This window comes from Veillonella sp. T34266-5 (assembly GCF_002959815.1).
In the GTDB taxonomy this organism is placed as follows: Bacteria; Bacillota; Negativicutes; order Veillonellales; family Veillonellaceae; genus Veillonella; species Veillonella atypica.
Genome location: NZ_PPCZ01000002.1, coordinates 1 through 56,134 on the forward strand (window position 1 = coordinate 1; position 56,134 = coordinate 56,134).

Here is a 56,134-nt window from a genome sequence, read left to right on the forward strand (position 1 = left end):
ACGAATAAGCTATGGGCTTCGCCACTTTGGTAGATTCAGAGTACGTATTCTACTTTTGAGCAAAAAGAATGGCACCAACCATACATATGATTGGTGCCAAACAAGACTCGTAGGGTGAACACCCCAACATTTGACAGAGAGCCATTTTAGGTGCCAATTTTATTTCTGTAATTTGGGGATATAATCTGGAGTATATTGAAGTATACTGAATCTAAATGGCTATTATATACGATTTTTGATGTATAATTCTTATTTCTATATATTTTGAAGAAATTCATCAAAAAATTAGAAAAAGTACTTGCATTATATTAGTGGCTCATGTTAATATATACGAGTAGTCAACGAGAGTTGATACGCGGCCCCGTGGTGTAGCGGTTAACATGTCGCCCTGTCACGGCGAAGATCGTCAGTTCAAATCTGATCGGGGTCGCCATTTTTTTTTACAAAAAACATGCCTCGGTAGCTCAGTCGGTAGAGCAACGGACTGAAAATCCGTGTGTCGACAGTTCGATTCTGTCCTGAGGCACCATTTTTGTATTCCACGCGGTTGTGGTGGAATGGCAGACACGCCATCTTGAGGGGGTGGTGAGCGTACGCTCGTGAGGGTTCAAGTCCCTCCAACCGCACCAAATATAAGGACCTACAGTTCACTGTAGGTCCTTCTTTTATATCTGTATGAGCAGAGTTTAGGTAAACTCTAGTGAGCCCTGATAAAAATTATATTATTTATTTCTGTCAGCGCGGTTAATTGTAGGTTTAATATTGTAATTAGTTGATTTAATCTCTCTATAAATGGCAATTATTAAACTAAAAATAAATTATTGACATAAATTATTTTAAAATATAAAATAATTGTAGACATACTGGCGTGTCAAAAAGGGATTAGAGAGTTCAGCCAGATACAATATGATATAGTTCGAGAGATCTATATACAAATTAAGACATGTTACGAGAGAGACGAGAGAAGAGTAACATGTCTTTTTTGTATGCCTAAATGTAGGTAATAGTTCATTTTTTACTCATAAAAATAAATTCATCTAGTATTTAATCAATTGATAAATGTACTTAAAAAATAAATAAAATATTGATATTAGAAATATAAACAAATATATTGATTATGATACTCCTTACAAGCCGAAAACAGTGCTTTAAAAGCTAAGGATGCTACACAAGACACTCAATTACAAGAACTTCGTGCAGAAATTGCTGCATTAAAAGCAAGCATGACAAAATAATATAATTATAGTTATAGACAGGCACCTCCTTGTGTATTACAATGTAATACACAAGGAGGTGCTTTGTATGTCAAATATTTCTGTGAGACTTAATGAACAAGAAGAAACACTGTTTAAAACGTATGCGGAATTTATGGATGAAACCTTGTCAACACTATTTAAAAAAGCGTTACTAGAAAAAATCGAAAATGACTTTGATCTTAGGGTGGGTCAAGAAGCTTTGAAAGAATATAAACAGGATCCTGTTACATATTCTGTAGCAGAAATGCGTGCAAAGTATGGTTTATAAGCTAGAGTTTAGTAAACGGTTTGACCGACAATTTTCAAAGTTGGATAAGTCAACACAACGTTATATTTTTAATTGGTTGATAAAACATTTGGATAATGTAGAAAATCCACGATATTCTGGTAAATCGTTAACTGGTAATAAACAAGGATTGTGGCGGTATAGAATTGGCAACTATAGAGTTATTGTTGACATTAGTGATACGAATTGTGTGATTATAGCGGTAGAAGTAGGTCATCGAAAATTTATTTATAAGTAGAGGTCATATTAATGAAATACTTACGTCGTGAATTAAACCAAGTAGAAAAGGAATATTTAAAACAATTTGGCGAAGATTCCTTAAATCGTGTTATCCTTCATGATCCTAATACAAAGGACAAGCAAGAGGTTCAAGATACGATTGATATTTTAAAAGAAGCGATAGCAAAAAACAAACCTCTAGAACAAGTACCAGAGGATATGTGGAAGCTTATTGAATTCTAATGTAAAAGACACATTGCAAATTATAGCAATGTGTCTTTTATGTTATAGATTATACAGTTCTGGTTTACGGTCCCTGAATATATTGATTTTGTTGCGAATGTCTTCGACAACATCGAAATCAATATCTACAGAAGCAATACCTTCCTCGGTATTCATTTCTAATAGATTTGTACCCCATGGATCATATACGGCGGAGTGTCCCGTACTTTGGACGCGACCAACCGTGCCACAGCCGTTTACAGCACACACGAATAATTGATTCTCTATGGAGCGTACTTCATTAAGTACTTGCCAGTGTCGTAGGCGCATAGTAGGCCATTGAGCTGGCACAAATAGCAATTCTGTATTCGGTAATGCGGCCATGCGCACTAATTCTGGAAAGCGGATATCGTAGCAAATAACGGTGCTACACGGAATGCCATCTAACTCAAAATGTGTGGTGTGCGTACCGCCTGCGAAGTATTGATCTTCTTTCGCTGGACTAAAGCCGTGCATTTTTGAATATTCTCCAACGAGAGTACCTTCTCGATTATAGGCATAGGATGTATTGAACACAACATCATTTTTGGCAACTGCTACGGAACCGCCTACGATGTTTACGTTATGCTCTTTCGCAAATGCACTTAATAATGATTTAGTTCGCTCTCCATTTCTATCAGCGATGTTAATCAATTCTTTAGATGGATAAAATCCAGTATTCCAGGTTTCTGGTAATATGATAATATCTGGGCTTTCAGAAAGCGATTGAGAGAGTAATTCTTGAACACGATTGTAATTATATTCTACGTCATTTACATGGACGTCCATTTGAATAATGGTTAGGCGTTTTTTCATAGTGAATCCTTTGTTACATAGTATAGTGTATGTGATATGTATTATAATTTAAATATTAAAACATTATTGAGTAGATTACAATATGGTCCTGAGTATGGTAAATCGTAGTGCGTTGATTTTTACTATTCTCTTTATAAATGATATAATATAAGGTATTAAATTGTGTCTATATAAAGGGGGACCTATGAAACGATTTTCATTGGTAGTGCTTTTCACAATTGTAATGGCTACGATGGTAGCAGGATGTGGAATGCTTTCACAGCAAACAACAGAAAATGAAACTAAAACGCCACCTGCACAACAGGTTACGATGGTACATCCGTCGGGAGTGCCGGTGCTCATGTATCACAAGATTGGTGATGATAAAGATAATGATGCGGTTATCCGGGAGGATTTATTCCGTCAGCAAATGAAGTTCCTCAAGGATAATGGGTACCATCCATTGACGATGAATCAATTATATGATTATGTAGTTAATGGTGCTGCGGTACCTGAAAAGCCTGTAGTACTAACCTTTGATGATGGTTATGCAGATACATACTCTATCGTGTATCCATTGATGAAAGAATATGGTTTTGCTGCCACTGTATTTGTTAATCCGGGCGATGTAGGCACACGGCTTACATGGGAACAGCTAAAAGAAATGAAAGATAATGGTATAACTATTTCTAATCATGGATTCCAACACGTGGAAATGGGCCAACTTTCAAAAGCAGCACAAATGGAAAATATTCAAAAAGCACAACAAGCGTTAGCTGATAAGTTAGGAATTACAGATAACCCTTGGTTCTGTTATCCCTATGGGGATAAAAATAAGGATACCGATGCTGCCACAAAAGACAGTGGTATAAAGATGGCAATGGCTATGAAGTCCGGTTGGGCTCATACAGGGGATAATCCATACAATATTTTACGTGTTTGGGTTGGTAATGCCGTAGATATCAAGCATTTTGAAGAACGAATTAGCACTGAACATTACAGTGATTTATAAGGAGATATACATTGTTTAAAAAGAATTGGGTAAAGTTCATCATTATGGTGTTCTTATTTACCGCAGTCACATCACCATTCGTGGTATTGTTTGGACCATTTAATAATGTAAAACGTGCCGTTATTGGTGCTATCTTACAATCTCGTCATCCTCAATACATTACATGGTTATTTAGCAACGATGAATTGCAATCTATTTTGGGGACAGTAGGCGTTGTAAAGAGTCAAGATTTGTTTAAATTTAATGCTCGCGAAGATAAAGACTTAAAATTGGAAAAAATTGAGTCTTCTCGTTATGTAGGGTACGTGCTTGAAATTCCAGATCCTCGTCGTATCCAAGTTGCGACAGCTGCAAACATTCAAGAAAAAGGGGATACCACAAGTAATATTGCTAAAATGAATGGTGCCGTAGCGGCTATCAATGGCGGTGGCTTCCACGATCCTAATGGTACTGGTACAGGCCGCTTGCCATATGGCTTTATCCTTCACGAAGGGGATTATATTATCGGTAAGGATGTGGGGCCTGATGAATCCGTTGATTTTGTAGGTTTCTCTAAATCTGGCAACCTCATTGCGGGTAACTATGATAAAACTGAATTAGCTGATATGAAAGCTATGGAAGGTATTACCTTTGGGCCACCTCTTATCGTAGATGGTAAGAAGATGATTACCGATGGCGATGGCGGTTGGGGCGTAGGTCCTCGTACGGCCATAGGTCAACGTAAGGATGGTACTGTGTTGTTCGTTGTAATCGACGGTCGTCAACCAGGTTATTCCTTGGGTGCTACCTTGCGTGATGTGCAAGATGTACTTTATGAAAAGGGCGCATACATTGCGGCTAACCTCGATGGTGGCTCTAGCTCTACATTGTATTTAAATGGCAAAGTTGTAAATAAACCAGCCGATTTGTTAGGGGAACGGATGATTCCTACGGCGTTTATCGTGAAATAGGAGGAACAATGAAACCTTTTACGCGTGTACTGAGCGCCTTTGCGGTAGGTATTCTACTGCAAGGAGGGGTGTATCTGTACCTTGATCAATATATGTTTGCACCGACTACGGAATTTAACGTCTCTGGTGCGTCTAAGGATGACACGAAAAACTTCCCTGACGTAAAAGAGGGACGTAAATATGTGTCCTATGACCATCAATTTATGGCTGTTGTTACAGATGAATCTCTTCGGATTTATAAGGCTGGTGAAAGCAAGCCCACAACGGTTAATTTGAAAGGTCGCTCCATCAGCTATTTTGACTGGATGCCAGATCGTAACTACGCAATTATGGGCCTGTATACGGACAACAAGGTTGTTATGGCCCGACTCAATGCAGATGATCCGGAACACGAAGTAGATACAGAACTTGAAGATGTACCAAAGGGAAGTCGTATTGTTGATGCGGCGTATTCCGAAGCGACAAATGTGGTGTACATGAAGGTAAAAGTTCGTGAGGGTGCATACCGTATTTACAGAACTGATGCGAACTATGATACGCGTCGCGTTTATATGCAAGCTACGGATATTGGTCGCATTGCTGTATTCTATGATGAAGATAATTTCTTCTATGATAATGCTAAAACTGGCGACATCTTCATGTTTAATGGTATCGAAGGTGGCTGGCGTGTTATCAACCCACCTGGACGCTTCCGTTTGCTTGGTGTAGATACTAGCAAGACCATCTATATTGCTCGTGTCGATGAAGATAATAATGTATTAACTGTATACTCTGGTAAATTAGGCGTAGGATTTAAACCTATTTATAAATATAATAATCCGACTACCTTGTCTGAAGTAACTATGAATGCGGTGAAAGAAATTATTGCCAATGGTAGTGATGATACGACTAAAGTAACAGAAGATAACGATAAATCATCTAAAGACTCTAGCTCTAAGAAGAATTAATATAAAGCCTTTATAATCGCAGGTTATAAAGGCTTTATTTATAAAATCATTTAGTTTTATACGACATAATTCAAGTTGAACTCATATATATTTCGTTATAATCGGTATATGAGTATACGAGATGGTGATTTAACGGGCAATGATAATACATGAGAAAGGCGGTTGTCTATGAATATATTATTTGTACGGCTCAGTTATATTGGTGATATACTGCATGCCACAGCCGCCGCAAGGTGGATAAAGCAACAGTATCCGGATGCAAAATTACATTGGATTGTTACACCTAGCATGGCTGAACTATTAGAACATAACCCCTATGTAGATCATATAATTCCTTGGGAACGGGATGAATATGAGGCTCATTCAAAAAAATTACACCTTCGTACCATGTGGAATATGTGGTGGGATTTACGAAAACGTTTAAAGCCTTATCACTTCGATATAGCTGTTGATGTACAAGGCCGGCTTATTACGGGGCTTGTACTATTGGCATCTGGTGCACCTATACGGTTAGGATTAGGGGGTACTAAAGAACTGAATTGGTTATTTACTAATTACAAATCGAAGAATCGGTCAAAGCATGTTATAGAGCAATATCTTGATGTAGCTAAATTACTGCCAGGTGCATTAAACACAGAAACTATCCCTGTTGAGACTAAGAATATGAATTTAATGGATCTCATTATAACAGCTGATGAGCAACAACGGGCTAAATTCGAAGTGGAAACGGCGTTTGCAGAAAAAGATAGACCATTGATAGGTTTAGTTTTAGGTTCATCATGGCAGACTAAGTCCTGGCCTCATGAAAAGTGGCAACAACTAATTGATTCCTTGTCCTATAGAAGCAATTTTATATGCTTTGGGGGGCCAAAAGAATCACAAGAGTTTGAAGATTTGATGCAACATGTAGAGAAAGAGGATTTGCCGGTTTACAATAAATTAGGTAAGACTACCTTGCGTGAAATGGCGGCTCTTCTTGGCGAATGTGATGTGGTAGTGGCCTGTGATACGGGGGCACTACATATGGCAGTGGCTCTAAAACGTCCTGTAATTGCTTTATTTGGCCCTACAGATCCTGCTGAGTGGGGACCTATAACCGGAACATATAAAGTGTTACAAAATCATGATATGGATTGCTTAGGATGCCGTAAGCGAAAATGTCCGAAGGGAAAAGCGTACTGTATGTCTGGTATTGATCCAGTTATGGTGAAGGAACATATTATTGAATTATTAGGTGTAAAGAATTAGACTTAAATAAGAGTAATAATATATAAAGTTAGTTAGAATGCGCATTATGTTGGTCGTCTAACTAGTAGAATAGGAGTATATAATGGCAAAGTTTAAAATTCAAAAAGGCTTATCAGACGCAGAAATGATGAAGCAATGGGGTGGAAATGATAACTTTGAAGAAACTATGATGCAGGCGGAACGCAATGCAGCGAAACCTGTGATTCATCAAAGTCCTAAGCAAACACAAGATGCATTTTATCGTGAATTTTTAACTGAGAAGGTGGAAACACTTATTGGTAAGATGCTGTTAGACATTAAAATGGAGTATTTTAAAGAGGGTGAAGGGGCATTCTCTATCCAAGTAAAACGAGATGGCAAGAATATTGTTCTTGAAACAGCACCTAAAAAGGTGAAATAAAAAGTATATTTGAAATAGAAAATGTATATTCATGAATATTAGATTACCTTTGTTGCTCATCATAAAAAGTGATAACTAGGTTTATAAATCAAGATAATTCGTTGTACTATATCAACAAATACTGATATGCTTTCGTACATAAATAAAAATTATAACGGTATGATAAGTAGTTTGTTCTTATATTCTCATTAACATACTCATTTGGTAATGATTAAAAATGCAAGATAGAATCTAGCATAACGAGCGTTTTTGGTGATTTTTTTTACACTTTTATATCAAAGATGCATGCTTTCTGATGATAAATAAGCATAATATACTTGTTGACAAAGAATTTTAGAAGTAGTCTAATATAAGTATGTTCCAATAATTCCTAGCATATTTTATCTACATAAGTAGAAACTATAGGAATTGTTGATAAATAGGTATGAGATAGTCTTTGAGTGTATGTATAAAATTACATCGCCTAACTATTTCGAATTGGAGGATTAACATGGCTAAAAAATTAAGAATCTGTGAAACCGTTCTTCGTGACGGTCATCAATCTATTTTGGCAACTCGCATGCGTTACGAACAAATGGAACCAGTGCTTGGCCTTTTAGATGAAATCGGTTATGAAGCTCTTGAATGTTGGGGCGGCGCTACTTATGATAGCTGTCTTCGTTTCTTGAACGAAGATCCATGGGAACGTCTTCGCAAATTAAAAGCTAATGTAAAAAATACACCACTACAAATGTTACTTCGTGGCCAAAACTTGTTGGGCTACAAACATTACTCTGATGACGTAGTAGAAGCATTCTGTAAAGCTGCTGTAAAAAATGGTATCGACCGTATCCGTATTTTTGACGCATTGAACGACCCTCGTAACATGGAAGCTGCTATTAAATATTCCAAAAAAGCAGGCGCACACGTTCAATCCGCTATGGTATACACTATTTCTCCAGTTCATACAACTGAAAGCTTCTTGAAAGTTGCTGAAACTTTGGTTGAAATGGGTACTGATTCCCTTTGCATTAAAGATATGTCCGGTTTGTTAGGACCTGCTGATGCATTCGATTTAGTTTCTACTTTCAAAAAACGTTTTGGCGATTTGCCAATCGACTTGCACAGCCATTTCACTTGCGGTCTTGCAAGCACTACATACTGGGAAGCTGCTAAAGCTGGCGTAGATATTATCGATACTGCTATCTCCCCATTCGCTCATGCAACTAGCCAACCAGCTACTGAAACTATGATTGAAATGTTCAAAGGTACTGAATGGGATCTTGGTCTTGACCTTGATAAATACATTCCATTAGTTGATCATTTCCGTAAAGTAAAACAACAAATCGCTGAAGAATTCAACTTGAAACCAGCTAGTGATGTAATCCCAGCTGTTCGTCGTTACCAAATTCCTGGCGGTATGTTGTCCAATACTCAAAACCAATTGAACGAAATGGGTATGGGCGATCGCTTCTTCGACGTAATGGATGAAATGCCACGCGTTCGTGAAGACTTGGGTTACCCTCCATTGGTAACTCCAACATCCCAAATCGTTGGTACAATGGCTATGATGAACGTTATGATGGGCGACCGTTATAAAATGGTTCCTAACGAAGTTAAAGACCTTGTACGCGGTAAATATGGTGCATTGCCTGGTAAAATTTCTGATGAAATTCGTCACACTATCATCGGCGATGAAGAACCTATCACTTGCCGTCCAGCAGATCTTATCGAACCTGAATTGGCAGGTTACACTGAAGATTTGAACTCCAAAGGTTACACTGGCATCACTGAAGAAGACGTATTAACATACGCTATGTTCCCAGAAGTTGCTATTAACTTCTTCGAAGCTAACCGTCGTTAATCTTAATATTAACAGCTCTACCTTTTAGGTAGGGCTGTTTTTATGTTTATACGAATTTTATATTTACTCTTGCTAATCATGCGTAAAATAGCGTACACTATAAGGAGTATCTACTAATTATGATATTGAGGTAATCCTGTGAATTTACAAATTAGAATTTGGATATCCAATGTTGTTCTATTTGTAGTTCCTATATTAATTGCAATTATTCTATTTTTGTTATATTTTTCAGGACTACGCATTTTAGCGAATGCCGGATACTATTTGCGTATCGAGCAAGAACAACAGTTTAAAAGTGTTAGCCGTGTGGCTGAGACTATTACCTTTTATGGTATAGACAATGGTTTAATGGATTCTCTTGTTAAACCAAGCTATAGTTTGTTAGACCCTAATGAGGTGTATGTAGAAATTCTCGATCAGGGAAAGGTTCTATATTCTTACGGTACACAACAGATTTATAATGAATCTGCTATCGTTGGCTTGATTGATGTAAACCCTGAGTTACAAGGGATTGTCTATCAGTCAAATCATACCTTTGTGTACGAAATGCGTAAGAATGAAGGACGTCATGCGTATCTATATCACATAGCTATTAAACGAGCTGTGCATGGTAGTGATAGCTTGATGGAGACCGTTTCGTTCTACATTAGCATTGTTGCGTTACTTTTGTTTATAGTTACATTTTTTGCAATCAACCGATTTGTGACGAAGTTCATTATGATTCACGTTCGAAACATGACGGAATCATTACGAGCTGCCAATTACCAAATCGAAATGGAGCAGGAGCAACAAAAAGAATTGCTTGCAGGTATCTCTCATGATATCCGAACTCCATTAACTGCAATTAAGGCCTATGCAGAGGGCGTTCGGGATGGTATCGCACCAACCGAAGAGCAACAAAAGCGCTACATGGGAATTATTTTGAAGCGTGCCAATGATTTAGATTCTATGTTGGAGGAATTGTTCCTTATTACAACATTGAATTATAAAAAGGAATCTAGACCATCGGAGAAAATAGAATTAGGGAAATATGTACAAGGTTTTGTAGAAGATCATATAGAACATTATAAGTCTAGAGGTCTTGAACTGAGCCAACGTATTACGGTTAAGGATGCTACTATTATGGCGAATCCGCAGCTATTACAGCGGGTTTTGCAAAATATTTTAAATAATAGTGCAAAATATAAGATGGCAGATATAGGACATAGTGTTATTGATGTCACCGAAGATGAAAGTCATGTGTACTGTGTGGTAAGTGATGATGGCCCTGGGGTTCCGCCAGAGTCGCTTGACCGACTTATGCGTCCGTTTTATCGAGTTGATTCGTCCCGCACTAATCCACAGGAGGGGAGTGGACTTGGTCTTTCGATTATTAGACGTATTATGGAAATTTTCGAAGGTCGTGTAGTGATAGAAAATATTAGACCACATGGACTTAGGATTATTTTAGAGTTCCCAAAAAAAGGAGAAAATCATGAGTGAACATATTCTAATAATTGAAGACGATATTGATATTGCTAATATTGAGCGTGATTATTTGATGGTTGCTGGTTATGACGTAACTGTTATGAATAATGGTACTGATGGTATTGAAGCTGCTTTGAATACGCCAGTCGATTTAATTATTTTGGACGTTATGTTGCCAGAAATGGATGGCTTTGAAGTATGTCGCGCCATTCGTGATAAAGTGCGCGTACCTATTGTGATGGTAACTGCACGCCTCGATGATATTGATAAAATCCGTGGCCTTGGTGTAGGTGCCGATGATTACATCGAAAAACCATTCTCTCCATCTGTATTGATTGCAAAAATTAAAGCTATGTTAGCACAATATAAACGACTTACTGAAAAAGATGTTGTTGATACAAATGCTATTCAATCCGGTGATATTCGCCTTGATCCTAAGATGATGAAGGTTTGGGTAAATGACAAAGAAGTTCATCTTAAGAAAAAAGAGTTCCAACTATTAGAATTTCTTATGCGTAACCGCGATATCGTATTCTCCAAAGAAGAATTATATTCCCGTGTATGGGGATTAGATTCTTATGGTGATTATGCAACAGTAGCTGTTCATATCAATCGTTTACGTGAAGAAATCGAAGAAAATCCATCTGATAGCAAACATATCATCACAGTTTGGGGTGTAGGTTACAAGTTTGTATAAAAAGCATAGCTAAATTCACTTTTAGTTCATGGATTGGTGAGCTGTTGATGTTATATATGTTTTTAGGGCTTATCTTATAGAGAAATAATCGAAGTTTTATATATTTTTTATATACTACGCTTTATTTTTTAGAGATTTTGTGTATACTATAACTGTAAGGATTATTATGAAGATATACGGAAAAGATACACTTAACTTCTCTCTCTTAATAAGTTCTCTCTCAACTTTTCCGTCTTCATATATAACTCTCTCTCACAGTCCTTACACTCTCAAACTATATGCAAAAGAGGTATTCATTAGTTAATGCTAATGAATACCTCTTTTGTTTTTCTGCCTTTTTACACATTATTTAGAAATGCTAGAAATTGTTGTATTGCAAATCTAAGTAATAAGACCTATAATGAGTGTATATTAATTGTATGCAATTAAAATAGGAGACAGTATATGAATATAAAACAATATAAGAAACAAATCATAGCATGTGCTATTGCACTATGCGTAGGTGTAGGTGGGGGTTATTATTTCTTCGGTGCACCAACAGGTACGCAACAGAGTGCTGTAACAAATCAAACTAAGCAAACAAAACCATTGACTGAATCTCGTAATACCTATGTTGTACAAGCGGCTAAAAAATCGGGCCCCGCCATAGTGGGTATTACAACACAAGTATTCCAAAAGGATATTTTTAATCGTACCATTTACGCAGGTGAAGGCGTTGGTTCAGGTGTTTTAATTGATAATGAAGGTCATATTGTGACGAATAATCATGTTGTAGCAGGTGCTAGAAATAATGAAGTCACCGTGTCATTATCAGATGGTAGTACTGTTAAGGGAACAGTTATGGGGACAGATGAACAATCAGATTTGGCAGTTGTAAAGATTGATCCTCCTAAAAATATTCAACCGATTACTATTGGAGATTCTGATTCCTTACAGGTCGGAGAACCAGCAATTGCCATTGGTAACCCATTAGGTCTTGAATTCAAAGGTTCTGTTACATCTGGTGTAATTAGTGCTTTAGCTCGTACCATTGATGGTCAAGGACAACGTTTTCCGTTGATTCAAACTGATGCGGCTATCAACCCAGGGAACTCTGGTGGTGCATTATTGAATGCTGATGGTGAGTTAATTGGCATTAATAGCTCTAAAATTTCTAAAGAAGGGGTAGAAGGAATGGGCTTTGCCATTCCTATTAATTCTGCAAAACCTATTATTGATTCTATCATTAAAAACGGTAAGGTCATTCGCCCATATTTAGGCGTATGGGCTGTAGACCGTCAAACGGCAGCTCGTAATAATGTAAGCTATGAAGGAGACGGACTTCTTATTGTTCAGTTAGACCAAAATGGGCCTATGGCGAAAGCTGGGATTGTGGAAGGCGATACGATTGCTCAAATTGATGGTAAGGATGTAACTACATTAATGGAATTAAAGGAGCAAATTGATGCCAAGAGTCCTGGGGATACAATTTTAGTATCCTATACTCATAATGGAAAAATGAAGAGCACACAGGTTAAATTAGGACAAACATCTTAATAATAATCTTAGAAATAGTAGAAAAGCCTCATGTTTGATATGTACCCCCTTTACTGGACAATCAGTAAAGGGGGTATTTTCATGAGATATAGTTATGATTTTCTTCAATTGGGGTCGTTATCATATAAATTTCAAAAAATTTTTTATTTAATAAACATAGTATTTATCTGCTTTTTGGTGATTTTTTTGATAAAAAATAAAAAAATAATAATTTTTTTGGCAAGGTACCTTGCAAACCGAGGTACCTTATGTTATTATGTATTTGTCAGTACAAGATAGTGACAGTAAGAGAGCTTTCATATTGGTAGATGAGCACAGCTTAAATGGAGGAACTATGCAAGTTCAATTAAAGAAAGGTGTTATGGATATGCTAGTACTAGCATTACTAACACAAAATGATCGCTATGGATATGAAATAGTCAGTAAAATCTCCGAATATATAGAACTTTCGGAAGGTACTATTTATCCACTTTTTAACAGATTAAAAAAAGAAAAATATGTAGAAACATATTTGCTGGAATCACAAACGGGACCATCGCGAAAATATTACAAAATAACCTCAAATGGTACAGCCGCTTATAATCAGATGCGACAAGAATGGGATGGATTTTCTGGCGTTGTTGATATGCTCTTGAAAGGGGTAGACTAAAATGAATAAACAAGAATTTTTGAACACATTACGTATTATTTTTAAAAAAGCAAATGTTTTAGATGTAGAAAGTATCATTGATGTATACGAAGAACATTTTGCTGTAGGGTATGAGAAAGGTCTTGATGATGAACAAATCATTAAATCATTAGGTACTCCAAAAGAAATTTATACATCCTATGTAGAGGCAGGTATCATCACTGATGAAATCGGACAAGAAGGCACTAAAAGAACAGTTAACATGCAAGCAATATATAAACGACTTGAAGAGTATAAAGCCCATTTGTTACCACAGTTACCAGGGGTGGCTAAAAAAGCATCTCATGCATTATTAACAGTAGCTAGTGCTCTTACCTATATTGTTGGAGTATTACTATTTATCGTGACACCAGCGATTTTATTTTTGTTAAGTGGTTCATGGCAACCATTAGCAAATGTTACACCACTTCCTGCTGTGTCGATTGTTACTATGGCGGGAATTGCGGGATTAGGTTTATTTGGTGGCTTGACATGCATCTATGCTGGCAGTGAACTTAATAATGTATGTAAGCGTTAATTGGCTACATTTAAATATTGAATAGAATGAATTAAGGAGATACTATGAAACGGATTATAATTACAGCAATTTTAGCAGCTATTTGCACAGTAGGTGGTGCAACTTCTTTTGTTATGAATGATTTACCAAGCTATACTGCATGGAAACACGATAATGCACAGCAATTTAAGAATACGTCAAAACATGATGGCATAGATCAACAAAAAGATAAACATTTTAATAATAATAAAGATCATAAGAATGTAAAAGATCATAAGGATAATAAAGATAATAAAGATCATAAGGATCATAAAGACTATAAGAATCAAAAGGATCATAAAGAACATAGAGACTATGACCACGAAATAGATAATATGCCTACGTCTAATACACCAACCCAACCACAAGGTCAAATGCCTGCAACGGGTTCTGTACCAGTATCAGAACAACCAGCTCAACCAGGTACACAACCTGCTAATGGAGCAACTCAAGCGCCTAATATACAATCAAGTGTTGACCAAAGTGGGCAATAATTACACATATAAAAAGAGTAAATTAAGTAAATTTTTTTTGCAAGGTACCTTGCAATTCAAGGTACCTTATGTTATTATGTATATGTCAGTACATGATAGTGACCGTAAAAGATTTTGATTGACTAGAATTAGGGGTTCACAAGAACAAGCCTGATGGCGTCAAAAGGGAGGAACTATGCAAGTTCAGTTAAAAAAAGGTGTTATGGATATGCTTGTACTAGCATTATTAACACAAGACGATCGCTATGGATATGAAATTGTTAGTACTATTTCAGAGTATATTGAAATTTCAGAAGGAACTATATATCCATTATTTAACAGATTAAAAAAAGAAAAGTATGTTGAAACGTATTTGAAGGAGTCCTCTTCGGGACCATCTCGAAAATACTATCATATTACAGATGATGGGCGTGCAGCATACAATCAGATGCGTCGAGAATGGAATGAGTTTTCTGGCGTTGTAAATATCCTGTTGAAAGGAGTCGACTATAATGAATAAGAATAGCTTTTTAGAAGCACTACGTAATATCTTCAAAAAGGCACATGTTGCTGATGTTGAAAGTATTATAGAGGTTTATGAAGAACACTTTGCAGTAGGGTATGAAAGAGGTCTTTCAGATAGTGAAATTATTAAATCCTTGGGCACTCCAGAGGAAATCTATGCATCTTATGTAGATGCAGGTATCATTACAGAGACTTTGACTCAAGATGGTAGTAAAAGTAAATCTGTTAATATGCAAGCAATCTATGAAAGATTTGAAGATTACAAAGAGCGCTTGTTACCTCAGTTACCAGGAATGGCAAAAAAAGCATCCAAAACATTACTATCTATTGGCAGTGCTTTATCATATATCGTAGGGGTTCTGCTGTTTATAATTACGCCAGCAATCCTGTATCTATTAGGGAGCTCTTGGCAACCATTTGAGAATGTAACAGCATTCCCGGCATTATCTTTAATAACATTAGTGGCGCTTGGCGGTGTAGGGCTTTTTGGAGGTCTTGTATGTGTCTTTGTTGGCGTTGAACTTCGCGGCGTACGTGAGCGTTACTTTCAAAATATAGATTAAGGAGGACCTATGAGACGAATTATAATTGCAGCAATTCTAACAGTAATCTGTGCTGTTGGGGCAGGGACATCGTTTGCGGTAAATGATCTACCAAATTTCGGTGAATGGATGAAAACTAATGAACAACAGTTCAGAAAACCACATAGACATGATGGTCCTAATATGCATATGGATCAACATATGATGGATGGAAATAATCAAATGATGCCTCAAGATGGTATGGGACCAAACAATGGTGAGCATATGAATCAAAATGGTCAAAATCAAATGATGCCTCAAGGCGGTATGGGGCCAAACAATGGTGGACATATGCACTCAAATGGTCAAATGCCTCCACAAGGCCAACCATCTCAAGGTTCGCAACCTAATGGTAATGCTTCAGAACAAGCACCTAATGGTGAGACACAAGCTCAATAAAATATATAAAACTATTAATATAGATTGAGCCGTATATTTTAAGATATTAATAGATATAGAGTTAGATCTATCTGAGGATATCGTTGTTTTAATCGTATTTGAATATTAGGTAAAGGTGAAAATATGAAAAACTTTTAATTGCTACAGTATTGACCGCAGCATGTGGAATTGGCGGAGTAACATTTGCTTCTGCTAATGACGTACAAAATAATAGTGAACCTATCAAAATGAACTTATTGGTAGAACGAAATCATGATGCAAATAATTTCCAAGATAAAAAAGGTGATATGCCATCAGAATGTCAAAATAATCAAATGCATGGTCAACATCGAATGGGGCATATGCCAATGAATCATCAAGATGCTAATATGCATCGAAAAGATAATGATCAATCTATGAGATCTAATAATCACAAAATGAGACCAGAAGGTGAAAATCATCAAATGAGACCAGAAGGTCAAAATCACCAAATGAGACCAGAAGGTCATAATCATCAAATGCCACCACAAGGCCAGCCACCTCAAGTTAATCAGCCTAATGGTAATGCTGCTCCACAACCACCAATGGAGCAAGGTGCACCACAAACTACACAAGACCAATAATAGTCTTATTGGATTATCTCTCTGAACACTAAAGAGAAACGTGGTCATGAAAGTGCATTCATGGCCACTATAGAGCCACACACTCTATACTGATACATTTGTATCAAAATCTCTCTCTTACACACAATAACTACACACACGCAAAAGGAGTTCCTTCTCAGAGGAACTCCTTTTGTGTATGAAAAATTTGTATAGCCAAAGCCCTACACATAATGTGTAGGGCTTTGTAGACTATTTAATATGTTTAGAACCACGTTCTGTCATAGCTACGCCTTCTTTACAGAGAGGGCATTCTTCTGGTTTGTATGTTGGTACTTCAAGGTTAAGTAATGCTTGTACTTTTTCTTTTGGTACACCGAATTCAGCTTTGCCACCGGAACGATTAACGAGAAGACCTACGCCTACGATTTCACCGCCGGATTGGTTAACTACGTTAACAACTTCTTGTACGGAACCGCCTGTAGTTACGATATCTTCTACGATAAGTACACGTGTACCTGGTTCGATTTTGAATCCACGACGCAATGTCATAACGCCTTTTTCACGTTCTGTAAAGATAGCGCGTGTGCCTAATTCTTTACCGACTTCGTGAGCTAATAAGATGCCGCCAGTCATAGGTCCAATAACGAGCTCTACGTTTTGATCGCGGAAGCGTTCAGCCAATTCTTTACACAATGTTTCAGTGTACTTTGGATGTTGTAATACGTTGAATTTTTCAACGTACATAGGGCTATGTAGACCAGAAGTCAATAAGAAATGACCTTCTAAAATTGCTTGAGTATCGATAAGTAATTGTTTTACTTCTTGTTCTGACATCATTTGGATACACTCTCCATTTCTTCAATAATTAAACGTACCGCCTCTTGTGGATGTTCAGCTTGTGTAATAGGTCGGCCAATAACAAGGCGAGATGCACCATCCTGTAATGCACTCGATGGTGTAGCAATGCGCTTTTGGTCGTTTGTAGCTGCAAAGGATGGGCGAATACCTGGTGTAACGATAAGGAAATCTGGTCCGCAGGCATCGCGAATCATCTTAGCCTCTAAAGCGGAACATACAACACCGTCCATACCGGATTCTTTTGCTAGTTTAGCAAGGCGAATGACTTGGTCCGCAATTGGTAATTGACCACCAATAGATGTCCAAGATTCGTCATCAAAGCTTGTTAATACGGTAATCGCTAATAGTTTTGGACGTTCGATGCCTAGTTTTTCAGCGCTTTCACGAGCAGCCTCAGCGGCAGCTTTCATCATTATAGGGCCACCTTGACCGTGAATGGTAATTAAATTGGCGCCTAAACGAGTAAGGGAAGATACGCCATGGGCCACCGTATTAGGAATATCATGTAATTTCAAATCGAGAAATACATGTTTGCCGTGCTCTTGCAAATAGCGAACCGTTTGGTCCCCTTCGGCGTAGAATAATTCCATGCCCACCTTGTAGAAACTAACGGAGTCCCCTAGTGAGGACACGATAGATTTCATCGCATCCATTGTGGATACGTCGAGGGCGACGATTAATCTGTCATCTGCCATGTTATAACCTCCATAGTACTTATATATCTAAATAATTTTCACATAGAATGGGGCATCCTGTCAATGAATTTCCATTGTGAAAGTCAGCTTAAGAACTGCTTTTGTACATCGATTTTCTTCGCGTTCATGATATAATAATAGAGAAGTGAAGATGATTCCTAATACGAGTTGATATATGTATATCAGATGTATGTATATAATATTGTTGTAGCTAAGAAAGGATTGCCATGTTAGATTTTGTAGCATTGGATTTTGAAACAGCTAATAAATATAAAAATAGCGCCTGTTCCTTAGCGGTTATTACCGTTGAAAATGGGCAAATTACTAAAAAAGCATATAGTCTTATCAAACCGCCATTTATGTCCTTTGATCCTGAATGTATTGAAATTCATGGTATTGAGCCTAAAGAAGTGTTGCATGAAAAGACATTTGATCAACTATGGCCTGCTATCTATGAAAATCATTTGAAGGGAAAAATCATGATTGCCCATAATGCAAAATTCGATATGAATGTATTGCGTGCCACTCTTGATTACTATAAAATTCCTTGGCCAGAACTTGACTATGCGTGTACTGTAAAAATTTCTCGTGCCGTATGGCCCGATTTAGTAAATCACAAATTGAACACAATGGCGGCGTACTTAGGCGTAGAATTTCAGCATCATTATGCATTGGATGATGCTGAAACATGTGCCAAGGTTGCTATCGAGGCAGCTCGCTTGAAAGGGGCGAACTCACTACCCGAACTACTTTCAAAAATAGGCGAACCTCTCGAACCATTCATCGATGAAAAAAATAAAGCTGCACAAGCAGAATTACATAAGGAACCAGAACCAGAGCAGATGTCCTTTTTCTAAAGACGTGCTCGGTTACGATGGTAACTAATCCTAATAGAATAATAGATTGTTTTGGAGGTAGTCATGTTAGGTAAAGACCTATTAACCTATGTGGATCATACATTGTTAAGACCCATTGCTACATGGGACGATATTAAGGTGATTTGTGAAGATGCATTGGCCTATCATACGGCATCAGTTTGCATTCCACCTGATTTTGTGGCATCCGCTCATAATGCATATCCCAATTTGAATATTTGTACCGTTATTGGGTTTCCTCTAGGCTATCAAACGACAGAATCCAAGGTGGCGGAAGCGAAACAAGCTATTGCAGAAGGTGCATCAGAAGTGGATATGGTCATCAATCTAGGTGATGCGAAACAAGGGGACTTTCATGCTATAACAGAGGAAATCAAGGCTCTTAAATCCGTATGCGGTGATAACATTTTAAAGGTTATCATCGAGGCCTGTTTCTTAACGAATGAAGAAAAGATAGAACTATGCCATTGTGTAACGGAAGGCGGCGCAGATTTTATCAAGACCTCAACTGGATTTGGTAGTGGTGGCGCTACATTAGAAGATGTGCAACTATTTAAGAAGCACATTGGTCCTAATGTACAGATTAAGGCAGCTGGAGGCATTCGTTCCATTTCTGATATGAAGGCTTATATTGCAGAAGGATGTAGCCGTATCGGGGCGAGTGCGGCCGTAGAGCTCCTAAAAGATTATTTGGACGAAGAAGTATAAAGAAAAACCACCTAGGCAGTGCTTAGGTGGTTTCTTAGAATGGCGGTGTAACTATGCGCATGTATGATATTATTTTGAAAAAAAGAGCCAATTTAGCACTAACAAATGAGGAAATTCGCTTTGTCATAGAGGGCTATGTACATGGTACTATTCCTGATTATCAAGTAAGTGCTCTATTGATGACCATCGTATTTAATGGCATGAATGCTCGTGAACTCGGTACGTTGACACTCTCGATGGCTCAGTCAGGACAAATGGTGGATTTATCGTCAATTGATGGTATCACCGTAGATAAACATAGCACAGGTGGTGTAGGGGATAAGACGACACTTATCATTGCTCCTTTAGTGGCCGCCTGTGGTGGTAAGGTCGCAAAAATGTCTGGTAGAGGCCTGGGTCATACAGGGGGGACTATCGATAAAATGGAATCGATTCCTCATTTGAAAGTATCCTTAAGCCAAGAAGATTTTATCGCCCAAGTGAATAGAATAGGCCTTGCCGTTATAGGTCAATCAGAAGGTTTGGCACCAGCCGATAAAAAACTTTACGCTTTGCGCGATGTAACGGGAACAGTGGACAGTATTCCTCTTATTGCTTCCTCCGTGATGAGCAAGAAATTGGCATCTGGTGCGCAAGCCATTCTACTAGATGTAAAGGTCGGCAGTGGGGCCTTTATGAAAACCATTGAAGAGGCCCGTGCCTTGGCTAAGGCTATGGTAGATATTGGACGTGAAAACGGTCGTTCCGTTAAGGCTGTTTTGACGGATATGGATCGGCCACTTGGTCATGCCATAGGCAATGCCTTAGAAATTCGTGAGGTCATTCATACATTAAAAGGTTATGGACCTGAGGACTTGACCCATGAATGTATTATCATGGCTGCTCACATGCTCGTTTTAAGCCACATTTGCGACTATGAAACCGCCCTAACTCGTGTGCGTGAGGCTCTCGATTCTGGCGCTGCACTCGAACGTCTACGCCTCATGATTGACGCTCAAGGTGGTAATAGCTCTGTAATTGATGATGAAAGTCTACTAGCTATCGGCCAATGTACATATGATGTAATAGCGCCTAAGGCTGGTTACATTACCCATATGAATACCGAACAATGTGGTATAGCATCTGTTATGCTCGGTGCTGGGCGCACCATAAAAGATGGCCCTATCGATTATAGTGCAGGTATTATCATGCATAAAAAAACTGGTGATGCTATTACTGAAGGTGAAAGTATTGCGACCTTGTATGCCTCTGATGAAAGCTTACTTGCTAATGCAGCTAAGACCTATATAGAGGCGATTACGATTGGCGAAGAAATGCCAAATGTAGTGGATACCATTCTTGATATTGTGGAATAAGGAGTCGTATATGACAGAATTAGAAATTCAAAAACTTATGGATTGCGCCATAAAAGCTCGTGAAAACGCTTATTCTCCATATTCACATTTCGCTGTTGGCGCTGCCTTGTTATGCGAAGATGGTACCCTTTACGAAGGATGTAATATAGAAAATGCTTCCTATGGTCTCACAAACTGTGCTGAACGAACGGCCATTTTCAAAGCCGTATCCGAAGGTCATATAAAATTTAAGGCCCTTGCCGTAGTTGCTGATACGGAAGGACCTTGTGCGCCATGTGGCGCATGTCGTCAGGTAATGGCTGAATTTAAAATACCTCTAATCATTATGGGAAACTCGATGGGGAATATAAAAATAGTAACTATGGAGAAACTATTACCATTTAGTTTTTCTGAATGCGATGTAATTGGTAAATAGATCCTTCTACAGTGAAATATACGTAGTACAAGAAAAAGGCTGGAGCGCGTGGCTCCAGCCTTTTAGCATAAGATAATGTCCATTAGAATGCAGGAACAATTGCACCTTGGTATTTATCTTGAATGAATTTTTTGATTTCAGGGCTATGAAGAGCTTCCATCAATTTCTTGATACGAGGGTCGTTTTCATTGCCTTTAAGAACAGTTACGACATTTACGTAAGGGGAATCATTAGATTCGATGAACAATGCATCTTTACCAGGGTTAAGACCTGCACTTAATGCATAGTTTGTGTTGATAGCTGCTAGTGCAACATCGTCGATGGAACGAGGCACTTGAGCTGCTTCTAATTCTACGAATTGGTAACCATTAGGATTAGAAGCGATATCTTGTACAGTGGATAAGATATTGTTAGAGTCTTTCAATGTGATAAGACCAGCTTTTTGTAATAACATTAATGCACGACCACCATTTGTAGGGTCATTAGGAATAGCGATTTTTGCACCTTTAGGAAGGTCTTTTAAATCTTTGATTTGACGGGAATATAAGCCCATTGGTTCAAGATGAACGCCACCAACAGATACTAGAGGTAGGTTATGAGCTTTTGCAAATTCGTCCATGTATGGCACATGTTGGAAGAAGTTAGCGTCGATTTCTTTATCACCCAATGCTAGATTTGGTGTATTGTAATCAGTGAATTCTGTGATTTGCAAATCGATATTATCTTTTGCTAAAATCGGTTTTACTTGCTCTAAGATTTCCGCATGTGGTACTGCAGTAGCACCAATTTTTAATACTTGTTTGTCACCGCTGCTAGCCGCTTTATTATTATCGCTGCCGCAACCTGCGATTAATAGCGCACCGCCGAGAACGACTGTAGCCGCTAATGCTAAAAATTTGTTCATACAAACACTCTCCTTTTCGAGAAAATTAAATGTAATTTAATAAACTTATAGTACTAAATTATTTCCTATTCCGCAACTATGTATTATTAGAAGTTATCCATAACTAAAAGTTATATAGAAAAAGGAGCTGCTACTCAAAACCGACTTTGGCCCTGCGAAGGCCGTAGGCCGGAGTCAGACCCGGCCGGTGGAGGTTTTGAGTGGTAGCTCCTTTGCTTATTGTCTTTTAGTTTGGTTAACGGCTAATAATGAGCCCTATACTTAATAGTAATTGGTATAACATGGCAGCACCAGCAGTGGTACCCATGGCTTTATCTAATTTGATTTCGTCCACATGGGTATAGAATGTTTTGATGGTTTTAAATGCTGGGATGATGGCGAGTAATGCGAGTAATGCTGGGATTGGGAGGACTTTCAAATAGATCCAGGCACCAATCCAGAAGAAGTTAAAGATATAGGTAATGCTCATTAGACTGATGGCACGGTCGCGGCCTAATACAATTGGTAATGTGCGACGACCGTGTTTTTTATCGTTTCGAATATCTCGAATATTGTTGGTGAGCATGATGGATCCAACTAATAGAGTAGCTGGTAGTGCAGGGATTAGGAATGCTAGTGAAAGTTCACGCGTCCACGCAAAGCTTGTAATGAGGACAATAGCAAAACCCATGGCGATACCGGATGAGATTTCCCCAAATGGTGTGCGAGAAATTGGCTTTGGGCCACCTGAATACAAAAAACTAATTAAAATACAGATGATGCCGGCCGGAATGTACCACCATGTAATGGTGGCTGATAGGTATAGGCCGATGATGATAGGTACAATCATAAGAACCTTAATCATAGTGGAGATGAGCTTCGGCGTCACTGCACCACGGGTAAGGGAACCAGCATTACCTATTTTTTGCCCCGCATCAAGACCAGATTTAAAATCTTTCAATTCATTCCATAAATTGGCGATGATTTGAGCCGATACGACGGCTAAAAATATAAGAATTGTATGGAATATGGCGAGTCCTGTGCCATGAAGTGCACCGAAGGTATAATAACTAAATGCAGCACCTAAGATGGTTGGCCCTAATGCAGCAGCCAATGTGCGAGGTCTAGTGAGAGGAATTAATTCTTGTATCATACTAGTGTGGCGAAATGCCAACTCCTTTCTGTTAGAAATACGTTTTCTTATCTCTAAGTATTGTATAGTACATTAGGAGAAATGTAAATTTGGTGTATCTATCATGTTAGTACAATTATATAGTATAATATTATATGTATATTTAAAATTCTTAATTTAACTTACTTATATAATTCAATTCATATATTCATGAGGTGAGACTATGAAAACGTGGAGTAAGAAGGTAATGACACTAGCTTGCGCGACCTGCTTAACGGTAGGTATGGCGGCTGTAGCTTGTGCCGATACAATTGATTTAGGCTATGGTCAGTATGCTACCACTAATAATGGTGTACACGCGGTAGCTGTAGATGCGATTCCTACAAATCCTACTTTCAGAACGATGGAACAAAATAAGACCCTTCAAAAGGCTAATGAACGAGCTGCACAATCTATGAACGACCGCATAAAAATATCCTATCCCATGGTAAAAGAAGAGTTTAAAGGTACTGCTCTAGATGGCTATAGTTTGTACCAATTATCTGGGGATAGTACATTAGGTCATCATACAGGTTGGTTGCTTACATACAATGTAAATAAAGAGGCTATTAATTATCTAGATCGTATGACTACGCAAATTATTAATTCCGCAATGGCTGATAAACAAGTGAAAGCACAATCTGTTAGCGAGCCTTACACAAAATCTAATGCAGAGAAGTTTATTTCAAAAATGGCCACAGTTACACTTGATCGCAAAATGTTAGAACCACAAATGGCAAATTTAAATGCTACTATGCATCGTGATATGATTAAAACAATACAACAAAGTGCTATGCAAGATGCATCGTTGTCGCAAAAGAATAAACAAAGTGTGCAAGAGGGCGTAGATCTGTTTAAGAGAGTCATCCCTAACTTTACAATGGGCGCTACAGAAATATCATTTAAACCATATACATCTAAGTTTGGTGCTATGGCCGGTATGAGTGTGCGCGGCAGCTTAAAATATGATGGCTTTGTATTGCCTGGTAGCTTAACTATGTATGCAATGCCACAAAACGATGGGCTTACAGTACAAATCTTGGCTACCGAAGATACGAGCCGAGACTACTGGTCAGGACAATTAGAATCCATGTATGGATTGAAAACCCTAAAGGGAGGCAATAAATAATGAAACCATTAAAAACTCTTGTGCTAGCAGCTTGTTTAGTTGGTGCAGTTACTAGTTTTGCTGGTGCAAAAGATGTAAAAACCATAGCAGGATCCATGTCTGTTCCGAATACAGTTACGGTGGCAACCGCATCTACTACAGATTCTGTAGATATTATAAAGGATTTGCTTATCAAGGATAATGCAAAACCAACTACGAATAAACGGACTCGTCAAAGCAATGAGGATGCATTATCTGCGCTTAACTATATGGGCGTTTCCTATGATGTATATCAATTACAAGGGGAAGATAAAACCGGCCAAAAGGACGCTTTGTTAGTAGCCGTAGATTTGAAAACGGCAGCCAATGCATTGTTTGATAACCCTAAGGCTAATGCGTCTGTCCTTCCTGTATTAGCCATACTCAATAATGGTGAGTTGGATCCGATTACAGAACAACTCATGTTGACTACGGTTAATAATCTGTTGCCAAAAGAATCTAAAACATTTACATTGCCAGATAAGAACGTACCCGGTTCCATCTATGTAAGTGCTGGTACAGGTTACAGCACCGCCTTTGGTGTAGTTGGTGAAAGCCAAAAACCTACTACAATTACTGTAGAAAACACAGAACAAATGGAGAAAATGAATAATACAAAGTATCAAACATATACCGTAGGTTCTCGTGTATTAGTTGATGCGGAAGGTATCAAATTCCCATATTATGCAAAAGCGGCACTCGTAATGAATCCACAAAAGCCTACATTGTTCTTGGCATTGACTAGTGATGTACAACGTCAATATTTTATGCCAATTTTTGCAGATGCTTTCAAATCTATTAAATAAAATACATTGAAAAACATCGATATTAATGTATAATAATTTCTATATGATGTATGTATTGTAAAAAGGAGTCCTATTATGAAAACAATTCACACAGATAAAGCGCCTGCAGCAGTAGGTCCCTATTCCCAAGCTAAAGTAGCTGGCGGTTTCTTGTTCGCTTCTGGTCAGATAGCGATTAACCCTGCTAAAGGTTCCGTAGTTGAAGGCGGTATCGAAGCACAAACTGAACAAGTATGCAAAAATATTGAAGCTGTATTAGCAGAAGCTGGTTCTGATTTCTCCAAGGTTATTAAAACAACATGCTTCTTAGCTGATATCAATGACTTCAAACCTTTCAACGAAGTATATGCAAAGTATTTTACATCTAAACCAGCTCGCTCTTGCGTGGCTGTAAAAGATCTTCCATTGGGCGTAGCAGTAGAAGTGGAAGTTATTGCGGAAGTATAATATGGATTATATTTCATTATTACAAAAAGAAATGCGACCAGCCTTTGGCTGTACAGAGCCAATCGCGCTGGCGTATGCAGCAGCCAAGGCGGTATCCGTATTGGATGAGTTTCCAAACCATATTTATGCGCGATGTAGTGCGAATATTATAAAAAATGTAAAATCCGTGGTTATACCTAACTCTGGGGGTCGCAAAGGATTGGCGGCGGCTGCCGTACTCGGTGCCATCGTAGGCCATCCAGAACGAGAACTAGAGGTGTTAGAATCGGCTACCGATGAAAATCGTAAATGGTTAGGCACCTTATTAGATGCTAACTTTTGCACTGTAGAACTAGCGAAAGGTGTTGATAATCTTTACATTGAAATTACGGCAACCACCGATGAACATACGGCAGTGGTACGTATTGAAAATGCACATACCAATATTACCTATGTGTCCGTAGATGGAGAAGTGCTTTCTGAAACTGTTAACGAAATTAAAGAGGCTGAAAGTAGTACTTTCCCGATGACTTTCGATAGTATCTACGAATTTGCAAAAGCTGGCGACATTTCCGGTATCTTACCTAGCATTAAGCAACAGGTAGAATATAATACGGCCATTTCAAATGAAGGTTTATCCAATGATTATGGTGCCAATATTGGCCGATTGTTATTGCTTGATGATGAAACCCCATCTCTAGAAACAAAGTGCAAGGCTCGTGCTGCAGCAGGATCTGATGCACGCATGAGTGGGTGCCCGTTGCCTGTAGTTATATGCTCTGGCTCTGGCAATCAAGGATTGACCGTTTCAATGCCTATCATTACAACTGCTGAGGAACTCGATAAAACCGATGAGGAATTATATCGATCTCTTGTATTTGCCAATTTGTTAACGCTTTACGTTAAATCTGGTATCGGTAAACTATCCGCATATTGTGGCGTTGTATCAGCTGGCATTGTAAGTGTGGCTGGTATTGCCTTTTTGAAAGGCGATAGTAAAGATATTATCGAAGATACACTCGTAAATGGTCTTGTTAGCCTATCCGGTATCGTATGTGATGGGGCGAAACCATCTTGTGCCGGTAAAATTGCCATCTCCTTAGATGGAGCTTTCATGGGCTATAAACAAGCTCGCCTTAACAAGAGTTATCAAAAGGGTGATGGTCTCGTAGCTCACTCCGTTGATGATACGATTAAAAGTATCGGTGTCGTTGCACAAGGAATGAAAGAAACCGATGTGGTTATCTTGAATGAAATGTTGAAACATTAGTTTTATATTGAAAATAGAATTAGATATAATAAAAAGCTCTCTGTAAATACGAGGTGATACTGTGAAAATATCAGCTTATATTTACCAGAGAGCTTTTGTTATATCATATAGATTTATTTACATTAAGTCAGAATTTTGGAGACCTCTTACGATTAAATATACGTAAATTGAATTTGGTTTAATTATTTCTGCTACTTCATATACATGATTATTAATAGTCCATTTTGCACTGTTAACCATATTTCCGCCACTAAATGTTTTTCGTGGATTACCATATTTATTACTTAAGTTTTGATACATACTACTATAAATATTATTTGCCAAATCTAAGTTGTCCGTTGTAAAGGATGGGGAGATACTTATTACATCATTATTTTTTCCAAATACAACTACAACTCGCTGTTCTAGTGATGCACCAGCTTTTATTTGTGCCCAACCAGAATATTGTCGTGTTAATGCATATGTAGAATGTCGATTATCTTTTTTCCAACCTTTTACAGCATTGAGATTTTGCTCAACCTCTGAACGTGGCATTCCTAAATAAATTGTATAAATAAGTTCAGGATTATTGCTTATAGCTTTTGATTCCTCAACAGCATTAAAAGCACTACTAGATGATGTCATAGCGAAAAATGTACAAATAGAAAATATTAATAGGATGAGAGATTTTAATATATTTTTTTTCATCATGATTGAATGTCCGTTCTTTTTAAATATAATCTTGCTATTTTGATAATAGGCATAAATAGTATCAATTTAATAGTTAGTTTCTATTCTATTGCAATTTTTTAGGATCTTTTAGTAGTAACGATGCGCCTAGGCCTATTACTAAGAATGGAACCAGCGTCATCATTGCAGCCGGGAGTGAATAGGTATCTGCTAAATTCCCTACAACCGGTGCGATGATGCCGCCGATTGTTTGGCTTACGCCTAGGGTGATGCCTGATGCAAATCCGATGCTTTTGGCTAGGTAAGTTTGGCCCAATACGATAACAGGGCTATAACTAATGGCTTTGGCAGCACCAATCATGAGCAAAATTAGATAGGCTAGGGGCATCATAATTGTTACAGAAAATTCAGGGACTTGTGTTAATAGAAACATGGATGGCAACCAAATCAAAAGAGATAATCTAATGATTTTGATGGGACCATATTTGTCGCCCAACAAGCCGCCAATGTAGGTCATAAAGATACCGATACTAAAGAATACGGTTAATGCAAAACTACCTTGTTCGGGGCTCGTGCCGAGTTCATGAGTCCAGAATACAGGGATAAATGCATTAATAACGCGGAAATTAACCGATTGGCTTAGGATAATGATGAACAATATACCAAAATATTTCCAATAATTTTTCAGTGGCTGAACTGCAACTGTTGGATTTTCGGTGGCTACGGCTTGGTCGATAGTTTGGGCATGAGCTACGATACGCGGCATGAGCAGAAATAGAACGGTAGATATAATAATACCGGCTACGGTGAAAGCTGCTAGGCCATGTGCACCCACTGTATAGGCGATAGCACCTGCAAATAGAGGACCAAAGGCGAAGCCTGAGCTACCGCCGATGGCGAAGGTTCCCATTGCTTTGCCTTTCTTGCCACCTCCGAGGCGGTTCATAATTTTTGCCCCTTCAGGATGGAAAATGGAAGAACCTACACCAGCCAGTGTGGCACATACAAGGAGACTTTCATAAGACGAAACAAAACCCATCATCCCCGTACTACATGCGGATAATAACGTGCCTGCTGCGATAAGTCGTGGCTGATTGAGCTTGTCTGAAATATACCCTAGCAATGGCTGTAGCAATGACGATAATGCTGTATTCGCTAAGATGAGAAAACCGGCCTGTTCTAGGGATAGACCATACGTATAGATAAACAGTGGTAATAATGCAGGTAATACACTTTGGCACGAGTCGTTGATCATGTGACTCAGTGTGATGAGATAAGGATAATACTTTTGCATAGTAAACCTCGTTGATTGATGATATAGTATATAATATATTTATATTATATACTATATGTATCCCAAAATATAAATTGTACGATGCGTATTGAGAATTTGAAAATAGCCACTTGTAAACTGTTTAACACAAATTGAGTATTGAAATGGTCATATATACTTTATGTTATTCTAGTAATACTTGTAATAAATTCGAGTGATAAGATAGTAGGGGGAGAATATGAAGAAAACGAAAAAGAAGGATATTCCGATGTTGATTGTTGATGATAGCCAATATGCAGATTTGCCTGTAACGAAAAATCCAGATAATATTATTACTGAAGAAGAACAAAAACAAATTGACTAAATGCAAAAAAAATATGGTTTTTAAGCATATATCAGTGTAAGAGGCTGTATATGAGATTATAAAATAGTATGGGGCAAAAATGGGGCAAACGCTACTATATAGTAGAGAAACGATTGAAACATAAAATTTATTTAGAAAGACAAGAAAACCTAGATACAATCTGTATTAGATGTATCTAGGTTTATCTATTATATCTCTATCATTATCATTTTAAATATGGCAGAGGAGGAGGGATTTGAACCCCCGCGCCGGTTGCCCGACCTACCGCATTTCGAGTGCGGACCCTTCAGCCTCTTGGGTACTCCTCCGTGCTTTACGACGCTCTTTAAAGAAATCTTTCATCAATTGGCTACATTCATCAGCGAGGATGCCTGCTTGTAATTGTGGCTCATGATTTAATCCCGGATGAGATAATACATTAAACAGTGATTCTACAGCGCCCCCTTTGTAGTCGCTAGCACCATATACAACGCGATCAATACGGCTGTTAATAATGGCCCCTGCGCACATAGGACACGGCTCTATCGTAACATACAGGGTGCATCCAGTCAACCGCCAGCGCTTTAGGCTATTACAGGCCTCACGGATGACGAGAACCTCGGCGTGAGCCGTTGCATCATGATCCAGTTCACGGCGGTTATGATAACGTGAAATGACTTGATTATCGTGGACCAAAATGGCGCCAATAGGGATTTCGCCAAGGGCATACGCTTTTTTGCTTTCTTCGATGGCAAGGCCCATAAAGTATTCGTCACGACTGCGCTCGTCCATTGTATTAAGTTCGGTTGAATCCATTAGGTCTTTTGTCATTATTGCACCTCTTAATGTATAATATCTTACATAGAGTCTATCATATTTTATCGTATTTTTGCGAATAGATTTAATCGTTGTGTCAGTTGCTTGTGTGAGGCTAGTATGGATATTATTTGGTATATGTTTGATATGATCGGCACCATCGCATTCGCCGTATCAGGCGCACTTGTGGGTGTGTCCCGTAAAATGGATATTTTTGGAATGGCTGTGCTTGCCCTTGCTACCGCTATTGGGGGCGGTGTGATTCGTGATGTACTGCTAGGTTATTTTCCGCCCAATTCACTTCGTAATGTAGTGTATGTTACGGTCGTCCTCGTGGTAACCTTTATTGTATTTGCTATTTATAACAGTCGTTATCATCGCAACATAATGGGACCTCGTAGTAGGGCTAGTTATTTATTTGCCGATGCTCTTGGCTTAGCATCCTTTACCGTTACGGGTGCCTCTGCAGGGTATACATTATATCCAGAATTGCCTATATTCATCGTGTTGCTTGGTACCATTACCGCTGTAGGTGGTGGCATTCTGCGCGATATGTTGGCACAGCACGTGCCTTCTGTACTGAAAGAAGATGTATATGCATTGCCTAGTATTATTGGAGGTATAGCATATTATCTTTTAGTTGTTAGCGATTGGGCGGGGCAAGCCGTATACGGTGCTTTCACTATCGTTCTCATCATTCGCTTACTAGCGATTAAATATCACTGGAGTTTACCGCGCGTTAGATGATAAATTGATTATATGCGATACATTTGCCAAATTATGACTAAGTGATATAATTGTAATATTAGTTATTTTTTTATGATTGTATCCCTTACAACAGTTGTGAAATGGTACGCACAAGCGTGCTTGATAAAGGAGTTTAACCTATGTCTAAAAAATGGTTGAAAGTAGCGTTAATGGTTACGGCTATTGCTACGGGTACATCCATTCAAGTTGATGCGGAAACTGTGTTATATGTTCCGCAAGATGATCGTCCAGTAAGTTTACAATATACAGTTGATACTGCTAAGGCTGCAGGTATGACGGTGTTAACACCACCACAAAATTTGATTTCCGGTAAAACCTACAAAGGGCAAGCCGATCAAATCTGGAATTGGGTAGAGCAAAATGCGGGCCGTGCCGATGTTATGGTATTGAGTACAGATACCTTAATCTATGGCGGCCTTGTGGATTCTCGTAAACATAATTTGCCATTGAGCACATTGGAAAGTCGTTTAAAACGCATCGAAGCGCTTAAGGCAAACCATAAAAATATACGTATTTATGGTTTTGGTACCGTAATGCGTTCCCCACGCGCTAGTGGGGGTGGTACAGAACCATCCTACTATGCAGATTATGGTCCAACCATATTCCAAATTGCTGCACTACAAGATAAATTGGATGCAGGCACATTGACACAAGCGGAAACACAAAAATTGATGAGCTTGCAAGCCTCTGTCCCTGTAGAATATCTACAAGACTGGTTCTCTCGCCGTCAAAAAAATATGCAAGTGAATAAAGACTTGATCGATGAAGCGCGTAATGGTGTCTTTGCATACTTTGCATTGGGCCATGATGATACATCCCAATTGTCTCAATCCGCATTAGAAGGACGCTATTTAAATCAATACTCCAAGGGTATTCCACGTACACAATATGGCAGCTTCCCTGGGGCAGATCAACTCGGTTTATTGTTGATGGCTCGTTCTCGTACCGATGAAAGTGCGGAAAAACCTACGTTCTCCGTTATCTATCCACTTGGTGGTGCCGGCAAAACATTGCCAGGTTACGAAGACCAAACCGTTGATAAAACGATTGCGGAACACGTAGAAGCCGTTGGTGGTACGATGACAACTGCAGGTAAACCAACTGTTCTTCTCGCTGTTAATACACCGCTTTCTACGAGCACATCCGAATCTGAAACCTTTGGTAACTTCCCAATGATTTCTCAAGCTACGACTGCCTTTGTAGATCGTATTCAACAAGCTACGGAACAAGGTGTAAACGTGAGCATTGCGGATATTGCCTATAACAATGGCTCTGATAATACCTTGTTAGGCGCTTTATATAAACGCGATTTACTCTATAAAATCGGCGCTTACAATGGCTGGAATACAGCAAGTAATACGGTAGGCTATGCGATTGCACAAGGCTTATTGCTACAAACTATGTCCCCAGAAGGACATCGCGATATGTTGACCCAACAATATTTGGATAACTGGGCATACCAAGCGAATATCCGTAAGGATATTTATCGTATGCAAGATTCCATTCGTACCGACAATGTACGCTACTCTGGTGATTTGAATTCAAAATTAGAAGAGTATTTACAAGAACGTGTACAAGATTTCAGTGAAACTTATTTGAAGGTAGACCCTCGTACCGTTAAAGCTACATTCCCATGGGGCCGTTTGTTTGAAACGGATATTACTGTTTATGATAAACCAGTAGTACCACTTCAAAAAGAAATTCGTATGCAACGGGAAGCAGAAGCGAAGAGACAAGCTGAAGCTGCAGCAGCAGCTGCGGCTGCACAAGCCAATGGTCAAGCACAAGCTGCTCCAGCTGTGCCAACTACAACAACTCAAGCTGCACCAGCTGCAACTTCGACAACGGTAGTACATCAAGCAGCGACTTCACCGCGCATCGTTCCAACACCGGCCGCTGTGCCGCAACAATAATCGCCTATGAAACGATCGTTTTTGCCTGAAATAACCTATATGCGTGGCCTTTGTATGCTCGGCGTTATCGGCATTCATGTCGGCTCCTATGCATTACAAAATCCGTTCGTTAATTTACAACTCATTAGCGTGTTGGAAATCTTATCGCGTTTTGCAGTGCCCGCATTTTTCTTCCTGTCAGCCTTTGGTTTGTTCTACCATACATCGGTAAACGATCCATTTAGCTACAAGGATTTTATGAAACGACGCTTTCAAGTGGTGCTCTATCCTTACATTGTGTGGTCTCTATTCTACCTTATCTATACAGGAATAACGGCGCACAATTTTGGAAATCTCCATCCAGGACCATTGCTTGTGAACCTCTTGTTTGGTAATAGTATGTACCATTTATATTTTATGGTTATACTGGTGTGGTTCTATGTGCTTATGCCACTATGGCGTGTGATGGTGCGGTGGATTTTGAAAGCCCCCATTCCGTGGCTCGTCATCTTATTTATCCTACAACTAGGATTTGATTTTATATCCTCCTATCGATTGGGGACCTGGGTGACACAACAGTTTAGCGATTCTCCAGCCATAAAATATCTTTTTGATATGCGCCTTAATTATTGGGTGATTCATTATGTATGGATATTCCTCTTTGGTGCTGTTGTAGCTGAGCGATATGAAATCGTGAAGGACTATATGTGGCGTTACCGATACCTATTGGCCACATGTGCCATTTTATCGATTCTATCCATGTTGGGCGCCTACTACTATGTCATGGATGTATGGCATTATACGGTGCTCGAAGCGATTTACACGGTACATCAGTTGAGTCCAATGGGTGTATTCTATACGGCATTGGGTACATTGTTTAGCTTATTCCTATTCCAAGTGATGCCCCTCAACAATACGATGGAGGCGTTCTGGTCACAAATTGGGGATACTTCATACGGTATCTATTTGGCGCATCCGTTCTGGTTATTGATTATGACCGGAATTATGGCCAAGTATAATCTTCTGTTTACAGTGCCTCACGTAGTGCTGTTGTATGTGATGGCCGTAGGATTATCCTACTTGACGACAGTAGGTTTAAAACAAATACCAAAGCCAATTCGAAAATATATTCTTGGCAACTAATAGGCTTATACAAGCCCTGTAAGATTGGTATATAACTAATTACAATAGAATCCGCTCCTACCATAACTTATAGTTATCGGTAGAGGGCGGATTTTTTCATGACTAATTTGAAAACTTTCACAATGTAAAGTGTGAAAATTAATCTGTGATTGTGCTATAATACAATCATACTGATTAGAGTTACAACAAGGGAAAATGAGGTGCTCTTATGAAAGAATTAACATATTTTAACGGTGAATTCGTCGAACCAGGTGCAAAGGTTATCAGCATTGATGACCGTGGTTACTTATTCGGCGATTCTGTATATGAAGTTGTACGTGTTACAAAAGGTCGTTGTTTTGCATTGTCCTATCACCAAGACCGTCTATATCGGTCCATGCGTGAAATGGACATTCCCGTAAAAATGACACCAGATGATTTGACCGAACTTCACGAAATTTTGATTGAACAAAGTGAAATCAAGGAAGGTTATATTTACTTACAAATCTCTCGTGGTGTAGCGCCACGCCATCATGCATATGATCGCTCTAAACTTGAACCACAAATGCTCATGTCCATTCATAATCTCGATATGGATGCAGTGAACAAGTTGGAATCCGGTGTGAAAGCTATCGCATTGCCTGATGAACGTTGGGGTCATGTAGACATTAAAACAACGAATTTGGTTCCTAACATTTTGGCACAAACAAAGGCGGAAAAGAAATTTGCTTATACAGCGATGTTATTCCGCGATGGCATTTGTACCGAAGGGGCTACATCTAATGTATTTGCCGTAAAAGATGGAATTATTTATACACATCCAGCGGATAATCATATTTTGAAGGGCATTACGCGTCAAATGGTTATCACTCGTGTGGCACCTTCATTGGGCATCACTGTTATCGAAAAAGAGTTTGACCGCGCCTTCGTTGATGATGCGGATGAACTATTCTTTACCAATACAACCGGTGGTGTGATTCCGATTATAAAACTCGACAGAAATCCTGTAGCTGATGGTAAACCAGGTGCAGTGACTATGAAATTACGTCATGGTCTAGAAAAATTAATGGAAGAAGGCTTGGCTTAATTAGCATACTATAGGTATCGATAGGGTATCTATAGTGGCTGGTAAGGGGAGCTTTCACAAAGAAAGGACATATTTTGATTACATTAGAACACATTAGCAAGGTCTACGAAGGTGCTAATCGTGTAGAAGCGCTGAAGGATATTAGCCTCACCATTGAAAAGGGGCAAATCTACGGCATTATCGGTCAATCAGGGGCCGGTAAATCTACACTGATTCGTTGCATCAATATGCTGGAATCCCCTACATCGGGCTCCGTTATCGTAGACGGCACAGATTTAACGAAATTGAGTGCTAGTGAACTGCGTAAAGCGCGTAAACACATTGGCATGATTTTCCAACATTTTAATCTTTTATCATCGCGCACGGTCTATGACAATGTAGCATTCCCATTGGAATTGCAAGGGCTTAGCAAGGCTGAAATCAAAGAACGCATCACTCCGATTCTCGATATCGTAGGTTTATCGGACCGCGTGAATAACTATCCATCCCAGCTATCCGGTGGTCAAAAGCAACGCGTTGGCATTGCTCGTGCCTTGGCATCTAATCCAAAGGTATTATTGTGCGACGAAGCTACATCTGCGTTGGATCCGCAAACAACAGAATCCATCTTGGAATTGTTGAAGGATATCAATGAACGGATGGGGCTTACCATTGTGCTCATCACTCATGAGATGAAGGTTATCCGTGAAATATGCGACCGCGTAGCCGTTATCGAAGGCGGTGTTATCTTAGAAGAAGGTAGCACGCTCGAAGTATTTACAAATCCGAAGAAACCGACTACAAAAGATTTCGTTGGCTCAGTAGTAAGCGATAACCTACCAAAAGAAGCGCTTGAACATATTGAACTTCATGATGACTGGATTGCTGGTACGGCACCATTGGTAAAATTGAAGTTTACCGGCCAAGCCACAGATGAACCTGTTGTGGCAGGTTTAGTACGTCGTTTTGACCTCGATGTAAGCATCTTATTTGGTGGCATCGACTACATTCAAAACACTAGTGTAGGCCGTCTCATCGTCATTTTGAATGGTGATCCTATGAAGGCGCAAGAAGGGCTAGACTATATCAGAACATTACCAATTGAAAGCGAGGTGATCGGTTATGTCAGAGCAAGTAATTAAATTGTTGATAACCGGTACCTTGGATACATTGCAAATGACCGTTATTTCTACGATTATGGCCATGATTATTGGTATTCCGCTCGGCGTTGTATTGGTGGTTACCTCTAAGGGACATATTTTAGAAAATGCAGGGCTTAATAAGATTTTAGGGGCTATCGTTAATGCCACACGTTCCATTCCGTTTATCATCTTAATGGTTGCCATCATTCCGTTTACACGCATGGTTGTTGGTACGTCCATTGGTACGACGGCTGCTTGTGTACCGTTGACATTGGCGGCGATTCCGTTTTTAGCACGTCTTGTAGAAACATCCATTAAGGATATTCAATTCGGTGTTATCGAAGCTGCTCAATCGATGGGGGCAAGCCCATTCCAAATTATCCGCAAGGTATTGTTACCAGAAGCATTGCCAACTATTATCGATAATGTTACGGTGCTTATCGTTAACTTGATTGGTTACTCTGCAATGGCAGGTGCTATTGGTGGCGGCGGCCTTGGTGATATTGCTATCCGCTACGGATACCAACGTTTCCAAGGGGATATCATGCTCGCTACCATCATCATTCTTATCATTATGGTTCAAGTTATCCAAATGATTGGTGACGGTTTATCCAAAGCGATGAATAAGAAATAGGAGGCGTTATGAGCGTCAATGAAAAATTGAGAAGTGCTCAACATGACGAGCTCTTTGAAGGCATTTTACAACTTCAAACTGTAGAAGAATGTTATGCATTCTTTGAGGATATTTGTACTGTTAATGAACTGAAAGCATTATCGCAACGACTTCAGGTGGCTAAAATGTTACGCGCTGGCGATAGCTATGAAACGATTGTAGAAGAAACCGGTGCTAGTACAGCGACGATTAGTCGTGTGAAACGATGCCTTGTATATGGTGCTGATGGTTATACAGTGGTATTAGATCGATTGGCAGACAAAAAATAGTCGTAACATATTCATAGTAGGATATAATACATAACGGTGACCCTGGTCACCGTTATTTTGTATATAGGACTATTGTTTTTACTTATACGAATGGTAAAATGATAGTATACGTATGTGAGATATGGGAGGTCGTATATGGAATGGCTAATTGCAATAACCGGATTACCCTATGAGGTAATGATACTTATATTGCTTGCTGTAGCAGGGGCCTTTGCGGGCTTTGTGGATTCCATAGTGGGTGGCGGTGGATTGATATCTGTGCCGGCCATGTTGCTAACTAATTTGCCTCCTAGCGTGGCTCTAGGTAGTAATAAATTGTCTAGTATCTTTGGGGCCGGTAGTGCATCAATTACATTTTTACGAAACCATATGGTTGATTTTAGGCTGGTTCGTAAACTATTGCCTTTTACCTTTATAGGTTCTATGCTGGGTACTTTGGCGGTTGTATCATTACCGCCGCTATATGTTAAACCGATTATCATCGTATTACTCGTGGCCGTTACATTATTTGTAGTCTTTAAAAAGAACTGGGGCGAAGTAAATCGCACCTCTCAAGTAATGGGGCGAGCACTTTATATTTGTATGGCCTTTGCCCTTGGTATCGGTATTTATGATGGCTTTATAGGCCCTGGTACGGGTACATTTCTCATTATGGGATTTATCTTTACCGGATTTGATTTTCTCCATGCTTCGGCGAATGCTAAAATTTTAAATTTCACCAGTAATTTAGCATCTTTACTTGTGTTTCTATATTTAGGACACGTCAATATTATGTATGGCCTTGCCGCTGCGGTGGGACAAGTTGTGGGCGCCTATTTAGGATCTCATTTAGCCATTGCGAAAGGGTCCTCTTTGGTGCGTGTTGTATTCTTGTCTGTTACGACAGTTATGTTGTTAAAATTAGTGTTTGATTATATTTCTACCTTGTAGGAGGTGTGAGTATGCCTCATAAAAATGATGTTCAAGTGGCATTGATCAGCGGTGGTACATCGGGGATTGGATTTGCCACAGCTAAGCTATTATTGCAAGAAGGTTGGTGCGTCGTTATCAATGGCCGCGATGAACAAGCGGGACAAAGGGCAAAGATGAAATTGCGCCGATATTCTTCGAAGGTGCGCTATGTGAAAGGCGACGTATCCAGTGTTAGCGATTGTCAGCGCATCGTAAAAGAAACGGTAGATTTCTTTGGTAGTATTTCGGCTCTTGTAACGGCGGCTGGATATTATGAAGAAGAGCTACTAGCCGATGTATCTGAATCGGCTTTTGATGAAATGTTTGGAACAAATGTAAAAGGGACTGTATTCTTGTGCCAAGCAGCATTGCCTTATTTACGTCAAGTAAAGGGCAGTATTGTTACCGTATCTAGTGATGCGGGCCTACAGGGCAATGTAGCCTGCTCAGTATATGGTGCGTCAAAAGGTGCTATTGTAAGTTTTACAAAATCACTGTCCCTTGAGATGGCGCCCCATGAGGTACGCGTTAACTGCGTGTGCCCTGGCGATGTAGATACATCCCTTGTAGATAAGCAAATTGCCCAATCCCATCAAGATGCGGAGCAAGCAAAAGAGGAGATGGGCCAACATTATCCGTTAGGACGTATTGCAAAACCTCACGAAATTGGCGAAGTTATCGCTTTTTTAATTAGTTCAAAAGCATCCTTTGTAACAGGTGCTGCGTGGACGATTGATGGAGGTCTTACGAGTTGGTAGTGAATAGAGTGTTATCTATTACTAATAGTCATAATAAGACAGTTTATACAGGGTAAAATATATATTATTCATTTCAATTCTACATTGAGAATGGTATAATAATACTAATGAACGATACATACATTCACAAGTGGAATCCGGAGAAAAAGGAGAACGATTATGGCAGAATATAATGGCGTTAGAATTGAACCGCTTAGCGATGGTGGTCAAGATTTAAATTATCAAGTTGAACAATTTATTTTCTGGGGTGCAGGCCGTGCTGCCGTATTGGCTTTGTCTCCAAAATTCAGCAATGTTGCACTATGCACAAATGCAACATACATGGTAACTCGCATTGCGCATTTATATGATGTTGAATTACAAACAGGTGCTGTTGTAGGTTTAGTAGGTGGCTTGAGCACTGCTATTGCTACAGCTGCTATTTCCTTACTCGTACCTTTTAAAGCAGTACGCGTACCGGTAGCTGTTGGTTTGACCTATGCTATTGGTAAGGTAGCTCATATTTGGATCGAAGATGGTATGCCATCCGACATCGAACGCTACAAACCTATGATCGCTGAGTTTTATGAAAATGGTAAAGCCATTGCTGGCGAAATCGCTCGCGATGCAGCAGCAAGCATTCCGTTCACTCAAGGCCAACGCGATGTATGGGCTGGTATTGCCAATGAAACAGGTCTTGCAAAAGAACAATTAGAACAAGTATATTCTGAAAAAGTAGCACCTGCTATTGAAAAATGGAATACGGAAACGAAATACCAATTGCATGATAATGCAGCAGAAGCAGTAGCAAAAGTAACTGATGCGGCAAAAGAAAAAATCGATGTAGCAAAAGAAAGATTGGATACTGCAAAAGAATTGGCTAAAGGTGGCGTAGAAGTAGCAAAGGCAACAACTCAAGTGGCTGTGGAAAATGCAAAAACTACAGCAACTCAAGCTGTAGAAAATGCAAAAGATACTGCGTTCCAAGCTGTTGAAACAGTAAAAGAAACGACAAAATCCGCAATTAACGGTTTCCGTAAATAGTTAGAAGGTTCGGCATGAATCCATTAAAGATTATCAAATATGGCAAGTATTTTAGTGAGTCTCGATTCTTGGCGTTTGCCACTCGCTATGGTAAAAAACTTGCCTTTGTACAAAAAGCAGTGGTGTTATTCTTTTGCTTGCGCGATCAAGATACACCAAAATATGTAAAGGCTATTTTAGCCGGCGCCTTAGGGTATCTCGTCCTACCAATCGACATCATTCCTGATACGATTGCGGGCCTTGGCTGGGTAGATGATGTAGCAGTTCTTGGTATTGCTTTTAAAATCGCCAACCGCTATATCAAAACATCCCACGAAGAACAAGCGAAAAAGCTATTCCCTTTTGGCAACTAACAAGTACATAAAAAGGCAGTTTAATCATTGTTATTGGTTGGACTGCCTTTGTTTATTTGACACCCTTTGTTAATAGATATACAATTAAATTTGTATTGTAATAAGAAGGATGAATAAATGTATACAGCGACAATTAACGTCCGTTTCTATGAAACCGATATGATGGGAATTGCTCACCATAGCAATCATTTTCGGTGGTTTGAAATGGCGCGTATTGAATTCCTTCGTCACATCGGTGTCACCTTGTGGGATATGATGGACGAGGATATAGTATTTCCAATTATGAATGTATCGTGTAACTATAAGGAACCTGCTCGGTTCGATGACACGATTAATATAGAAACCTATTTAGTCAAAATGACCCGTGCTCAGATGGTATTTAAATACCGCATGCGCCGCGCTAGCGACGGTGCACTATTGGCGACGGGTGAGACTAAGAATGCCTTTATGTCTAAATCGTCTGGGAAAATCGTACGATTAGAGGATCGCTTTTATCAACCTATTCTAAATGCTGTTGAGGAGATGCCTCATGACTAATATAGATACACAACGACTGCCTATCGGCGTCTTTGACTCAGGTGTAGGTGGTCTATCCGTTTTGAAAGTTCTACAGGAACAATTTCCCAATGAAAACTTCATCTATATAGGGGATAATGCTAATAATCCCGTTGGCAATCGTCCAACCGAGGAGATTACAGAAATCGCTTGCCGTATTGCAGAAACATTACATCAAGTACCTGTAAAATTGATGGTTATCGCTTGCAATACTTTCACCGTAGTGGCCCTCGATGAGGTGCGCAGTCGCGTCAATGTGCCGGTTATCGGTGTATCGCAAGGTGTTAAGACTGCTATTCGTGAAAGCAATAGTAATACCATCGGTATCATGGCGACAGTGGCGACCGTTAATAGTCATATCCATAAATATGTGGCTATGGACATCGACCATGAGGTTTTTGTATGGGAACAACCATGCCCAGAACTAGCCGGCTTAATTGAACAAGGTCATTTGCATGATGACGCTGTTCGTAAAGTCGCTAAGGAGTACTTAGCACCTATGCTAGAACGGGATATCGATGTTGTCGTATTGGGATGTACTCATTTCCCATTTGTTAGTCCTGTCCTGCAGGAGTTATCAGGTGACCGCATCCGATATATCGACCCTGCTTATGAGACTAGTGATCTAGTACGACGTACGATGGACAGCAATCATTTACATAATCCATCTACCGAGAAGGGCCGTAGCACCTTGTATTTCACAAAGGATATTGCCCTAGGGGCTGATTTGGGTGCCCAATTCTTAGATACTGATGATTTTTCGGTGGAATTGATTACACTATAAAGGAGAATTCACATGTGGTTTTATGACATAATAAATGTGATAGTTGCCATTGCAGTTATCGTAGCTATTTTGTACTTATTATTCCGTCTATTCGTATTAAAACAAGGTAACGAACGCGTTATTTTGTTGCCAAAGCGGAAAACAAGCTTTCAATTGGCAGATATGAATATGAGCTCCATGACATTGTTCTGCGATGTGCCATTTGTAAACAAAGGCCGTCAACTTGGTACAATCATGGATTTATTCCCACGTCCTTTGCTTCCAGAAGAACATTTTGATGGTGTGAAAGTAGACGCTTGGGCTATGGATATCGATCGTCCTCGCCACGATGGTTACTTTGAAGCTATCATCATCAAGCCTCGCAAGGGTGGTACAATCCGCATTTACGTTACCTTAACTGGTAGAAATGGTAATATTCGTGAAGATATTAAGGGATTCCCTTATATGGACATCGACATTTATTACCAAATCGTAGGTCGTACCGATTACCATATCGATAAACAACGTATTCGTTTGACTGCAGAAGAAGTACAAGCAGCATTGGTTCACTAAGGAGGCATAACAATGGCAGAATTAGAATTAGTATGTGTTCCTACACGTATTCTTACAGATAATGATGACATCGTTGATGCTATCGTTGAATTTGGTGGTCACAATATTGGACCAGAAGACATCGTATGTGTAGCAGAATCCGTTGTGGCTATTACACAAGGTCGCTTTACACGTCCTGAAGAACTCAATGTATGTTGGCAAGCGCGTATGATCAACCGCTTTATCCATCCAGATGGTTCCATGGCTTCTATTTATGGTATGCAATCTGCTATGAACTTAGATGGTAAATGGAAGGTATTAGGTGCTTTCTTCTTAGGCGCTATTGCTAAAATCTTCCGCAAACCAGGCGTGTTTTACGCTATCGCCCGTGCTGCATCCTTAACTGATGACGTAACAGGTACAATGCCTCCATTCGATAAACACATCGTATTTGGTCCAAAAGATCCAGATAAGGTGGCTGAAAAAATCGTTCAACGCACAGGTTGCTATGGTGCTGTTGTAGCAGACGTAAATGACTTGAAACGCTCTGCAATTCTCGGTACAAGTCGCGGTATTGATGCGAAGAAAATCGCTAAATTGTTGATTGATAATCCGTTTGGTAATGATAGCCAAATGACACCAATCGTTATTATTAAAAACTACGCTTCCGTTTCGGGAGCAAAATAAAAGATTCTCGATATTTCCGGTGCAGAACTGGTAAGTCTAGAGATTAACAAAAGAGACTGCTCCGGCGGTCTCTTTTCTGTTTAAAGGAGGATATATGTTATTAGGCATAGATGTAGGCGGCACCTTTACGGATGCCGTTATTATAGATGGGGGTACCATCGTTTCATCGGCGAAGCGGCGAACCACGAAGGAGAATCTCATGAATGGCATAACGGATGCCTTATGTGCGGTGATGAGTGATGTGGACCCTGCACAAATAGAACAGGTAACGCTATCTACTACGGTAGTGACAAATACGATTGTGGAGCATAAAGAACAACCTGTAGATCTCTATGTTGTAGCGGGGCCAGGGCGCAATGTGGATGATATATTCCCTGTAAGACCTGTGTATCTTAAAGGATATACAGACCATCGCGGCATCGTGGTGGAACGTACAGATGTAGAGGGGACTGGTAAACTAGCGAACATGGTGCAAGCTAAGAGTGGCACCGATTTGGCTGCTGTATCCGCAAAATTTGGCGTTCGCAATCCGAAAGAAGAAATCGATGTTGCTCAGGCTCTATCTGACACATATCATACGATTTCTACAGGCAGTGCGTTAAGTGGCAATCTTAATTTTCCACGTCGTACCATCAGTGCCTATTTTAATAGCGCCGTGGCCTCTGTATTTAAGGAATTTAAGAACGCTGTTTACCACGCATTAGATACCTTTCATATTACGGCACCGGTATATATTTTGAAAGCTGACGGTGGTTCGCTACCGATAGATACGGTGGAATCCATACCTGTAGAAACTGTATTTACCGGACCAGCTGCAACGGTACTTGGCTTGGAAGCATTGCGCAGCACTAAAGAAGCCCATACGGTGGCCCTTGATATTGGAGGGACTACGACGGACATTTCCTTATGGAAACAGGGCAAACCACTGATGACAAAGGAGGGCGTATCCATCCGTGAATATCCAAGTGCGGTACGCTCCTTTGCGGTTACCTCGGTGGGCATTGGCGGTGAATCGGCGGTGCGCTATGAAGATGGGAAACTTATGGTAGGCCCTGAACGGATTGGCCCATCTGTTGCGCTTGGCGGCATTATCCCTACATTAGGGGATGCCCTCATCGTGCTTGGTAACGCGCATTATGGCGATGAACAGAAGGCGTACGATGCCATTGCACAGATTGATACGACCATTGATGTGAAAACCATGGCTCAACGCATCGTAGATGAAGCCGTCCGTGTTGTAAAGCAAGGCATTGATACGGTCGTGGCAAAGGAAAATAAACGACCAATCTATGTAGTAGCCGATATCGTGCATCCTGATCCATTTGTGCCGGCCCAGCTTGTTATCGTCGGTGGCACGGCGGCTAGTTTGGGCCCCATTATTGGGGACCAACTAGGATTGCCTGTTCATATTCCAGCCGATGCGGCCGTGGCTAATGCCATCGGTGCTGGTGTGGCTAATCATACGATGGCGATTACGGTTCATGTCGATACAAAGCGGCGTACTATGGTAGTGCCAGAATTGGGCATTCAAGATAAAAGTAGCTCTTTGCGTTCTGCTAACGCTGTGGAAGAGGTGGCGTATCGATTATTATGTGAAGCTGCTCAAGAACAAGGCCTTGTAGCAGCAGGCGTAATACCTGATGTAGAAACGATTAGTGTTGAAGATTTTCCTGTTGTCGACGGATGGCAATCGATGGAACGCATTATTACTGTGAAAGTACAACTGAAAGCGGGGGTGAGTGGCTATGTGGAATCATAAGGACAGTTACCGGGTACGTAATGGAATCGTGTCGGCTAGCACAATAGAACATCCTTCATTAGGTCTCGTATTTTTCCCGGCCTTTGATTGGAAAATTTCTGCTACCCATCCAGAACGGCAAGAACGGTTGCTCTATACGCGGGATCAAATCGTGGAAGAAGGATTGCTCGATGTGCCGAATATTAGAGAATATAATCCTATCGTAGCCGACTGGGATGTGATAGAACGAGTTCACGTTGGGGCCCCTGATTTAGTATCTTGGGTAACCGATGCGCATCGCGTATCGGCTGGTGGTGCCATTGCAGCAGCTGATGCGGTGCTACGAGGTGAAGTAGATAGAGCCTTTGCTCTCGTTAGACCGCCAGGGCATCATGCGATGGCTATGGTTCATGGCATCCGTGGATTCTGTACCATCAATATCGAGGCCGTCATGGTCCAACACATACGCAAAACCTATGGTGTGAAACGGGTGGCCATCGTCGATACTGATGTACATCATGGAGATGGATCGCAAGATGTGTTCTACCACGATCCGGATACCTTGTATATAAGCTTTCACCAAGATGGACGGACCTTATATCCGGGTACCGGATTTATGGATGAATTCGGCGGACCTCAAGCCATTGGCGCTAACATAGATATTCCACTACCTCCTGGCACGGGTGATGAAGGTTTATTAAAGGTGATGCGCGAACTCGTATTGCCGATTCTACATGAATTTAAACCGGATATCGTCATCAATTCGGCGGGACAGGATAACCATTTCTCTGATCCGTTAGCTAATATGAATGTGACTGCTAAGGGCTACGCAGAATTAGTGGATTTATTGCAGGCAGATATTGCAGTCCTTGAAGGGGGCTATTCTGTACAAGAGGCCTTGCCTTATGTAAATACAGGTATCATTTTATCGATGGCTGGATTAGATTACAGTCGCGTTATCGAGCCAAACTATGTAGAACAACATCAGTCGGCTGATGTAACGACATATGTTGATAATCTTATTTTGAAATGGAAGGACCAATGGGCACGGCGTGAGGAAATAGCACGAGATGAACTCATCGGTCACAAGAATAGATGGGTCCGTGATTATTCTGTGTATTACGACGAATCTGGTGTACAAGAAGAGCGTCGTGAAACAGTGCGCCTCTATCCTGATAAAATCGGTTGGCATAGCATCGAATCCTATGGTAATTATGGGCCCTATGCAAAGCAAAGTGTGTACGCTATGTTTATTCCATGGCAGGCCGATGATGCTACGCGCGAAGAGGCTTTCACAGAAGCACGTCGCATGAAAGAACAGGGTGGTCTCAATCGCTATGTAGTGGTGGACCCTATGGGGCAGGGACAAGTTGAAATTTAGCCTGTCGAATGGGAACCATTGTTCATGATATAATAGAATAAACGAGATAGCGCCCCTCGTGTGAGGGGCGTTTCTATTGTGATACATATCCTATAATGAACAATTCAGCATGGTATACTAAACATAAAGGGGGCGTTGTTATGCGCAGTGATAATAGAACAGCAGGTCAATTGAGACCGATTAAAATAACGAGACATTTTACAGAATATGCAGAAGGTTCTGTACTCATCGAATGTGGTAAAACAAAGGTCATTTGTACAGCTACTATCGAGGAAAATGTACCGCGCTGGCTAAAAGGTTCCGGTCAAGGCTGGGTGACTGCAGAGTATTCCTTGTTGCCACGTTCTACAAAAACACGGGTAAGCCGTGAGGCCGCTCGAGGTAAACAAACGGGCCGTACCGTTGAAATTCAACGCTTAATCGGTCGTGCATTGCGCGCTGTTGTAGATTTAAAGGCTTTAGGCGAGCGCTCCATCACCGTAGACTGCGATGTTATCCAAGCCGATGGCGGTACGCGTACAGCGTCTATTACAGGGGCCTTTGTAGCTCTTGTTGATGCCATCGATTTTACATTTGGTGGCTATGGTAAATTCCCTATTACCGATTTCTGTGCTGCTATTTCTGTTGGCATTGGCCCAGAAGGTCCTATTACAGACCTTTGCTATGAAGAGGATAGCGCTGCCGTAGTGGACATGAACGTGGTGCGCACCGGTGCTGGTAATCTTATCGAGGTACAAGGTACAGGTGAACATGGCACATTTAGCCGCGATGAACTTAACCAATTATTAGACCTTGCAGAATCTGCTACTGACGAATTGATGGCTGTGCAACGCAATGTACTCGGCTCTGTAGCGGACAAAATTGGCAAGGTGTATCCTGATGCACCTGTTCAAACCGCTGAAGGAGAACAATAATATGGAACGTATTGTATTAGCAACGGGCAATAAGGGGAAAATACGCGAATTTGAACGGGCCTTTTCTCATATGAATATTACCTGTGTGCCTGTGAAAGACATAGTGGACGTTCCGGAACCAGAGGAAACGGGCACAACCTTTATGGAAAATGCCATCCTCAAAGCGAAATACTATAGCGAAAAAACAGGATTGCCGTGCTTAGCTGATGATTCGGGGCTCACTGTCGATGCTCTTAATGGGGCACCTGGCGTATACTCCGCACGCTATGCGGGCGTTCATGGCGATGATGAAGCAAATAATGAAAAATTAATTCGCGAATTACAAGGTAAATCGAATAGAACTGCGCACTATGTATGCGCTTTAGCTTTGGTACATCCGGATGGTGCTAGCGTGACGGCCGAAGCCTCTTGTGATGGTGAAATTCAAGATATGCCGGTTGGTACCAATGGATTTGGATATGATCCATATTTCTTTGTTCCACAATTTGGTAAAACCATGGCGGAGCTCGATATCGATACGAAGGAAACCATCAGTCATCGTGGCAAGGCGTTGCAAGAGTTAGTTGCAAAGGTGAATAAATGAAACGAATAGGTATTATTAGTGATACACATGGCTATCTGGACACCATTGATCTCGCATTAGATGCAACGATGGACCAAGATATTGACATGTGGCTACACGCAGGCGACTACGGTGATGATGCGCGGTATATGCAAACGCGCACCGATGTGCCTGTCTACGCCGTGCGTGGCAATAATGACCGCGTGCAGCCCTTAGAGCCTAAGGAACAATTGATTCCATTAGAAGATACCTATATTTACATGACCCATGGTCATGAGGTATCATATGATAAACGAATACAAGAATTAGTACACATTGGCAACGCCATGGGGGCGCGCCTCATCGTATGCGGGCATAGCCATATTCATAAAGAGAAACTTTTAGGTGATACTCTCTTTGTCAATCCAGGCAGTATCGCATTGCCTCGGGATGGATCGGGCGGCACCTTTGCCATCGTTACCTATGCGAATGGTATTTTTAATGTAGATGTTAAGCCTAAAAAAGAAATTATTTAGTATAATGGTGAAAGAAGGAAAAATAACTTTCACAAAAATAGTAAGTCTATGCATGGAAAGGGTTATGGCATATCATGGATACACCAGTTAAGGCAAAGCCTAAAATGAAGTTATATGGGTTTAATAATCTCACGAAGACGTTGAGTTTTAATATTTATGATATTTGTTATACTCGTACAGAGGAAGAAAAGAAGCAATATATTCAATATATTGATGAAGTATACAACGCGGAGCGGTTGACGAATATTTTGACCGAAGTGAGTCATATTATCGGTGCTAACATTTTAAATATTGCGAAACAAGATTACGACCCACAAGGGGCATCGGTTACGATTTTGATTTCTGAAGAAGAAATTGAAAAAGAAGATGTGGTTATGCATTTGGATAAATCCCATCTTACGGTGCATACGTACCCTGAAAGCCATCCGCACAAAGGGATTAGTACATTCCGCGCCGATATCGAAGTGTCCACATGTGGTCAAATCTCTCCGCTAAAGGCCCTCAATTACTTGATCAATAGCTTTGATTCGGATATTTTGACATTGGACTATCATGTGCGTGGCTTTACACGTGACGTGTCGGGCAAGAAAATCTACATCGACCATCGTATCAACTCTATTCAAAACTACATTAATGCGAAAACGCGCAATTTGTACAATATGATCGATGTGAACGTGTACCAAGAAAATATCTTCCACACTAAGATGATGCTCAAGGATTTCGATTTGGATAATTACTTATTCGGCATTACCGAAGCGGAATTGAGCGAACGAGAAATCAAGCAAATTAAACAACAATTGCGACAAGAAATGACAGAAATCTTCTACGGACGCAATTTGCCATCTGTGAAAGCCTAGATTGTTTAAAACGCTTAGTTATTTGTGGACATGTAATTAATGCTAAGAATATGAATTCATGATTAATTCTAAAATTTTCGAAAAACTATATCGAAAAATCTTGTGTTATTGTTTCTGATTCTGTATAATGAACTTGTAGGGGGTATTAATAATTAATACCAAGAAACTATTGTGTCCGTTGTCATCCACAAAGGAGAATTATTATGGACGTACGTGAATTAGCAGTACAAAAAAAACGTGAATTAAAAGGCTTCCTCACAGTAGGAACTAAATATGAATTAAAAGACGCTCATGATTTATCCGTTGCTTACACACCAGGTGTAGCAGAACCATGCTTGCGTATTAAAGACAATGAAGCTGAATCTTTCGAATTAACTTGCCGGTCCAACATGGTTGCCGTTGTATCTGACGGTACTCGTGTACTTGGCCTTGGTGATATCGGCGCTGCTGCCGCATTGCCTGTAATGGAAGGTAAATCCTTATTGTTCAAAAAGTTTGGCGAAGTAGACTGCATTCCATTGGTTGTAGATACTAAAGACGCTGATACATTGATCAACACTGTAAAATTGTTGCAAAAGAACTTTGCTGGCATCAACTTGGAAGACATTTCCTCTCCTAAATGCTACGAAATCGAAAATCGTTTAAAAGAAGAATTGGAAATCCCTGTGTTCCATGATGACCAACACGGTACAGCAATCGCATGTTTAGCTGGTGTAAAAGGCGCTCTTCGCCTCGTTAAAAAAGATTTAGCTACAGCTAAAATCGTAGTAAACGGCGCTGGTGCAGCTGGTGCAAACATCGCTCGTTTGTTATACCTTGCAGGCGCTCGTGATATTACCGTATTGGTATCCTCTGGCGTATTACACAAAGATTATAAACGCCTTGATTCCTTGCAATCCGAATTGATCGATATGCTTGGCCTTGAAGAAAAACATGGCAACTTGGCTGAAAATGCTAAAGGCGCTGACATCCTTCTTGGCGTATCTGCAGCAGGTGCTTTTACAAAAGAAATTTTGGAAAACTTGGCTGACGACGCTATCGTATTCGCTATGGCGAACCCTAACCCAGAAGCAACATACGCTGATATGAAAGCTGCTGGCGTTCGCATTGCAGGTACAGGCCGTTCCGACGCACCTAACCAAATCAATAACGTAGCTGTATTCCCTGGTATCTTCCGCGGTGCTATCGACGTTCGCGCATCCAAAATCACTGACGAAATGAAATTGGCTGCTGCCGACGCATTGGCACACTTGATTCCAGACAGCGAATTGAATGATGAAAACATCATGCCATCCGTATTCGACCCTCGCGTAGCTCCTGCAGTGGCAAAAGCAGTTGCTGAAGTAGCTGTAAAACAAGGCATCGCCAAAAAACCTCAAATCGTTGAAGACGGTCATTACGAAGGCTAATTTTAACTAAATCAAATATGATTTTAACATGCACCCTACGGGGTGCATGTTTTTTATATAAATGTTGCATTTGTGCGTACAAAATTATAAAATGTAAGCACAATAATAACAATAGGAGATATTATATGGATTATAGAGGAATTATAGAATCAAAACTAGAACAAAATAATGGTATACTTTCAAGTCGCGATATTAAAGCTCTTAATATTCCTTCCATATACCTAACTAGAATGGTAAATGAGGGGATACTTAATCGTGTAAGTCGGGGTATTTATCTAAGCACAAAAGGCGATTATGATGAATACTATCTCTTTCAAAAACAATATAGAGTGCCTATTTTTTCATATGCATCAGCCCTGTATTTACATCAATTTACTGATGATATTTATCCGGTACTAGAGGTAACTGTGTATCGAGGGTATAATGTTCATAGAATTAACAATGTGAATCTCGTACATTATGTTACGAAAGATATATATGATTTAGGTCTCACTGAGTGTAAAACGGTATATGGTAATATTGTCAAAGCATATGATTTAGAACGGACCTTATGTGATTTCATTAAAAATAGAAATAAGATCGATACTGAATTATTTTCTAAAACTTTACATAGGTATATGCGTTATAAAAATCGAAATCTAAATCGTTTATACGATTACGCTAAGAAAATGAAGATATATGATAAGGTTAAAAGTATTTTGGAGGTTATCTATGAATAAGGATAAACTGAAAGCTTTATGTCATAAATTATCGAAAGAGTCAGGACTGCCTTTTAATATGATACAAACACATTACTTTTTAGAGCGGATACTAGAGCAAATATCATCTAGTAGTGAATGTGAAAATTTTATATTTAAAGGTGGTTTTTTACTATCAAATGTTATTGGTATACGGCAACGGAGTACATTAGATATTGATTTTGTTATTCGACAATTTCCACTGACAGAAGAAGTATTATTAGTGAAATTCCAGTCTATACTATTGAACTCATCATCGGATATTAAATATTCAATACAACGAATAGAACCAATTCGTGAATCTGATGAGTATGGAGGCTATAGACTAACAATACTTTGTCAATTAGAAAATATTAGACAAGTTATTCCTTTAGATATAGCTACAGGTGATCCGATTACACCAGAAGCTATAAGATATTCCTATAAGAGCATTTTTGATGAAAGTGAATTTAATATTTGTGCATATAATGTAGAAACTATGTTAGCAGAGAAACTACAGACCATATGTGAGCGGAGTGTATTTAATAGTCGATGTAAAGACTTTTACGACGTATTTATGATTTATAGTACATTAAATGACAGTATAGATTATAAGTTGTTACATGCTGCCTGTGTAAAAACATTTGCATATAGGAATACTTCGTTTAATAAGGAAACATTTGAGGATGTTCTTATGATGTTAAGAAATGATGATGATTTACATTCATCGTGGCTAAGATATCAAAAACGTTCACCTTACGCTGTAGAAATTACTTTTGATAAAATATTAGATGTATTTGAACAGATTATTGAATGTATGGGATTATAAAAGAAACTTTTTTTAAGAGGGAAAGAGGGGGTGATACTATGTGCTTTTGATTTAGAAATTATGAAGATAATTTTGGGAATAGGTAATCCTAAATTTTTAATGAAGTTATAAAAAAATACTTGTCAGAATAGTGGTCCAATGATATAATAATTTTCGTTGCAGAGAGGTACTCACAATTGAGTAAAACTCAGCAAAAGTAGTGGTTGACATCAACTACCGGGTTTGCTATAATTAGCAAGTAATTAATGACGGGGCATAGCGCAGTTTGGTAGCGCACCTGGCTTGGGACCAGGGGGTCGCAGGTTCGAATCCTGCTGCTCCGACCATTTTTTATTTTGCGGGTGTAGCTCAATGGTAGAGCCCCAGCCTTCCAAGCTGGTCGCGAGGGTTCGATTCCCTTCACCCGCTCCATTTTTTTTTGCCTTTTTTAGGGTGAACGAAAAATGACGTCATTAGTTGACGATACATGCCACATAATTTATACTATAATAGATAATTACATATAAAGGTAATCCACATGGTTCAGTAGCTCAGTTGGATAGAGCAACGGCCTTCTAAGCCGTGGGTCGGGGGTTCGAATCCCTCCTGGATCACCAAAGAAATAAGCGGAGTCTAAAATTGACTTCGCTTTTTTATTTAATTCTTGTAAAATATATTGCTAATTAGAGTAGTTGAACATATAATAAAGATGAATTATAGGAGGAGGCGGTGTACATGGCTACAAAAAGTTTTTTAAAAAATGTTACTATCAAAAATAAAAAAGATTGTAGCAAGCTTTTACATGCGTTAGAGAGTGCGCAAAAGCAAAAAAGTGTTCCTGTTGAATTTTCTAGATCTTATTCCTTGGCTACGAAAGAAGAAATAGATAAGATTTTTATATGATAGGATTTAAAGTTGTTAATCTGGATTTACTTTTACAAGTTAAATCTGAGGAACAGATTAGAACAATTTTAAATGACTTCGAGAGTCCTCTTAATCCTGATATAGAGAATTTTTTGAAATATAAAGCTGTTGAATTTTCAAAAGCAGCAATTGCAAAAACATACTTAGTAATGGCTTCCTATCAAGGTGAAAATAAAATTGCTGGATATTTTTCATTATCTGGAAGTAAATCTTTTGTTGTAAAAACAAAAGGAAATGAAATTAGTAAGAATATGAAACGACGGTTCAATAAGTTTGGTACTTATGATGCTGTTTTGAAACAGTATCATATAGCTGCTCCGCTGATTGGACAACTTGGGAAGAATTACAAATATAAAGAACTAATTACTGGCGATGAATTATTAACCATGGCTGTAGATATGCTACGTCATGTTCAATCTTTAGTTGGCGGTAAATTTATATACTTAGAGTGCGAAAATAATGAGAAGTTGATCGGGTTCTATATTAGGAACGGATTTAAAGTGTTTGGTGAACGTAGTTTGGATATAGATGAACAAGATTTTGTGGGACATGTGCTAATTCAACTCTTGAAATATTTATAATTAGCATTAAATTACATACTTTTAAAAAGAGTTAGAGCTATATATACTGTTATGGAAATAGAAGGCTTATAGGACAAAAAGTATGTGTAAAAACCCTTATAACACTAGTAAATATATAGTGTTATAAGGGTTTAATTTTTTTCTGGAGAAGTTTGAAGGTGGACAAAAAGTGTGGGTGAAAACATCAATTAACCCTTGTAATGACTGACTCAAATGAGGTTATATCTTCCTATATATAAACAAATATGGAGGAAGAGTTTATACGCCAAATAAAATGTCCTAATTGTAATGAAACATGTATTAAACATGGTGTTTTAAAATCTGGTTCTCAGCGTTGGTTTTGTAAACATTGTAAGGTGGCATTTACCGTTAAAATTAATAATCTAAGTAAAGAGTTAAACCTATTCTTGAATTGGTTATTTAGCACCGATATTCAAGCTGATATGCCTGGTAAAGGTCGTACATTTAGGCGTAAAACCGCTAAATTTTGGTCCATATGGCCATTGCCACCAAAAGTGGAAGAAGTACATGATGTGATATATCTTGATGGAATTTACTTATCTAGAAATTTATGTATGTTGATCTGTTGCAATGATACTCATATTCTAGGATGGTATGTCTGCCGTTATGAGCATGCTAGAGCTTAGCAGTGTTTAATGGAACGGATTGCTGAACCTAAAGTCGTTGTATCTGATGGTGCTAATGGTTTACCTAAAGCGTTACGGAAAGTTTAGCCTCATAGTAGCCACCAAAGATGCCTATTTCACATTTTTTGTCAGGTTAGATCATATACGACAAGTAGACCTAAAACGTTAGCAGGAAAGGACCTTTATACGCTTGCTAAAGCTTTATTTAATGTGAAAACAATGGATCAAGCTTTTGTATGGATTAATAAACTTTCAGCTTGGCGAATGACATATTCTGATTTTTTACGAGAAATGACGATTGATGAATTCGGAAACAAACGCTCTACACATGAGCGTTTGCTTAAAGCCGAATCATCATTATGGCGTCTGATTAAGCAACAAACTTTATTTACATTTTTGGAATGTATTAATATTACAGTACCTACAACAAATAATCGTATTGAAGGTGGAGTAAATGCTCAATTAAGAAGTATGTTACGGGCTCATAGGGGCCTTTCACTTGAAAGAAGACTAAAAGCGGTCTATTGGTGGTGCTATATGCACTCACCAAGACCGCTTTCTATTTCAGATATATTAAATTGTATGCCTACAGATGAATCGATTGCTGCTATCTACAAACGGTTATCTGATTATTGCTAAATAGATTGTTCAATCCCTCAATGGGAGGGTGCTCTTGTTTGGAATGAGCTACATATATCTACTGATTTTCCAACTTATTGGGATTAGTCTCCCATGATTTTTGTCCTATACCCCATTTTTTATATGTGCGTGATAATTAAAGATGATATAGAGTCTATATATTTGGTATAATTTAATTAATTAGTTCTTAGTTATTAGTTGTTTTGTATTTTATTGTAAGAGGTGTTTTATGGGGGAAAATCGGGGGAAGAATCCCACTGAAAAAACTAAAATGATGTTATGTGCTGCTGCAGCGGGTCGATGTGAATTTGAGGGATGTAATAAATTTTTATTTGAAGAGGAATTAACTCTAGTACCTTTAAATATATCACAAATAGCACATAATATTGCATCAAGTCCTGCAGGACCAAGAGGAGACATTATATTATCTCATAAAGTATCTAATGATTTTGAAAATTTGCTTTTGCTATGTGCTAAACATCATAAGCTTGTAGATGATAATCCAGCGTGTTATCCGGTTGAAAGATTAAAGTTAATGAAGAAGAAACATGAAGCCGAGATACATAGACTGTGTGAGTTGATGTATTATCCAGAATGTATAACCGTGAGACTGCAATCTCCGATTAAAGGTAAAATACCAGTAACAATTGATCAAAGAGAAGTAAATAATGTTATTGCTAGTAAGTATAAGCCACAAGATAAATTTGGTCCATTAATAGAGATAATAATATCAGAGCCCTATGATACAACAAATTTTTGGTCTTATGCCGATAAAGAAATAGAAAGACAGTACAATATAAAAATTCTTCCTTTATTAGATAATAAAACAGTTTGTCATGTTGCGGTTTTTCCGCTAGCACCTATTCCTATGATCATTAAATTGGGTTATCTTATTGGAGATAAAATTCCAGTACATGTGTATCAGAAGTTCAGGAGTACTAATAATTGGCAATGGCTTGATAATTCTACAGAGCCTAATTTTTCTATAAAAAAAGTAGTTAGAAATGGTTCCAATCCTAAAAGAATAGCTATAATTTTTTCTATTTCGGCTCATATAGATGCTTCAAGGATACCTGAGTCTGAAGATATTTTTTATCATTTTACTGTTGACAACCCAAATGTTGAAGTAATTAGAAGTGAAAATGATTTAAATCAGTTTAAACTTAAATATTTGTTTTTATTAGACCAAATTAAGACAGAATATCCGAAACTTAATGTTTTAGATATATTCTGTGCAGTTCCAAGTTCTGTGGCATTTGAAATTGGAAACAGTTATATGCAAGGGGTTTATCCTAAAATAAGAATATTTGATGACAATAATGGTTTTTTTGAAACACTTACTATAGGAGGCGATGATGATGCAGACTAGTGATGAATTATCTTTAATCTTAAATAAAATTGTTGATGAGTTATCAATTACACAAACAATGCAAGAAAAGGCGATTTCAGGATATAAT

The 56,134-nt window shown here is 39.2% G+C and carries 64 protein-coding genes, 7 tRNA genes and 1 pseudogene (1 of these 72 cut by a window edge); 63 read left to right on the plus strand and 9 right to left on the minus strand.

Going from position 1 to position 56,134, the window contains the following annotated elements; genetic code table 11:
- Window positions 1-357 precede the first annotated feature (357 nt).
- The 6 genes from VIHSUH07_RS00380 to VIHSUH07_RS00405 all read left to right on the plus strand — a co-directional run bounded on the left by VIHSUH07_RS00380 (window position 358) and on the right by VIHSUH07_RS00405 (window position 2,004).
- A tRNA-Asp gene (locus VIHSUH07_RS00380) sits at window positions 358-433 on the plus strand.
- A gap of 20 nt (window positions 434-453) precedes the next feature.
- Window positions 454-529 (plus strand) — tRNA-Phe (locus tag VIHSUH07_RS00385).
- Between the two features lie 14 nt (window positions 530-543).
- Window positions 544-629: transfer RNA gene (locus VIHSUH07_RS00390), tRNA-Leu, on the plus strand.
- 673 nt (window positions 630-1,302) lie between these two features.
- Window positions 1,303-1,524, plus strand: coding sequence for a type II toxin-antitoxin system RelB family antitoxin (relB, locus tag VIHSUH07_RS00395; protein ID WP_016475958.1), 222 nt, complete (start codon window positions 1,303-1,305; stop codon window positions 1,522-1,524).
- Window positions 1,514-1,780: a type II toxin-antitoxin system RelE family toxin gene (locus VIHSUH07_RS00400; protein ID WP_038124768.1), complete on the plus strand. Its 267-nt coding sequence runs from the start codon at window positions 1,514-1,516 to the stop codon at window positions 1,778-1,780. The genes relB and VIHSUH07_RS00400 overlap by 11 nt, the downstream gene beginning before the upstream one ends.
- Before the next feature lie 11 nt (window positions 1,781-1,791).
- Window positions 1,792-2,004, plus strand: a complete 213-nt coding sequence (locus VIHSUH07_RS00405) for a hypothetical protein (RefSeq protein WP_005380157.1) — start codon at window positions 1,792-1,794, stop codon at window positions 2,002-2,004.
- Window positions 2,005-2,046: 42 nt separating this feature from the next.
- Here the strand turns inward: VIHSUH07_RS00405 and VIHSUH07_RS00410 are convergent, their stop codons facing one another.
- Window positions 2,047-2,838, minus strand: a complete 792-nt coding sequence (locus tag VIHSUH07_RS00410; RefSeq protein WP_105083495.1) for a carbon-nitrogen family hydrolase — start codon at window positions 2,836-2,838, stop codon at window positions 2,047-2,049.
- A gap of 184 nt (window positions 2,839-3,022) precedes the next feature.
- Here VIHSUH07_RS00410 and VIHSUH07_RS00415 point away from each other — a divergent pair, with 184 nt between their 5' ends.
- The 16 genes from VIHSUH07_RS00415 (at window position 3,023) to VIHSUH07_RS09700 (ending at window position 16,720) form a co-directional block, all read left to right on the plus strand.
- Window positions 3,023-3,829 (plus strand): polysaccharide deacetylase family protein, encoded by an 807-nt coding sequence (locus tag VIHSUH07_RS00415; RefSeq protein WP_105083496.1) that lies wholly within the window; start codon window positions 3,023-3,025, stop codon window positions 3,827-3,829.
- 11 nt (window positions 3,830-3,840) lie between these two features.
- Window positions 3,841-4,779, plus strand: coding sequence for a phosphodiester glycosidase family protein (locus VIHSUH07_RS00420; RefSeq protein WP_005377648.1), 939 nt, complete (start codon window positions 3,841-3,843; stop codon window positions 4,777-4,779).
- An 8-nt stretch (window positions 4,780-4,787) separates the two neighbouring features.
- Window positions 4,788-5,726 carry a hypothetical protein gene (locus VIHSUH07_RS00425; RefSeq protein ID WP_105083497.1) on the plus strand — a complete coding sequence of 313 codons (939 nt, stop codon included), beginning with the start codon at window positions 4,788-4,790 and terminating at the stop codon, window positions 5,724-5,726.
- Window positions 5,727-5,894: 168 nt separating this feature from the next.
- A complete protein-coding gene (gene waaF, locus VIHSUH07_RS00430; RefSeq protein WP_105083498.1) occupies window positions 5,895-6,974 on the plus strand; it encodes a lipopolysaccharide heptosyltransferase II in 1,080 nt (359 codons plus the stop codon).
- A gap of 82 nt (window positions 6,975-7,056) precedes the next feature.
- Window positions 7,057-7,374 (plus strand): hypothetical protein, encoded by a 318-nt coding sequence (locus tag VIHSUH07_RS00435; protein WP_005382186.1) that lies wholly within the window; start codon window positions 7,057-7,059, stop codon window positions 7,372-7,374.
- A gap of 490 nt (window positions 7,375-7,864) precedes the next feature.
- Window positions 7,865-9,217 (plus strand): pyruvate carboxylase subunit B, encoded by a 1,353-nt coding sequence (locus VIHSUH07_RS00440; RefSeq protein WP_105083499.1) that lies wholly within the window; start codon window positions 7,865-7,867, stop codon window positions 9,215-9,217.
- 138 nt (window positions 9,218-9,355) lie between these two features.
- The gene (locus VIHSUH07_RS00445) at window positions 9,356-10,699 is read left to right on the plus strand and encodes a sensor histidine kinase (RefSeq protein WP_105083500.1); all 1,344 of its coding nucleotides are present in this window, start codon (window positions 9,356-9,358) and stop codon (window positions 10,697-10,699) included.
- Window positions 10,692-11,381, plus strand: a complete 690-nt coding sequence (locus tag VIHSUH07_RS00450) for a response regulator transcription factor (protein WP_005377711.1) — start codon at window positions 10,692-10,694, stop codon at window positions 11,379-11,381. The genes VIHSUH07_RS00445 and VIHSUH07_RS00450 overlap by 8 nt, the downstream gene beginning before the upstream one ends.
- Window positions 11,382-11,825: 444 nt before the next feature.
- Window positions 11,826-12,917 carry a S1C family serine protease gene (locus VIHSUH07_RS00455; protein ID WP_105083501.1) on the plus strand — a complete coding sequence of 364 codons (1,092 nt, stop codon included), beginning with the start codon at window positions 11,826-11,828 and terminating at the stop codon, window positions 12,915-12,917.
- A 334-nt stretch (window positions 12,918-13,251) separates the two neighbouring features.
- Entirely contained in the window at window positions 13,252-13,566 is a 315-nt protein-coding gene (locus tag VIHSUH07_RS00465; protein ID WP_105083502.1) for a PadR family transcriptional regulator, read from the plus strand.
- Between the two features lies 1 nt (window position 13,567).
- Complete coding sequence (locus VIHSUH07_RS00470) at window positions 13,568-14,122, plus strand: DUF1700 domain-containing protein (RefSeq protein WP_105083503.1); 555 nt, start codon at window positions 13,568-13,570, stop codon at window positions 14,120-14,122.
- A gap of 44 nt (window positions 14,123-14,166) precedes the next feature.
- Window positions 14,167-14,634, plus strand: a complete 468-nt coding sequence (locus VIHSUH07_RS00475; RefSeq protein ID WP_105083504.1) for a hypothetical protein — start codon at window positions 14,167-14,169, stop codon at window positions 14,632-14,634.
- A 175-nt stretch (window positions 14,635-14,809) separates the two neighbouring features.
- Entirely contained in the window at window positions 14,810-15,133 is a 324-nt protein-coding gene (locus VIHSUH07_RS00480; RefSeq protein WP_105083505.1) for a PadR family transcriptional regulator, read from the plus strand.
- Complete coding sequence (locus tag VIHSUH07_RS00485; RefSeq protein ID WP_105083506.1) at window positions 15,126-15,701, plus strand: DUF1700 domain-containing protein; 576 nt, start codon at window positions 15,126-15,128, stop codon at window positions 15,699-15,701. The genes VIHSUH07_RS00480 and VIHSUH07_RS00485 overlap by 8 nt, the downstream gene beginning before the upstream one ends.
- Window positions 15,702-15,710: 9 nt before the next feature.
- Window positions 15,711-16,118: a transcriptional regulator gene (locus VIHSUH07_RS00490; protein ID WP_105083507.1), complete on the plus strand. Its 408-nt coding sequence runs from the start codon at window positions 15,711-15,713 to the stop codon at window positions 16,116-16,118.
- Window positions 16,119-16,267: 149 nt separating this feature from the next.
- The gene (locus tag VIHSUH07_RS09700) at window positions 16,268-16,720 is read left to right on the plus strand and encodes a hypothetical protein (RefSeq protein ID WP_233187785.1); all 453 of its coding nucleotides are present in this window, start codon (window positions 16,268-16,270) and stop codon (window positions 16,718-16,720) included.
- A 231-nt stretch (window positions 16,721-16,951) separates the two neighbouring features.
- Here VIHSUH07_RS09700 and pyrE read toward each other — a convergent pair whose 3' ends face one another.
- Both pyrE and pyrF read right to left on the minus strand, forming a co-directional pair.
- On the minus strand, window positions 16,952-17,539 hold the full coding sequence (gene pyrE / locus VIHSUH07_RS00500; RefSeq protein ID WP_005375671.1) for an orotate phosphoribosyltransferase: 588 nt from the start codon (window positions 17,537-17,539) through the stop codon (window positions 16,952-16,954).
- Complete coding sequence (gene pyrF / locus VIHSUH07_RS00505) at window positions 17,536-18,255, minus strand: orotidine-5'-phosphate decarboxylase (RefSeq protein ID WP_105083508.1); 720 nt, start codon at window positions 18,253-18,255, stop codon at window positions 17,536-17,538. The genes pyrE and pyrF overlap by 4 nt, the downstream gene beginning before the upstream one ends.
- 227 nt (window positions 18,256-18,482) lie before the next feature.
- On the opposite strand from pyrF, the gene VIHSUH07_RS00510 reads away from it, so the two are divergent.
- The 4 genes from VIHSUH07_RS00510 to VIHSUH07_RS00525 all read left to right on the plus strand — a co-directional run bounded on the left by VIHSUH07_RS00510 (window position 18,483) and on the right by VIHSUH07_RS00525 (window position 21,608).
- Complete coding sequence (locus VIHSUH07_RS00510) at window positions 18,483-19,112, plus strand: 3'-5' exonuclease (RefSeq protein ID WP_105083509.1); 630 nt, start codon at window positions 18,483-18,485, stop codon at window positions 19,110-19,112.
- A 63-nt stretch (window positions 19,113-19,175) separates the two neighbouring features.
- Entirely contained in the window at window positions 19,176-19,838 is a 663-nt protein-coding gene (gene deoC, locus VIHSUH07_RS00515) for a deoxyribose-phosphate aldolase (protein ID WP_105083510.1), read from the plus strand.
- A gap of 53 nt (window positions 19,839-19,891) precedes the next feature.
- A complete protein-coding gene (locus VIHSUH07_RS00520) occupies window positions 19,892-21,193 on the plus strand; it encodes a pyrimidine-nucleoside phosphorylase (RefSeq protein ID WP_105083511.1) in 1,302 nt (433 codons plus the stop codon).
- A gap of 10 nt (window positions 21,194-21,203) precedes the next feature.
- Window positions 21,204-21,608: a cytidine deaminase gene (locus VIHSUH07_RS00525; protein ID WP_105083512.1), complete on the plus strand. Its 405-nt coding sequence runs from the start codon at window positions 21,204-21,206 to the stop codon at window positions 21,606-21,608.
- Between the two features lie 82 nt (window positions 21,609-21,690).
- On the opposite strand, the gene VIHSUH07_RS00530 is transcribed toward VIHSUH07_RS00525, so the two are convergent.
- Window positions 21,691-22,512 carry a MetQ/NlpA family ABC transporter substrate-binding protein gene (locus VIHSUH07_RS00530; protein WP_005375649.1) on the minus strand — a complete coding sequence of 274 codons (822 nt, stop codon included), beginning with the start codon at window positions 22,510-22,512 and terminating at the stop codon, window positions 21,691-21,693.
- 235 nt (window positions 22,513-22,747) lie between these two features.
- A complete protein-coding gene (locus tag VIHSUH07_RS00535; RefSeq protein ID WP_105083513.1) occupies window positions 22,748-23,644 on the minus strand; it encodes a prenyltransferase in 897 nt (298 codons plus the stop codon).
- A gap of 202 nt (window positions 23,645-23,846) precedes the next feature.
- On the opposite strand from VIHSUH07_RS00535, the gene VIHSUH07_RS00540 reads away from it, so the two are divergent.
- The 4 genes from VIHSUH07_RS00540 to VIHSUH07_RS00555 all read left to right on the plus strand — a co-directional run bounded on the left by VIHSUH07_RS00540 (window position 23,847) and on the right by VIHSUH07_RS00555 (window position 27,311).
- Complete coding sequence (locus tag VIHSUH07_RS00540; RefSeq protein WP_105083514.1) at window positions 23,847-24,791, plus strand: glutamyl-tRNA amidotransferase; 945 nt, start codon at window positions 23,847-23,849, stop codon at window positions 24,789-24,791.
- On the plus strand, window positions 24,791-25,615 hold the full coding sequence (locus VIHSUH07_RS00545) for a hypothetical protein (RefSeq protein WP_038124804.1): 825 nt from the start codon (window positions 24,791-24,793) through the stop codon (window positions 25,613-25,615). Before VIHSUH07_RS00540 ends, VIHSUH07_RS00545 begins: the two co-directional genes overlap by 1 nt.
- Window positions 25,616-25,690: 75 nt before the next feature.
- The gene (locus VIHSUH07_RS00550) at window positions 25,691-26,062 is read left to right on the plus strand and encodes a RidA family protein (RefSeq protein ID WP_105083515.1); all 372 of its coding nucleotides are present in this window, start codon (window positions 25,691-25,693) and stop codon (window positions 26,060-26,062) included.
- Window position 26,063: 1 nt separating this feature from the next.
- Window positions 26,064-27,311 carry an L-cysteine desulfidase family protein gene (locus VIHSUH07_RS00555; protein ID WP_105083516.1) on the plus strand — a complete coding sequence of 416 codons (1,248 nt, stop codon included), beginning with the start codon at window positions 26,064-26,066 and terminating at the stop codon, window positions 27,309-27,311.
- A 117-nt stretch (window positions 27,312-27,428) separates the two neighbouring features.
- On the opposite strand, the gene VIHSUH07_RS00560 is transcribed toward VIHSUH07_RS00555, so the two are convergent.
- Window positions 27,429-28,001, minus strand: coding sequence for a hypothetical protein (locus VIHSUH07_RS00560; RefSeq protein WP_105083517.1), 573 nt, complete (start codon window positions 27,999-28,001; stop codon window positions 27,429-27,431).
- A gap of 85 nt (window positions 28,002-28,086) precedes the next feature.
- Entirely contained in the window at window positions 28,087-29,274 is a 1,188-nt protein-coding gene (locus VIHSUH07_RS00565; protein WP_105083518.1) for an MFS transporter, read from the minus strand.
- Window positions 29,275-29,491: 217 nt separating this feature from the next.
- Here VIHSUH07_RS00565 and VIHSUH07_RS09765 point away from each other — a divergent pair, with 217 nt between their 5' ends.
- The gene (locus tag VIHSUH07_RS09765) at window positions 29,492-29,617 is read left to right on the plus strand and encodes a hypothetical protein (protein WP_255404402.1); all 126 of its coding nucleotides are present in this window, start codon (window positions 29,492-29,494) and stop codon (window positions 29,615-29,617) included.
- Window positions 29,618-29,834: 217 nt separating this feature from the next.
- Here VIHSUH07_RS09765 and VIHSUH07_RS00570 read toward each other — a convergent pair.
- Both VIHSUH07_RS00570 and tadA read right to left on the minus strand, forming a co-directional pair.
- Window positions 29,835-29,925, minus strand: a tRNA-Ser gene (locus tag VIHSUH07_RS00570).
- Window positions 29,879-30,427: a tRNA adenosine(34) deaminase TadA gene (tadA, locus tag VIHSUH07_RS00575; protein ID WP_199176817.1), complete on the minus strand. Its 549-nt coding sequence runs from the start codon at window positions 30,425-30,427 to the stop codon at window positions 29,879-29,881. Before tadA ends, VIHSUH07_RS00570 begins: the two co-directional genes overlap by 47 nt.
- Before the next feature lie 105 nt (window positions 30,428-30,532).
- Here tadA and VIHSUH07_RS00580 point away from each other — a divergent pair, with 105 nt between their 5' ends.
- From VIHSUH07_RS00580 to VIHSUH07_RS00730, 32 genes and pseudogenes are all read left to right on the plus strand, one after another.
- The gene (locus VIHSUH07_RS00580; protein WP_105083519.1) at window positions 30,533-31,159 is read left to right on the plus strand and encodes a trimeric intracellular cation channel family protein; all 627 of its coding nucleotides are present in this window, start codon (window positions 30,533-30,535) and stop codon (window positions 31,157-31,159) included.
- Between the two features lie 140 nt (window positions 31,160-31,299).
- A complete protein-coding gene (locus tag VIHSUH07_RS00585; RefSeq protein WP_105083520.1) occupies window positions 31,300-33,093 on the plus strand; it encodes a DUF4127 family protein in 1,794 nt (597 codons plus the stop codon).
- Window positions 33,094-33,099: 6 nt separating this feature from the next.
- Entirely contained in the window at window positions 33,100-34,215 is a 1,116-nt protein-coding gene (locus VIHSUH07_RS00590) for an acyltransferase (protein ID WP_105083521.1), read from the plus strand.
- A gap of 208 nt (window positions 34,216-34,423) precedes the next feature.
- On the plus strand, window positions 34,424-35,281 hold the full coding sequence (gene dat / locus VIHSUH07_RS00595; protein ID WP_005380174.1) for a D-amino-acid transaminase: 858 nt from the start codon (window positions 34,424-34,426) through the stop codon (window positions 35,279-35,281).
- A 74-nt stretch (window positions 35,282-35,355) separates the two neighbouring features.
- The gene (locus tag VIHSUH07_RS00600) at window positions 35,356-36,402 is read left to right on the plus strand and encodes a methionine ABC transporter ATP-binding protein (protein ID WP_005377223.1); all 1,047 of its coding nucleotides are present in this window, start codon (window positions 35,356-35,358) and stop codon (window positions 36,400-36,402) included.
- The gene (locus tag VIHSUH07_RS00605; protein WP_105083522.1) at window positions 36,383-37,036 is read left to right on the plus strand and encodes a methionine ABC transporter permease; all 654 of its coding nucleotides are present in this window, start codon (window positions 36,383-36,385) and stop codon (window positions 37,034-37,036) included. The genes VIHSUH07_RS00600 and VIHSUH07_RS00605 overlap by 20 nt, the downstream gene beginning before the upstream one ends.
- Window positions 37,037-37,044: 8 nt before the next feature.
- A complete protein-coding gene (locus tag VIHSUH07_RS00610) occupies window positions 37,045-37,344 on the plus strand; it encodes a YerC/YecD family TrpR-related protein (RefSeq protein WP_005380196.1) in 300 nt (99 codons plus the stop codon).
- A gap of 135 nt (window positions 37,345-37,479) precedes the next feature.
- On the plus strand, window positions 37,480-38,274 hold the full coding sequence (locus VIHSUH07_RS00615; protein ID WP_060807509.1) for a TSUP family transporter: 795 nt from the start codon (window positions 37,480-37,482) through the stop codon (window positions 38,272-38,274).
- A gap of 11 nt (window positions 38,275-38,285) precedes the next feature.
- Window positions 38,286-39,053 (plus strand): SDR family NAD(P)-dependent oxidoreductase, encoded by a 768-nt coding sequence (locus tag VIHSUH07_RS00620; protein ID WP_005377228.1) that lies wholly within the window; start codon window positions 38,286-38,288, stop codon window positions 39,051-39,053.
- Window positions 39,054-39,212: 159 nt separating this feature from the next.
- Window positions 39,213-40,076, plus strand: coding sequence for a hypothetical protein (locus tag VIHSUH07_RS00625; protein WP_105083523.1), 864 nt, complete (start codon window positions 39,213-39,215; stop codon window positions 40,074-40,076).
- Between the two features lie 14 nt (window positions 40,077-40,090).
- Window positions 40,091-40,429, plus strand: a complete 339-nt coding sequence (locus VIHSUH07_RS00630) for a YkvA family protein (protein WP_005377221.1) — start codon at window positions 40,091-40,093, stop codon at window positions 40,427-40,429.
- Between the two features lie 117 nt (window positions 40,430-40,546).
- Window positions 40,547-40,966: an acyl-CoA thioesterase gene (locus tag VIHSUH07_RS00635; protein ID WP_005377257.1), complete on the plus strand. Its 420-nt coding sequence runs from the start codon at window positions 40,547-40,549 to the stop codon at window positions 40,964-40,966.
- Entirely contained in the window at window positions 40,959-41,768 is an 810-nt protein-coding gene (gene murI / locus VIHSUH07_RS00640; protein WP_105083524.1) for a glutamate racemase, read from the plus strand. The genes VIHSUH07_RS00635 and murI overlap by 8 nt, the downstream gene beginning before the upstream one ends.
- Before the next feature lie 12 nt (window positions 41,769-41,780).
- A complete protein-coding gene (locus VIHSUH07_RS00645) occupies window positions 41,781-42,320 on the plus strand; it encodes a hypothetical protein (protein WP_005383163.1) in 540 nt (179 codons plus the stop codon).
- Window positions 42,321-42,332: 12 nt separating this feature from the next.
- Window positions 42,333-42,986: a coenzyme F420-0:L-glutamate ligase gene (locus VIHSUH07_RS00650; RefSeq protein ID WP_005377243.1), complete on the plus strand. Its 654-nt coding sequence runs from the start codon at window positions 42,333-42,335 to the stop codon at window positions 42,984-42,986.
- A gap of 94 nt (window positions 42,987-43,080) precedes the next feature.
- Window positions 43,081-44,745 carry a hydantoinase/oxoprolinase family protein gene (locus tag VIHSUH07_RS00655; protein WP_105083525.1) on the plus strand — a complete coding sequence of 555 codons (1,665 nt, stop codon included), beginning with the start codon at window positions 43,081-43,083 and terminating at the stop codon, window positions 44,743-44,745.
- On the plus strand, window positions 44,732-46,105 hold the full coding sequence (locus VIHSUH07_RS00660) for a histone deacetylase family protein (protein ID WP_105083526.1): 1,374 nt from the start codon (window positions 44,732-44,734) through the stop codon (window positions 46,103-46,105). Before VIHSUH07_RS00655 ends, VIHSUH07_RS00660 begins: the two co-directional genes overlap by 14 nt.
- 140 nt (window positions 46,106-46,245) lie before the next feature.
- A complete protein-coding gene (rph, locus tag VIHSUH07_RS00665; protein ID WP_105083527.1) occupies window positions 46,246-47,019 on the plus strand; it encodes a ribonuclease PH in 774 nt (257 codons plus the stop codon).
- A 1-nt stretch (window position 47,020) separates the two neighbouring features.
- On the plus strand, window positions 47,021-47,602 hold the full coding sequence (locus VIHSUH07_RS00670; protein ID WP_105083528.1) for an XTP/dITP diphosphatase: 582 nt from the start codon (window positions 47,021-47,023) through the stop codon (window positions 47,600-47,602).
- Complete coding sequence (locus VIHSUH07_RS00675) at window positions 47,599-48,096, plus strand: metallophosphoesterase family protein (protein ID WP_105083529.1); 498 nt, start codon at window positions 47,599-47,601, stop codon at window positions 48,094-48,096. The genes VIHSUH07_RS00670 and VIHSUH07_RS00675 overlap by 4 nt, the downstream gene beginning before the upstream one ends.
- Before the next feature lie 74 nt (window positions 48,097-48,170).
- The gene (speD, locus tag VIHSUH07_RS00680; protein ID WP_105083530.1) at window positions 48,171-48,953 is read left to right on the plus strand and encodes an adenosylmethionine decarboxylase; all 783 of its coding nucleotides are present in this window, start codon (window positions 48,171-48,173) and stop codon (window positions 48,951-48,953) included.
- Between the two features lie 203 nt (window positions 48,954-49,156).
- On the plus strand, window positions 49,157-50,362 hold the full coding sequence (locus VIHSUH07_RS00685) for an NAD(P)-dependent malic enzyme (RefSeq protein WP_105083531.1): 1,206 nt from the start codon (window positions 49,157-49,159) through the stop codon (window positions 50,360-50,362).
- 125 nt (window positions 50,363-50,487) lie between these two features.
- The gene (locus VIHSUH07_RS00690) at window positions 50,488-51,081 is read left to right on the plus strand and encodes a type IV toxin-antitoxin system AbiEi family antitoxin domain-containing protein (protein ID WP_105083532.1); all 594 of its coding nucleotides are present in this window, start codon (window positions 50,488-50,490) and stop codon (window positions 51,079-51,081) included.
- The gene (locus VIHSUH07_RS00695; protein ID WP_105083533.1) at window positions 51,074-51,907 is read left to right on the plus strand and encodes a nucleotidyl transferase AbiEii/AbiGii toxin family protein; all 834 of its coding nucleotides are present in this window, start codon (window positions 51,074-51,076) and stop codon (window positions 51,905-51,907) included. The genes VIHSUH07_RS00690 and VIHSUH07_RS00695 overlap by 8 nt, the downstream gene beginning before the upstream one ends.
- A gap of 249 nt (window positions 51,908-52,156) precedes the next feature.
- Window positions 52,157-52,233, plus strand: a tRNA-Pro gene (locus VIHSUH07_RS00700).
- Window positions 52,234-52,244: 11 nt separating this feature from the next.
- Window positions 52,245-52,318 (plus strand) — tRNA-Gly (locus tag VIHSUH07_RS00705).
- Window positions 52,319-52,426: 108 nt separating this feature from the next.
- Window positions 52,427-52,503: transfer RNA gene (locus VIHSUH07_RS00710), tRNA-Arg, on the plus strand.
- A gap of 118 nt (window positions 52,504-52,621) precedes the next feature.
- Window positions 52,622-52,789, plus strand: coding sequence for a hypothetical protein (locus tag VIHSUH07_RS09645; RefSeq protein ID WP_009661018.1), 168 nt, complete (start codon window positions 52,622-52,624; stop codon window positions 52,787-52,789).
- Window positions 52,786-53,391, plus strand: coding sequence for an N-acetyltransferase (locus VIHSUH07_RS00715; protein WP_105083534.1), 606 nt, complete (start codon window positions 52,786-52,788; stop codon window positions 53,389-53,391). Before VIHSUH07_RS09645 ends, VIHSUH07_RS00715 begins: the two co-directional genes overlap by 4 nt.
- A 260-nt stretch (window positions 53,392-53,651) precedes the next feature.
- Window positions 53,652-54,764: pseudogene (locus tag VIHSUH07_RS00720) on the plus strand (IS1249 family transposase).
- Between the two features lie 142 nt (window positions 54,765-54,906).
- A complete protein-coding gene (locus tag VIHSUH07_RS00725; RefSeq protein ID WP_105083535.1) occupies window positions 54,907-56,046 on the plus strand; it encodes an SAVED domain-containing protein in 1,140 nt (379 codons plus the stop codon).
- A protein-coding gene (locus VIHSUH07_RS00730; RefSeq protein ID WP_146104932.1) for a nucleotidyltransferase domain-containing protein crosses the window boundary here: on the plus strand, window positions 56,030-56,134 show its start. 1,023 nt of this gene lie beyond the right edge of the window; only the first 105 of its 1,128 coding nucleotides appear in the window; its start codon is at window positions 56,030-56,032; its stop codon lies off the right edge, out of view. Before VIHSUH07_RS00725 ends, VIHSUH07_RS00730 begins: the two co-directional genes overlap by 17 nt.

What these genes read in the sequence shown, in the direction of transcription:
- VIHSUH07_RS00695 (WP_105083533.1), top strand. Translation starts at nt 51,074, where the DNA reads ATGAATAAGGATAAACTGAAAGCTTTATGTCATAAATTATCGAAAGAG.
- VIHSUH07_RS00630 (WP_005377221.1), top strand. Translation starts at nt 40,091, where the DNA reads ATGAATCCATTAAAGATTATCAAATATGGCAAGTATTTTAGTGAGTCT.
- VIHSUH07_RS00530 (WP_005375649.1), bottom strand. Translation starts at nt 22,512, where the DNA reads ATGAACAAATTTTTAGCATTAGCGGCTACAGTCGTTCTCGGCGGTGCG.
- VIHSUH07_RS00410 (WP_105083495.1), bottom strand. Translation starts at nt 2,838, where the DNA reads ATGAAAAAACGCCTAACCATTATTCAAATGGACGTCCATGTAAATGAC.
- VIHSUH07_RS00620 (WP_005377228.1), top strand. Translation starts at nt 38,286, where the DNA reads ATGCCTCATAAAAATGATGTTCAAGTGGCATTGATCAGCGGTGGTACA.
- VIHSUH07_RS09765 (WP_255404402.1), top strand. Translation starts at nt 29,492, where the DNA reads ATGAAGAAAACGAAAAAGAAGGATATTCCGATGTTGATTGTTGATGAT.
- VIHSUH07_RS00650 (WP_005377243.1), top strand. Translation starts at nt 42,333, where the DNA reads ATGGCAGAATTAGAATTAGTATGTGTTCCTACACGTATTCTTACAGAT.
- VIHSUH07_RS00525 (WP_105083512.1), top strand. Translation starts at nt 21,204, where the DNA reads ATGACAGAATTAGAAATTCAAAAACTTATGGATTGCGCCATAAAAGCT.
- VIHSUH07_RS00555 (WP_105083516.1), top strand. Translation starts at nt 26,064, where the DNA reads ATGGATTATATTTCATTATTACAAAAAGAAATGCGACCAGCCTTTGGC.
- VIHSUH07_RS00485 (WP_105083506.1), top strand. Translation starts at nt 15,126, where the DNA reads ATGAATAAGAATAGCTTTTTAGAAGCACTACGTAATATCTTCAAAAAG.
- VIHSUH07_RS09645 (WP_009661018.1), top strand. Translation starts at nt 52,622, where the DNA reads ATGGCTACAAAAAGTTTTTTAAAAAATGTTACTATCAAAAATAAAAAA.
- VIHSUH07_RS00510 (WP_105083509.1), top strand. Translation starts at nt 18,483, where the DNA reads ATGTTAGATTTTGTAGCATTGGATTTTGAAACAGCTAATAAATATAAA.
- VIHSUH07_RS00725 (WP_105083535.1), top strand. Translation starts at nt 54,907, where the DNA reads ATGGGGGAAAATCGGGGGAAGAATCCCACTGAAAAAACTAAAATGATG.
- VIHSUH07_RS00685 (WP_105083531.1), top strand. Translation starts at nt 49,157, where the DNA reads ATGGACGTACGTGAATTAGCAGTACAAAAAAAACGTGAATTAAAAGGC.
- VIHSUH07_RS00605 (WP_105083522.1), top strand. Translation starts at nt 36,383, where the DNA reads ATGTCAGAGCAAGTAATTAAATTGTTGATAACCGGTACCTTGGATACA.
- VIHSUH07_RS00615 (WP_060807509.1), top strand. Translation starts at nt 37,480, where the DNA reads ATGGAATGGCTAATTGCAATAACCGGATTACCCTATGAGGTAATGATA.
- tadA (WP_199176817.1), bottom strand. Translation starts at nt 30,427, where the DNA reads ATGACAAAAGACCTAATGGATTCAACCGAACTTAATACAATGGACGAG.
- VIHSUH07_RS00435 (WP_005382186.1), top strand. Translation starts at nt 7,057, where the DNA reads ATGGCAAAGTTTAAAATTCAAAAAGGCTTATCAGACGCAGAAATGATG.
- VIHSUH07_RS00560 (WP_105083517.1), bottom strand. Translation starts at nt 28,001, where the DNA reads ATGATGAAAAAAAATATATTAAAATCTCTCATCCTATTAATATTTTCT.
- VIHSUH07_RS00590 (WP_105083521.1), top strand. Translation starts at nt 33,100, where the DNA reads ATGAAACGATCGTTTTTGCCTGAAATAACCTATATGCGTGGCCTTTGT.
- VIHSUH07_RS00660 (WP_105083526.1), top strand. Translation starts at nt 44,732, where the DNA reads ATGTGGAATCATAAGGACAGTTACCGGGTACGTAATGGAATCGTGTCG.
- VIHSUH07_RS00425 (WP_105083497.1), top strand. Translation starts at nt 4,788, where the DNA reads ATGAAACCTTTTACGCGTGTACTGAGCGCCTTTGCGGTAGGTATTCTA.
- VIHSUH07_RS00475 (WP_105083504.1), top strand. Translation starts at nt 14,167, where the DNA reads ATGAAACGGATTATAATTACAGCAATTTTAGCAGCTATTTGCACAGTA.
- murI (WP_105083524.1), top strand. Translation starts at nt 40,959, where the DNA reads ATGACTAATATAGATACACAACGACTGCCTATCGGCGTCTTTGACTCA.
- VIHSUH07_RS00490 (WP_105083507.1), top strand. Translation starts at nt 15,711, where the DNA reads ATGAGACGAATTATAATTGCAGCAATTCTAACAGTAATCTGTGCTGTT.
- VIHSUH07_RS00610 (WP_005380196.1), top strand. Translation starts at nt 37,045, where the DNA reads ATGAGCGTCAATGAAAAATTGAGAAGTGCTCAACATGACGAGCTCTTT.
- VIHSUH07_RS00465 (WP_105083502.1), top strand. Translation starts at nt 13,252, where the DNA reads ATGCAAGTTCAATTAAAGAAAGGTGTTATGGATATGCTAGTACTAGCA.
- VIHSUH07_RS00655 (WP_105083525.1), top strand. Translation starts at nt 43,081, where the DNA reads ATGTTATTAGGCATAGATGTAGGCGGCACCTTTACGGATGCCGTTATT.
- pyrF (WP_105083508.1), bottom strand. Translation starts at nt 18,255, where the DNA reads ATGGCAGATGACAGATTAATCGTCGCCCTCGACGTATCCACAATGGAT.
- VIHSUH07_RS00535 (WP_105083513.1), bottom strand. Translation starts at nt 23,644, where the DNA reads ATGATACAAGAATTAATTCCTCTCACTAGACCTCGCACATTGGCTGCT.
- VIHSUH07_RS00415 (WP_105083496.1), top strand. Translation starts at nt 3,023, where the DNA reads ATGAAACGATTTTCATTGGTAGTGCTTTTCACAATTGTAATGGCTACG.
- rph (WP_105083527.1), top strand. Translation starts at nt 46,246, where the DNA reads ATGCGCAGTGATAATAGAACAGCAGGTCAATTGAGACCGATTAAAATA.
- VIHSUH07_RS00440 (WP_105083499.1), top strand. Translation starts at nt 7,865, where the DNA reads ATGGCTAAAAAATTAAGAATCTGTGAAACCGTTCTTCGTGACGGTCAT.
- VIHSUH07_RS00625 (WP_105083523.1), top strand. Translation starts at nt 39,213, where the DNA reads ATGGCAGAATATAATGGCGTTAGAATTGAACCGCTTAGCGATGGTGGT.
- VIHSUH07_RS00470 (WP_105083503.1), top strand. Translation starts at nt 13,568, where the DNA reads ATGAATAAACAAGAATTTTTGAACACATTACGTATTATTTTTAAAAAA.
- VIHSUH07_RS00540 (WP_105083514.1), top strand. Translation starts at nt 23,847, where the DNA reads ATGAAAACGTGGAGTAAGAAGGTAATGACACTAGCTTGCGCGACCTGC.
- VIHSUH07_RS00405 (WP_005380157.1), top strand. Translation starts at nt 1,792, where the DNA reads ATGAAATACTTACGTCGTGAATTAAACCAAGTAGAAAAGGAATATTTA.
- VIHSUH07_RS00550 (WP_105083515.1), top strand. Translation starts at nt 25,691, where the DNA reads ATGAAAACAATTCACACAGATAAAGCGCCTGCAGCAGTAGGTCCCTAT.
- VIHSUH07_RS00585 (WP_105083520.1), top strand. Translation starts at nt 31,300, where the DNA reads ATGTCTAAAAAATGGTTGAAAGTAGCGTTAATGGTTACGGCTATTGCT.
- VIHSUH07_RS00400 (WP_038124768.1), top strand. Translation starts at nt 1,514, where the DNA reads ATGGTTTATAAGCTAGAGTTTAGTAAACGGTTTGACCGACAATTTTCA.
- VIHSUH07_RS00545 (WP_038124804.1), top strand. Translation starts at nt 24,791, where the DNA reads ATGAAACCATTAAAAACTCTTGTGCTAGCAGCTTGTTTAGTTGGTGCA.
- VIHSUH07_RS00690 (WP_105083532.1), top strand. Translation starts at nt 50,488, where the DNA reads ATGGATTATAGAGGAATTATAGAATCAAAACTAGAACAAAATAATGGT.
- pyrE (WP_005375671.1), bottom strand. Translation starts at nt 17,539, where the DNA reads ATGATGTCAGAACAAGAAGTAAAACAATTACTTATCGATACTCAAGCA.
- VIHSUH07_RS00455 (WP_105083501.1), top strand. Translation starts at nt 11,826, where the DNA reads ATGAATATAAAACAATATAAGAAACAAATCATAGCATGTGCTATTGCA.
- VIHSUH07_RS00635 (WP_005377257.1), top strand. Translation starts at nt 40,547, where the DNA reads ATGTATACAGCGACAATTAACGTCCGTTTCTATGAAACCGATATGATG.
- VIHSUH07_RS00480 (WP_105083505.1), top strand. Translation starts at nt 14,810, where the DNA reads ATGCAAGTTCAGTTAAAAAAAGGTGTTATGGATATGCTTGTACTAGCA.
- waaF (WP_105083498.1), top strand. Translation starts at nt 5,895, where the DNA reads ATGAATATATTATTTGTACGGCTCAGTTATATTGGTGATATACTGCAT.
- speD (WP_105083530.1), top strand. Translation starts at nt 48,171, where the DNA reads ATGGATACACCAGTTAAGGCAAAGCCTAAAATGAAGTTATATGGGTTT.
- VIHSUH07_RS00580 (WP_105083519.1), top strand. Translation starts at nt 30,533, where the DNA reads ATGGATATTATTTGGTATATGTTTGATATGATCGGCACCATCGCATTC.
- VIHSUH07_RS00645 (WP_005383163.1), top strand. Translation starts at nt 41,781, where the DNA reads ATGTGGTTTTATGACATAATAAATGTGATAGTTGCCATTGCAGTTATC.
- VIHSUH07_RS00670 (WP_105083528.1), top strand. Translation starts at nt 47,021, where the DNA reads ATGGAACGTATTGTATTAGCAACGGGCAATAAGGGGAAAATACGCGAA.
- relB (WP_016475958.1), top strand. Translation starts at nt 1,303, where the DNA reads ATGTCAAATATTTCTGTGAGACTTAATGAACAAGAAGAAACACTGTTT.
- dat (WP_005380174.1), top strand. Translation starts at nt 34,424, where the DNA reads ATGAAAGAATTAACATATTTTAACGGTGAATTCGTCGAACCAGGTGCA.
- deoC (WP_105083510.1), top strand. Translation starts at nt 19,176, where the DNA reads ATGTTAGGTAAAGACCTATTAACCTATGTGGATCATACATTGTTAAGA.
- VIHSUH07_RS00715 (WP_105083534.1), top strand. Translation starts at nt 52,786, where the DNA reads ATGATAGGATTTAAAGTTGTTAATCTGGATTTACTTTTACAAGTTAAA.
- VIHSUH07_RS00565 (WP_105083518.1), bottom strand. Translation starts at nt 29,274, where the DNA reads ATGCAAAAGTATTATCCTTATCTCATCACACTGAGTCACATGATCAAC.
- VIHSUH07_RS00520 (WP_105083511.1), top strand. Translation starts at nt 19,892, where the DNA reads ATGCGCATGTATGATATTATTTTGAAAAAAAGAGCCAATTTAGCACTA.
- VIHSUH07_RS00675 (WP_105083529.1), top strand. Translation starts at nt 47,599, where the DNA reads ATGAAACGAATAGGTATTATTAGTGATACACATGGCTATCTGGACACC.
- VIHSUH07_RS00450 (WP_005377711.1), top strand. Translation starts at nt 10,692, where the DNA reads ATGAGTGAACATATTCTAATAATTGAAGACGATATTGATATTGCTAAT.